Source organism: Methylobacterium sp. J-048 (genome assembly GCF_022829515.1).
Lineage (GTDB): Bacteria > Pseudomonadota > Alphaproteobacteria > Rhizobiales > Beijerinckiaceae > Methylobacterium.
The window spans coordinates 56,110-111,830 of sequence record NZ_JAKSYL010000223.1; the positions used below are offsets into that span (position 1 = coordinate 56,110).

A 55,721-nucleotide genomic window follows, 5' to 3' on the forward strand; every position below is an offset into this window, starting at 1 on the left:
TGAGCCCCTCGAAGATCTCCTGCGCGTAGTGCAGCACCGCGGCGGCGGGATCGAGCGGGATCGCCTCGCGCGCCTGGATCCGCGCGTCGTGCCAGCCGCGGCCGACCACGTACCGGGCCACCACCATGTGGTCGGTGAACACCTTGCCGAAGCCCGGATTCTCCATCAGGGCGGCCCGCTCGGCACTGGTCCGGCGGGCGGGATGGGCGTGGGTCTCGAACGTCAGGTCGCTCACGGGTGGGATCCTCATAGACTCAAGCCCTTATGCCGCGCTCCGGCGGACGAATCTACGGAGCACGCGCATGCCTATGGTGTCGCTGATGCCTTGTCGGCAGCTTGTGCCGCCGGTGCCTCACGCTGCCGGCTACGAGGTTTGCGAGTCGATCTGTGATGTCCGCGACGCGCTCCCTCTCCCGAGCGGGAGAGGGTTGGGGTGAGGGGTCAGGTCTCTCCGGAAAGGTCGCACCCCTCACCCTGTCCCTCTCCCGCACGGGAGAGGGGACCCGAGCCTCGTCCAGCACTGAATGAGTCCGGTCGCGCGGGAGGCGCCGGCTCCGACAGCTGCATCCGGTGCAGGCGGGCATAGGCGCCGCCGGCCGCGATCAGGTCGTCGTGCCGGCCGGTCTCGATGACGCGGCCGGCCTCCATCACGGCGATCCGGTCGGCCTCGCGCACCGTCGAGAGGCGGTGGGCGATCACCAGGGTGGTGCGGCCGCGCATCAGCCGGGTCAGCGCTTCCTGGACGAGGCGCTCGGATTCGGAGTCGAGGGCCGAAGTCGCCTCGTCGAGGAGCAGGATCGGCGCGTCCTTGAGGAAGGCGCGGGCCAGCGCGACCCGCTGGCGCTCGCCGCCGGAGAGGCGGTTGCCGGCCGGGCCGACCCGGAACGCGTAGCCCTCCGGCAGGGCGGTGACGAAGTCGTGAGCGGCCGCGGCGCGGGCGGCCGACTCGATCTCGGCCGGGCTCGCCCCGGGGCGGCCGAAGCCGATGTTGGCCGCGACCGTGTCGTCGAACAGCACCACCTCCTGCGAGACCACCGCGACGGCGGCGCGAAGCGAGGCGAGCGTCACGGCGCGCACGTCCTGCCCGTCGATGGTGACCCGCCCGGCGGTGACGTCGTAGAGCCGCGGCACGAGGTTGAGCAGCGAGGATTTCCCCGATCCCGAGCGCCCGACGAGGGCGGTGGCCGCGCCCGCGGGAACGGTGAGGTCGATCCCTTCCAGGGCCGGCGCGTCCGGGCGGTATCGGAACTGCACGCCCTCGAACCGGATCTCCCCGGCGGTGACGGCGAGCGGCGCCGCGCCGGGTGCCTCGCGGATCTGGGGCGCCTCGTCCATCACGTCGAAGTAGCGCCGCAAAGCCGCCGCCGCCTCCTGCAGGATGGCGTTGAGGTTGCCCAAAGCCCGGGCCGGCTGGGCGGCGAGCAGCAGGGCAGCCACGTAGCCGGTGAAGTCGCCCACCGTCCGCTCACCGGCCAGCACCCGCTGCCCGACCAGGACCAGCACGCCCGCCACCGCGATGCCGCCGCCCACCTCCAGCAGCGGGTCGAGGCGCCCGCGCGCGTTGGCGGCCTTCATCTTGAGGCGGCGCACCTCGTCGAGCGCCTCGGCCGCCCGACCCTTGAGGTAGCCCTCCATCGCGTAGGTCTTGGCGACCCGGGCGCCCTGGAGGCTCTCGGAGATCAGGCTTGCGGTGGCGCCCATCTGCTCCTGGGTCGTGGTCGAGACCCGCCGGAGCTTCTTGCCGATCCGCCCGATCGGCCCGGCCACGAACGGCACCGTCAGGCCGGCGACCAGGGTCAGGACCGGGTCCATCCAGATCAGCGCCGCGACCAGACCGATCAGCATGGCGATGTCGCGCAGCAGCACCGTGGAGATGCGGGTCAGCGCCTCCTTGATGAAGGCGAAATCGGTGGTGAAGCGCTGGGTAAGCGCCGCCGGGCTCTCGCGGCCGAGCTGCGCCAGGTCGGATTCGATCAGGTGGCCGTAGAGCGCCGCCTGCATGTCGGCCTCCACCCGGGTGACGACCCGGTTGGTCAGCACCGTCTGGCCGAACAGCGAGAAGCCGCGCAAGGCCGTGACCACGATCACCACCAGCGGCCCGTAGGCGATCGCCGCCGCGTCCTTGCGGTCGAAGGCGTCGAAGGCGGCCTTGATCAGCGCCGGGTACAGCCCGGTCGAGCCGCCCACCAGCGCGATCAGCACCAGCACCACGGCGAGCGTCGCACGATGGGGATAGAGCCAGGTGCGCCACAGGCGGACGAGGAGGGGGAAGGTGTCGCCGGGGAGGCGCGCCATGGAGCTTACCGGTTGGGTCCTGTCACCGGGCTCCCTGGGGCAGAATGCGCGGCGGCAGCGGTTTGCAGCCGCCGTCGCCACGGATCAAGGTCTTTGCTCTCAAGCCCCGCGCTCAGCGGTCGTTGCCGCCCGGGCCGTGCTCGTCGTCGCGGTGGTGATGCCAGCCGCCATGGCGATGGCCGCCCATCGGGCGGGCCAGGATCATCGCGCGCCGCTTCTGGCCCTCGTCCAGGCTGGCGTAGAGCGGCTGCGAGGCGTCGGCGAGCTTGCGCAGGGCTTCGCCCCGGGCGGTCGTCGCATCCGCCATGGCCCGAAGGGCCGCCGGCGCGTCGTCGGACATCTTCGGGCGATCGCGCATCGCCTCGCGGCGCTGCTGGCGCAGCTTGACCATGTCGCGCAGTGCGGTCTCGACCGGCGGCCACAGCTTCTCCTGGTCGGCATTGAGTTTCAGGCCGGCATGCAGGCCGGCGATGCGGGCATCCGCGAAGGCGGCCCGATCCTCGGGGCTGAGGGCACTCCAATGCCCGTGCCCGCGAAAACCCTCGGGACCGCGGTCGCGCGCGGCGGCCGCGCCGACGAGGCCCAGGCCGAGGGCGCCGGTGACGAGAATGGCGGCTCTCAAACGTCGGGACATGACATTCTCCATCTCACGCTCGGCCGCCGCGGCGATGAACTCGACGGCCCACGATCCGCATCAGGCGCCGGCCGTGTATCCCGCTTGTGTATGTAACACTGTTACATTACCGGTACCGCGACCCCGGTGGATTGGGAGGACAACACGTGCGCGGGACGGTTCGGTTGGCATGGCTCGCGGGCCTCGCCCTGTGGCTCAGCGTGTCGCTCCCGGCCTGGGCGGTCCCGGACGGCGAAAAAGTCCGTGCGGTGGCGAGCTTCTCGATCCTGGGCGATCTCGTGCGCGCCGTCGGCGGCCCACACGTGGCGGTGACGAATCTGGTCGGCCCCGATTCCGACGCGCACGGCTTCAGCCCGTCCCCGGCCGACGCCAAGACGCTGGCGACGGCCGACATCGTGTTCGTCAACGGCCTCGTGCTCGAAGGCTGGCTCGACCGGCTGATCCGGGCGTCCGGCACCCGCGCGCCGATCGTCGTCGCCTCCGCGGGGGTGAAGACGATCGCCGCCCTGCACGATCACGCCCACGCCGACGGCGGCCACGACCACGACGACCATGCGGTCGACCCGCATGCCTGGCAGAGCGTCGCCAACGTGCGGATCTACGTCGCCAACATCCGCGACGGCCTGGCGAAGGTGGACCCGGCCCACGCGGATTCCTACCGGACGGCGGCCGAGGCCTACACGGCGCAGCTCAACGCCCTCGACCAGGCCGTGCGCCAGGCGGTGGAACGAATCCCGCCGGAGAACCGGCGGATCATCACCACCCACGACGCCTTCGGGTACTTCGCCGCCGCCTACGGCCTGCGCTTCATCGCACCCCAGGGCGTGTCCACCGACAGCGAGGCCAGCCCGCGCGATGTCGCGGCGATCATCCGGCAGATCCGCCGGGACAAGGTGCCGGCGGTGTTCCTGGAGAATATCAGCGACCCGCGGCAGATGGCGCTGATCGCCCGCGAGGGCGGCGCCCGGATCGGCGGCAAGGTCTATTCCGACGCCCTGTCGGGACCGGACGGTCCGGCCGCGACCTATCTCGACATGATGCGCGCGAACCTGCGGGCGTTCGACGCGGCGCTCGCCCCGGGCTGAGGCTCCGCATCCCCGGCTTTCCCGAACCGATCCCCCGGGGGGGCTCAACCGGAGCGTGCATAAAACCGCATTCTTTCCCGCCGCGGGAATGACATAGCGTAAACCGCCGGTTAAGAGGCCGCCTCTACCCTGATACGAAACGGGTGCCAGCCGATCCTCGTACCCGAGGGCTCGGGTCCTTGGGGCCTGGCGGGAGCGCGTGGCTCGGAGATCGCGTGGCTGGGAGTTCGCGTGGCTTGGGGGCCTGACCGCTGGCGCTTCTACCGGCTCGTGGCGCGCGAGACCGCGCGGACCCTGCGAGCGGTCGGCGCCAGCCTCACCGCTTCGCCCGACATCCTGGCACGGATGCGGGTCACCGCGCTGGTGATCGCGCCGCATGACCTGCGCACCTCCGACGCGACGTTTGCGGACGACATCTATGCCGGCCTGTTCGTGTTCGCCGGGCGGTCGCTCGCGGCGAGCGGCGGCTCGCCGTTCGACTACGCCCCGCCCTCGCCGGAATGGGCCGACGAGCTCTACGGCTTCGGCTGGCTGCGCCACCTGCGGGCGGCCGACACGGCTTTGGCCCGGGCCAACGCCCGCGCCTTCGTGGCCGATTTCATCGTCGGCCGGGGCGATCCGGCTTTGGCCCGCCACACCCCGGTGGCGGCCCGGCGGCTGATCTCGTTCCTGTGCCAGTCGCCCCTCGTGCTCGAGGGGGCCGACCACACCTTCTACCAGAACTTCCTGAAGGCCATCGCCCGCAACGCCCAGCAGCTGGAGCGCGACCTGCGGCGGGGCGTGCCGCCGCAATGGCGCCTGAACGCCGCCGTGGCGCTCTGCTACGCCGGCCTGTGCTGCGACGGCATCCAGCCGATCCTGCGCCGAGCGACCCGGATCCTGTCGCGGGAGCTCGACCGCCAGATCCTCACCGACGGCGGCCACCGCTCCCGCGACGCGCGCTTCGCCATGGAGCTGCTGCTCGATCTCCTGCCCCTGCGCCAGAGCTATCTCAGCCGCAGCGTCGAGCCCCCCGCCGCGCTGCTGCGGGCGGTGGACCGGATGCTGCCGCTGCTGCGGCTGCTCCGCCATCCGGACGCCTCGCTGAGCCATTTCAACGGCATGGGCGCCACCGACGCCGACCATCTCGCGACGCTGCTGGTCTATGACGGCGCGCTCGCCCGGCCGATGATGCACGCGCCGAATTCCGGCTACGAGCGCCTGGAGGGCGGCCGGGTCGTGGTGGTCGCCGATGTCGGCAAGAGCCCGCCGCTGCCCTACGCGATCAATGCCGGGGCGGGCTGCCTCGCCTTCGAGATGTCGAGCGGGCCGCAGCGGATCGTGGTCAATTGCGGCCTGCCGGCCAGCGGGCCGGACCTGCGGCTGCTGGCCCGGTCCACCCCGGCCCATTCCACGGCGAGCGTCGCCCACGCCTCCTCCTGCCGCTTCCTCACCGTCACCGGCTGGTGGGGCGAGCGCATCGTGGCCGCGTGGCTGATCCGCCGCCGCGGCGCCGTGATCCTGCGCGGCCCGGCCGCGGTGGCGGCCGAACGTGTGGAGGAGGACGACAGCGTCGTGCTCGCCGCCCGGCATGACGGCTACGCACAGGATTTCGGCATCGTGCACGAGCGGCGCTGGCAGCTGTTTCCCGCCGATGCGCGGTTGGAGGGCCGCGACGCCTTCCTGCGCCAGGGCAAGGGCCGGGTGCGCGGCCACGATGTGGCGATCCGCTTCCATCTGCATCCCGGCATCGCCGTGCGCGGCGTGCCCGAGGGGCTCGAACTCGCGTCCGCGCTCGGCGAGGTCTGGGTGTTCCGGGCGTCCGGGGCCGAGATCGCGCTGGAGGAGAGCGTCTACTTTTCCGGTCTCACCGGGCCGCGCCGCACCGACCAGATCGTGCTGCATCTGCGCGTCTCCGAGGATGTCGAGGTGCGCTGGAGCTTCGCGCGCCTGGCCTCGGCGCCGATGCGGGGGGCGACGGCTCCCTGATCCCGGCTGGCCCCGCGCCCCGGTTCCATGCTACCGCGCGCCGAAATCTCAAGGTTCGGCAAGCAGCTATGGCGCACGATCAGGTGCGGGTCTCCCGCGCGCTTCTCTCGGTCTCGGACAAGACCGGCCTCGTCGCGTTCGCCGGGGCGCTGCACGCCCGCGGCATCGCGTTGGTCTCGACGGGGGGTACCCATCGCGCGCTCCAGGAGGCCGGCCTTCCGGTCACCGAGGTCGCCGACCTGACCGGCTTCCCCGAGATGATGGATGGGCGGGTGAAGACCCTGCACCCGGCGGTGCATGGCGGCCTGCTCGCGATCCGCGACAACCCCGAGCACCAGGCCGCGCTCGCCGCCCACGGCATCGGGGCGATCGACCTGCTGGTGGTGAACCTCTACCCGTTCGAGGCGACCATCGCGGCCAACAAGCCGGAGGCGGACTGCATCGAGAACATCGATGTCGGCGGCCCGGCGATGATTCGAGCGGCGGCCAAGAACCACGCCGACGTCGCCGTGGTCACCGACGTCTCGGATTACCCCGCGGTGCTCGCGGCCCTGGAACAGAACGACGGCGCCGTCGGCGGCGACCTGCGCCGGCAGCTCGCCCAGAAGGCGTTCGCCCGCACCGCCGCCTATGACGCCGCCATCGCCAACTGGATGGCGGTCCAGTTCGGCACCGAGGCGCCCGGCCGGTTCCGCGCCTTCGGGGGCACGCTGGCGCAGGGCCTGCGCTACGGCGAGAACCCGCACCAGGCGGCCGCCTTCTACCGGGCGCCGGGCAAGGTCCGGGCCGGGGTGGCGACCGCGCGCCAGCTTCAGGGCAAGGAGCTGTCCTACAACAACTTCAACGACACCGACGCCGCCTACGAATGCGTCGCCGAGTTCGACCCCAGCCGCGCCGCCGCAGTGGCGATCATCAAGCACGCCAATCCGTGCGGCGTGTCGGAGGGGGCGAGCCTGCTCGAGGCCTACGAGCGGGCGTTGGCCTGCGACCCGACCTCGGCCTTCGGCGGAATCGTCGCGCTCAACCGGACGCTGGACGTGGAGGCCGCGCGCCGGATCGTCGAGATCTTCACCGAGGTGATCATCGCGCCGGACGCGACGCCCGAGGCCATCGCCCTGGTGGGCGCCAAGAAGAACCTGCGCCTGCTGCTGGCGGGCAGCCTGCCCGACCCGCGGGCGCCCGGCGAGACCGTGCGCACCCTGTCCGGCGGCCTGCTGGTCCAGGGCCGCGACGCGATGGTGGTCGACGACATGCCGCTCAATGTGGTCACGAAGCGTGCGCCGAGCGCGGCCGAATCGGCCGATCTCCGCTTCGCCTACCGGGTCGCCAAGCACGTGAAGTCGAACGCCATCGTGTACGCCAAGGCCGGCGCCACCGTGGGGATCGGCGCCGGGCAGATGTCCCGGGTCGATTCCTCCCGCATCGCCGCCTGGAAGGCCGCCGAGGGCGCCAAGCGCCTCGGCCTCGCCGAAAGCCTGGCGGTCGGGTCGGTGGTCGCCTCGGACGCGTTCTTCCCCTTCGCGGACGGCCTGCTGGCCGCCGCCGAGGCGGGCGCCACGGCGGTGATCCAGCCGGGCGGCTCGATGCGCGACGCCGAGGTGATCGCGGCCGCCGACGAGGCGGGGCTGGCCATGGTGTTCACCGGGCATCGCCACTTCCGGCACTGACGGCGAAGCACTCGGGCCGTTCGGTCGGGGCGCGGCGCGGCGTTAACGCTCTGCGGAAAAACGCTCGCCCATGCGGGCGCCCGGACAGGTGTACCGGCCGCTCTGCGATCGATCTGTTATCGATCTATCGACTGCCGATCCGGCAGTCTTGCAGCGCCGATTTAACAAAACCAAATAATGGATAACTAAGAACACCGCACTTGAAGCGATTCGAGTCGGATCTGTGCAGGGCTTGATATTTTGACGCCTGCGCGGCATGAAAAATGTGCGGTTCGACGCAAGTTTGTCGTCGGGTCGCGCGATCTGTTCGTGGGTCGTATGGGCGGTGCCCGTGGCATGAGGCTTCGGAGCCCCTTTCGGGGATGTTGTTTTAGCGTCGTGCGCTGAACAACCTTGAGCCAGGTGACGCGATGTTACTCGCAGCAGTGCTGTTTGTGATCGGATTGTTGATCGGCTGGTTCTACACCATGCTGGTCATGATCGCGACGTCGTTCCTGGTCCTGGTCGGCGCGGTAATCCTGTTCGCGTTCGGCCCTGGGCTCGACATGCTCCATGCCTTGATCGTGCTGGGCTATCTCACCGCGCACCAGTCCGGATACCTGCTCGGCGCGTATTGCAGTGGGTGTTACGACGATAAACGCAACCGGCAGTCACCGTTACCATAACCAGATCGGGCCGCCGGCGACGGTGTAGATTGCAATCCAGACGGCAATCATCGTGACATTGGCGCCGATAACCAGAGATAGAGGCGGCTTGCTGCCGCTCTTGCGATGAAACTGCATCAAGGCATCGTTCACGTTTGATTTCCTGTCTGGGTGTAAATCGTTTCGAAGACGGTTGAGACCCGCTATCGGTTCCGCCAAAATTGATTTTTGATCGGCAACAAGAAGTTGTCGGGATACAACCTGTATGTCTGTATCGACCGACTTCGGCGCTGCCCGTACCATTGAACAAGAAATATTAATAGCCTTCGCGCGCCGGATTCGCGGGGGAATGTCAATCTTTGGCCGGCCATCGCTTCACGCTGACGCAGGATCGCCTTCGAGCGGGCAGAACAGCCGTATCCGCATTGGCGGGGGGCATGCGTGATGAAGCGCACCCGGGGCACGAATGCCCGGCGTGACGATTGCCGGCGCCGGATCCCGGCGCCGAATCCGGATCGCCTGTCCGCCCGTCTCCGCGCGTCACCCCGGAAATGGAAACACCCGGACCGCGCGGGCGGCCCGGGTGTCGTCGTGCGATCCGCCAGACGGCGTTCAGGTCTCGGCGAAGATGTCCCGATCCTTGGTCTCGGGCACGAAGATCAGCCCGATGATCACCGTCGCCACCGCGATCACGATCGGGTACCAGAGGCCGTAATAGATGTCGCCGGTCTGAGCCACCATCGCGAAGGCGGTGGCCGGGAGCAGCCCGCCGAACCAGCCGTTGCCGATATGGTAGGGCAGGGACATCGAGGTGTAGCGGATCCGGGTCGGGAACAGCTCCACCAGCATGGCGGCGATCGGGCCGTAGACCATCGTCACGAAGATGATGAGGACGAACAGGAGGCCGATCACCTGGGCGACCTGCGGCCGGAAGATGTCGAACGGGTTCGTCATCTTGACGATCTCGGCGTCGCCCGGCTTCGGGTAGCCCGCCGCCTGCAGCGCCGCGGTCACGGCCTTGTTGGCCTCGGGGGCGCCGCCCTGCGGATAGGCGATCGCGGTGTCGTTCACCCGGATTACCGTGGGCTGTCCGGGCGCGCCCGGCGCGGTGTCGTACTTCACCGAGGCTTTCGACAGGAAGTCGCGCGCGAGGTCGCAGGGCGCCGAGAACACCCGCGTTCCGACCGGGTTGAACAGGGTGCCGCAGGCCGCCGGATCGGCCGAGACGGTGACCTTCACGGTCTCGATCGCGGCCTGGAGCTTCGGGTTGGCGGTCGCGGTGATGCCCTTGAAGATCGGGAAGAACGTCGCCGCCGCGATGGCGCAGCCCGCCAGGATGATGACCTTGCGGCCGATCTTGTCCGACAGCCAGCCGAACAGCACGAACAGGCCGGTGCCGAGCAGCAGCGACCATGCGATCAGCAGGTTGGCGGTGTAGCCGTCGACCTTGAGGATCGATTGCAGGAAGAACAGCGCGTAGAACTGGCCCGTGTACCAGACCACCCCCTGGCCGGCGACGAGGCCGAACAGGGCGATCACCGCGAACTTGGCGTTCTTCCATTCACCGAACGCCTCGGTGAGCGGCGCCTTCGAGGTCTTCCCCTCGTCCTTCATCTTCTGGAAGGCCGGGGATTCGGAGAGCTGGAGGCGGATCCACACGGAGACGCCGAGGAGCAGCACCGAGACCAGGAACGGGATCCGCCAGCCCCACTCGGCGAAGGCCGCCTCGCCGGTGAAGGTCCGGGTCGCGAGGATCACCAGCAGCGACAGGAACAGGCCCAGCGTCGCCGTTGTCTGGATCCAGCTCGTGTAGAAGCCGCGCCGGCCGTTGGGGGCGTGCTCGGCCACGTAGGTCGCCGCGCCGCCATACTCGCCGCCGAGCGCCAGACCCTGAGCCAAGCGCAGGACGATGAGGATGATCGGTGCCGCGATCCCGATCGTGGCCGCGTTGGGCAGCACGCCGACGATGAAGGTCGAGAGGCCCATGATCAGGATCGTGACCAGGAAGGTATATTTGCGCCCGACCAGGTCGCCGATCCGCCCGAACACCAGGGCGCCGAACGGCCTCACGATAAAGCCTGCCGCGAAGGCGAGCAGCGCGAAGATGTCCCGGGTCGCCGGTGGGTAGGCGGAGAAGAACTGGGCGCCGATGATCGCCGCGAGCGAGCCGTAGAGGTAGAAATCGTACCACTCGAACACGGTGCCGAGCGAGGAGGCGAAGATCACCCGCTTCTCGGCCGAACTCATCGGCCTCGCGGCGTCCCCCGCCCGCGGGATCGCAGTTGCCACAGCCATGAACCGGTCCCTCCCAGACGACGCATGCGCGGCCGAGGGCGTCGACCGTCGTCCCTCGGATTGCGGGCCCTGCAGGACACGCGGATCAGGTATGCGTGACCGCAGGAATTGGGCGGGTCAATCGACAATGCGCGCGGGACCACCGTCATCAACATGGCAGCCTGCCGATCCTGAAACGACGAAGGGCGCGGCTCGCGCCGCGCCCCCCGGGTCTCGCAGTCCGCCTCGGACTCAGTGGGCGTGCGCGCCCACCGCGCCGATGCCGGTCTCGGAGCGCACGAACTGCGCCTCGAAGGCGGCGCGCTCGCGTTGCGCCCGGCGCGAGTTGTCGAGGCTCGACACGGCCCAGATCGTCACGAAAGCCAGCGGCATCGAGAACAGAGCCGGGTTGTCGTAGGGGAAGATCGCCGCGGCATTGCCGAACGTCACCACCCAGACGGCCTTCGAGAGCACCACCATCCCGACCGCCGAGATCAGCCCGACCAGGCCGCCCGCGAGCGCCCCCCAGGTGGTCGTGCCGCGCCAGAGGATCGACATGGCCAGCACCGGGAAGTTGCAGCTCGCCGCCACCGCGAAGGCCAGGCCGACCATGAAGGCGACGTTCTGGTTCTCGAACACGTACCCGAGATAGATCGCCACGATCCCGATCACCACCGCCGAGATCTTCGACAGGTTGACCTCGTGCTTCTCGGTGGTGCGCCCGCGGGCGATCACCTGGGCGTAGAGGTCGTGGCTGACCGCGGAGGCGCCGGCCAGCGTCAGGCCGGCCACCACCGCCAGGATGGTCGCAAAGGCCACCGCCGAGATGAATCCGAGGAAGTACGGGCCACCGACCGCGTTGGCGAGATTGACGGCGACCATGTTGGTGCCGCCGATCATGTCCTTCAGCTTGTCGAAGGTGCCGGCCGCGCCGAGCTTGAAGTAGCTCGGATCCGACATCAGCAGGGCGATGCCGCCGAAGCCGATGATGAAGGTCAGGATGTAGAAGTAGCCGATCAGGCCGGTGGCGTAGAACACCGACTTGCGCGCGGCTTGCGCATCCGAGACCGTGAAGAACCGCATCAGGATATGCGGCAGGCCGGCGGTGCCGAACATCAGGCCGACGCCGAGCGAGATCGCCTCGATCGGGTTCGAGACCAGGCCGCCGGGGGCCATGATGGCGTCGCCCTTCGGGTGGACCTGCACCGAGGCAGCGAACAGGGCCTCCGGGTTGAAGCCGTACTTGAACAGCACCGCGCCGGCCATGAAGGTCGCGCCGCCCAGGAGCAGGCAGGCCTTGATCACCTGGACCCAGGTGGTCGCCTTCATGCCACCGAAGGCGACGTAGACGATCATCAGCACGCCGACGATGATCACCGCGTAGAGGTAGGGCAGGCCGAACAGCAGCTGGATCAGCTTACCGGCGCCGACCATCTGGGCGATCAGGTAGAACGCCACCACCACCAGGGTGCCCACCGCCGAGATGATGCGGATCGAGGTCTGGTCCAGGCGGAAGCTCGCCACGTCCGCGAAGGTGAACTTGCCGAGGTTGCGCAGGCGCTCGGCGATCAGGAACAGCACGATCGGCCAGCCGACCAGGAACCCCGTCGAGTAGATCAGGCCGTCGAAGCCCGAGGTGTAGACCAGGCCGGAGATGCCGAGGAACGAGGCTGCCGACATGTAGTCGCCGGCGATCGCCAGGGCGTTGGTTCCGGCCGAGATGCCGCCGCCCGCGGCGTAAAAGTCGGCGGCCGACTTGGTGCCCTTGGCGGCCTTGTAGGTGATTCCAAGCGTCATCAGCACGAAGAACAGGAACATGCCGATGGCCGGCCAGTTCGTGGCCGATTGCGTGACGGCGCCGAGGTCGGGGCCGGCGGCATAGGCCGCGCAAGCCGTGATCGTGGCCAGCGTCAGGCCGAGGAGGATGCGGTTCATTGGCCGACGCTCCGCTTCAGGGCGGCGCTCAGCGCGTCGAAGCGGGTGTTGGCCCGGGCCACGTAGATGCCGGTGAGCGCGAAGGCGAACAGGATCACGAACACGCCCAGGAACAGCCCGAGCGAGGCGGTGCCGCCGCCGACCTTCACGGCCATGAGCGACTTGTCGAAGGCGATCAGGCCGATAAAGCCGAAATAGACCACCAGCATCAGGATCGTCAGGATCACGCCGAACCGGGTGCGCTCGGCGACGAGCTGCTGGAATTCCGGGGTCCGGACGATCCGGTCGATCTGCGGATCGACCGCCGCGGCAGCGTTGCGGGATGGTGGGGGTGCCGTGCCCCCGCGAAGGCCGAGTGTCGAGCTGCTCATGGCGTGTTCCTCCCGCGAAGGCGCTCCGGCCTTCCGGTTGTTCGTGAGACCGAGTTGCGTGGTTCTTGTTGGGGGCGGGCGCCGGATCGGCACCCGCCTCGTTGTTTCTGCGCGGTCAAACCGATCAGGGCCGGTTCTGCCGGTTCTCGATCAGGTCGTCGACTACGGCCGGCTCGGCCAGCGTCGAGGTGTCGCCGAGCGAGCCGAAATCGTCCTCGGCGATCTTGCGCAGGATCCGGCGCATGATCTTGCCGGAGCGGGTCTTGGGCAGGCCGGGGGCGAACTGGATCAGGTCCGGCGAGGCGATCGGCCCGATATCCTTGCGGACCCAGGTCACGAGCTCCTTGCGCAGGGCGTCGTCGCCTTCCTCACCGTCGTTGAGGGTGACGTAGGCGTAGATGCCCTGGCCCTTGACGTTGTGCGGGTAGCCGACCACCGCCGCCTCGGCGACCTTCGGGTGGGCGACCAGGGAGGATTCGACCTCCGCGGTGCCCATCCGGTGCCCCGAGACGTTGATCACGTCGTCGACCCGGCCGGTGATCCAGTAATAGCCGTCCGCGTCGCGGCGGGCGCCGTCGCCGGTGAAGTACTTGCCCGGATAGGTCGAGAAATAGGTCTGCTCGAACCGCTCGTGGTCGCCGTAGACCGTGCGCATCTGGCCCGGCCAGGAATCGGCGATGCACAGGTTGCCCTCGCAGGGACCCTGCAGGACCTTGCCCTCGGCATCGACCATCTCGGGCTTCACGCCGAAGAACGGCCGGGTCGCCGAGCCGGGCTTCAGGGCGGTGGCGCCCGGGAGCGGGGTGATCAGGATGCCGCCGGTCTCGGTCTGCCACCACGTGTCGACGATCGAGCAGCGGCCCTCGCCGACGACGTTGTAGTACCATTCCCAGGCTTCCGGGTTGATCGGCTCACCCACCGAGCCGAGCACCCGCAGCGATTGGCGCGAGGTCTTCTTCACTGGCCCCTCGCCGCCGCCCATCAGCGAGCGGATCGCGGTCGGAGCCGTGTAGAAGATGTTGACCTTGTGCTTGTCGACCACGTCCCAGAACCGCGAGGTCGACGGGTAGGTCGGGATGCCCTCGAACATCAGCGTGGTCGCGCCGTTGGCGAGCGGGCCGTAGACGATGTAGCTGTGGCCCGTGACCCAGCCGACATCGGCCGTGCACCAGTACACGTCGCCCTCGCGGTAATCGAAGACGTACTGGTGGGTCATCGAGGCGTAGACCAGGTAGCCGCCAGTCGTGTGCACCACGCCCTTCGGCTGGCCGGTGGAGCCCGAGGTGTAGAGGATGAACAGCGGGTGCTCGGCCTCCACCGGCTCGGCGGGGCACTCGTCGGTCACCTGCTCGGCGGCCTCGTCGTAATAGACGTCGCGGCCGGCCTCCATGGCGACGTTGCCGCCGGTGCGGCGCACGACGATGACGTGGTCGACGAGATCATTCCCCAGGCGCTTGATCGCCTCGTCGACATTGGCCTTCAGCGGCACCTTGCGGCCGCCGCGTAGGCCCTCGTCGGCGGTGATCACCACCTTGGACGTGCAGCCCTGGATGCGCGAGGCAAGGGAATCCGGCGAGAAGCCGCCGAACACGATGGCGTGGATCGCGCCGAGCCGGGCGCAGGCCAGCATCGCGTAGGCCGCTTCCGGGATCATCGGCATGTAGAGCGTGACGCGGTCGCCCTTGCCGACGCCGCGGTTGCGCAGGACGTTGGCCATCCGGCAGACCTGCGCGTGCAGTTCCCGGTAGGTGATGTGCTTGGCTTCGTCCGGGTTGTCGCCTTCCCAGATGATCGCGGTCTGGTCGCCGCGGGTCTCCAGGTGCCGGTCGATGCAATTGTAGGCGACGTTGGTCTTGCCGTCCTCGAACCACTTGATCGAGACCTTGCCGGGCTCGAAGCTGATGTTCTTGACCTTGGTGAACGGCGTCATCCAGTCGATGCGCTTGCCGTGCTCACCCCAGAAGGCATCGGGATCGGTGACCGACGCCTCGTAGAGCGAACGATACTGGGCGTCGTCGACGTGAGCACCCTCACGCCACGCAGCCTGAACTTCAACGACCTTGCCTTCCATGGCATTCCATCCCTGTTTGGTGCCCGATCGTATCGCGGCATCGGCCGCGCAGCCAGGACTTCCAAAGTAACGTAGCCTACATCGTGCGACGACGATATCGTCGCCGGCCCGCTCAAGCCGGGTCCTAGGATCCGGAACTCAATTGGGCGCAATGTAAGGCTTGATTGAAGCCGGCCCGAAGCGCTGTCAAGCGGAGCGCGGCGGCCGAACCGTCAGTGGCGGCCGGGTGTTTCCGAATACTTGTACGTCGGGTCGGTCGCGCCCTGGTTTCACCCGTTCGCGGCGCGGCGCGTCGGCATGATGATCTCCACCAGCGTGCCGTCCTCCGGGCGCGCCGACAGCTGGAGGCGCCCGCCATTGGCTTCCACCAGCGCGCGGGGTAGGGCGAGCCCGTCCTCGACATCGCCCGCCGGCTCGGACGCGGCCTGGGTCACCCCGGCGCCGGTATCCCGAACCCGCAGCGCCACCCCGGCGCTCTCGGTCGAGCCGGTCGAGACGATGACCTGGCCGCCGGCCGCGGAACGCCGGATCGCGTGCTCGATGACCAGACACGCCGCACGGCTCACCGAGCGCTCGTCGGCCTCGAGGTCGTCGAGACCGGTGGAGAAGCTCGTGCGGACCACGATCCGGCCCCGGGCGGCCTCGCCCTGCAGCCGGGCGACGCAACCCGCGACCACGTCGTTGAGCGCGATCCGGCGCGGGTCGAGCCGCAGGGCGCCGGCCTCGACGGTGGCGAGGTCCAGGAGTTGGCCGACGCGGTCCAGCATCAGCGCGCCCGATGTCCTGATCTGGGCGAGGCAGCCGCGATAGCGCACGTCCCCCAGGGGGCCGAACGGCTCCTTCAGCATCGCGTCGGCCAACTCGACCATGCCGTTGAGCGGACCCCGGAAGGCGCGGTCCAGGCGTGCGAGGGCGCCGTCCTGGCCGGCCCCGGAGGCGGGGGCCGGAATCACCTCGGCGGTCCGCGCGGTTTCGGCCGGCGCTGTGTTCAGCACGGCGACGCGGCGTCCGTCCTCCCGGGCCGGCGAGACGCCCATGGTCACGGCACGGCCGGCCACCGAGACCGGGCGGGGCTCCTTGGCCGCGCCGCGCAGGATGTCGGCCACCGCCAGCACGCAGTCCCGATCGAACAGGGCGACGAAGCGGCCGCCGACGATCTCCCGGGGATCGCACCCGAACAGCTCCGCGGCCGCCCGGTTCAACGCCACGATCCGTCCGGCGCCGTCGAGGGTCAGCACGCCGGCTTCGAGCGCGTCGAGGGCCGCTTCGGCCGCTTCCGTCCGCTCGGCCTGCGCCGCGCGGGCCAGGCGCTCGGCGGTGAGCGCACTCGCCGGGTCGGCATCTTCGAGGGGGCGGAGGACCAAGCAGGCGGCCGGCTGACCCGCCCAGATGCAGGGGCCGCCCAGCACCTCGACCGCCCGGGCGCTGCCGTCGGCGGTCTCGATCGCCGTCCGGCGCGTGGCGTGTTCGGGGCCGGCTGGCTGAGGCAGGCCGCGGAACAGCCGGTCGAGCCCGGCCTGGGTCAGCGCCGGAACGTCGGCGTAGCCAGTCGCATCGAGCAGGGCCTGATTCGCCGCCAGGATCGCGCCGTCGCGATGCACCAGCGTCGGCAGCGGCAGACCGGCCAGGAATTCGGCGTCCCGCGACGCGTTGGTGACCGGGGCATCGCGGGTCTCCGCGCTGCCGGCCTGCGTGCCGGGGAACGCCATGACCGCGCCGCCCGCGCGTGGTGCCGGCGCCTCGGTGGTCGCCTCGTCGCCGGCATAGCGGGCCCCGAGCGCCCGGGCGATCTCCCGGAACGCGGCATGCTCGTCGGTCGATAGCGATGGCTGTTCGACGCGTCGTGCGGCCGGAGGCTCCGGCTCCGCCGGCTCATGCGGCGGGCGCTCGACGAAGGCGGTTGCGGGCTGCGGCTCGGCTTGGGTCGAGGCGGTCGAAGCCGGGGTCTCGGCCGACATTGGCGCCGCGGCGGCCGCCTGTTCGACGCTTGCGCGTCCCGGCTCGGTTGGCCCCGGAGCGGGCAAGGCCGAGGCGACGGGCGCCTGCATGGGCTCGCGCGATGGCACGGGCTCGTGCGATTCCTCGGGAGCTGCGGCCGGTTCGATCGGGGGGGGCGCCTCCGTCGGGACCGGCGGCGCCGGCACGCTGCGCACCAGCCCGAAGCCGCCGAACCCGGAAAACGCTGCATCCCCCCGCCCCAGCGGCGCGCCGGACAGTTCCACCTGGAACGGGCCATCGCCGAGGTCGAGGCGGGCGGGCTCGGCCCGGAATGTGCCCCGGTCGCGCAAGGCCGCGAACATGCCGTCGGCGCCGGTGATTCGGCCGGTCTCGGCGAGGTCCTGCCAGCGCTGGCCGATGAGGCCGGCGAGACCCTCGGAACCGGTCAGCGTGGTCAGCGTGCCGGAGGCATCGCTGCGCCACAGGAAGCGATCACCCGTGTTCAGGGCCGGGATTGCCACCGGTGTGGCGGCGGGCGTCGATTCGGGCGCCGGTGCCTCAACCTGCGGAGCTGCCGGAGCGGTCGGCCGCGGGCGTGGCAGCTTTACCGGGGCCGTCGGGATCACGAGGACAGCGGGCCGGCCGTCGTCGCGGGTCCCGCCGATCACTTGGCACAGCGCGGGCGGGACAATCCGTCTGGCGTCGAGCGAGAGGCGGGCGAGCCGGGGCGCGGTGTCGTTCGGATTGGCCCAGGCGACCTGACGGGCCAGGGAAGCCGTGTCGACGCCTGCGAGCGCCTGCCCCGCCCGGGAGGCGAGCAGGACCCGCCCGTCAGCGGGATCGATCACGACATAGAACGCGTCCGGGTCGGCCAGGGCGGCCGCGAGGCCCGGCAGGCGCGCCCAGCCCGCGAAGGCCGCGGCCAAAGCGACCTCCGCCGGCCCGATGGTCGATGTCTGTGTCGTCTGCAAAGCCCGCGACCTCGAACCCACGCCCGATTCCTCGTCCCCGGCCCGCTTTGCCCGAGAAACACGCGCAACCGTACCCCTATTGTAAAGGCAGCTGCGTTGCGACGCTGGACTCTTGCGCCGACCGTCACACGTTTACGTCATGTCAACCTTAATGAACGCGGCGCGGGTGGCATATGGCGGCGAATCAGTTATTGTGCAGTGCACAAGGCGCCATCAACAGCCGAATATATGAGGAGACGAGCATGAGCACCCCCCCGAACTACGAAGTCCCGACCGAGATGCGTGACTTCGCCGAGAAGAGCGTCGAGCAGGCCCGGAAGGCGTTCGACAGCTTCATCGGAGCCGCCCGCCGGACCGCCGACACCGTCCAGGGGTCTGCCGAAGTCGCCCGCACCAACGCGCAGGACGTCTCCTCCCGCGGCTTCGAATACGCCGAGCAGAACGTGAACGCCGCGTTCGACCTGGCGCAGAAGCTCGTCCGCTCGCGTGACGTGCAGGAGGCGATGCAGCACCAGGCCGAGTTCGTGCGCAGCCAGTTCGCCGCCATCCAGGCGCAGGCCAAGGAGTTCAGCGGCATCGCCCAGAGCGCGATGCAGCAGGGCGCCGAGCGTGCCAAGACGGTCATGCAGCAGAGCGCCGAGGAGACCCGCAAGGCGATGGAGCAGGGCCAGGATGCCGTCCGGCAGGCGGGCCATAACGTCCAAGACGCCGCCGATCGCTCGACGCACTAAGCGTCACTTCATAGATCAAACCAGCGGCCCGCTTCCGGTCTCCGGAGGCGGGCCGTCTCGTTTTCGCCGGTATTGGCATCGAGAGCCGTCCGCGATGATGCGCGTTCGCCGAGCCCGAACCGGTCCCCATTTCGGCGGCGAGCGCGCCAGAGCGGGCATCATGAGCCTGCATCGCGCGAAAGGGTCAGGCATGCGCCTCCATACACACGGCCGAACCGGGTTGCGAGCCTCGTTCCGGCTCACCGTCGCCGCGCTGGCGCTCGCCGCCGTGCTTCCCGCCTCGACCGCGTGGGCCCAGTATGGTGGAGGCGGCTATGGCGGGCCGCCGCCCGGCTACGAGGATCCGGGTTACGAGCGCGGCTACCGCCCGGCGCCGCGCCGCCGGGAGAGCCAGCCGGTCGGCCTCAATTGCGATGCCGTCCAGCAGGGCCTGACCGGGCCGAAGCCGTTTTCCTGTCCGCTGCCGGGCCCGCGCCCGCTCGGCGTGCGTTGCTTCTGCGACCTCCCGATCGCCTCGTTCAGCCCGCCGCAGACCGCGGTCGGTCGCGTGGTGCCCTGACGGGCGCAGGTTTTCGGACTTGACGAGACCGAGCCGCTCAGCCGGCCGATGACCGGATCGGGTCTAGGATCTTCTGAGAGGCGACCGAAGCATCGGTTCAAGCGTGAGGATGCGCTGTCTTGATCCCGCTGGGGGGATGAGGATTGCGGCTTGCCTCGCGCTTCCGGCACGGCCGATGAGGTCCGTGCGGGCCTCTCCGTCGCTTGACGGTGAAGACGGCCTGATATCCAGTCCGCCGGACGCGGCCCTATGGGCTTTCCGGCCGATGATGTAGCCCTATCGCGATGGAGGGCTTCATGGCCGACGCGGCCCACCAGCATATTGTCGTCCGGTGCGGCCCTCGGCAGAACCAGACCTGCCTGACCGATCCTCTCGTGTTGGTGGAGGTGCTAACGCCCCCGACCATGGATTACGACAGGGGCGGGAAGCTCAAGTTCTACAAGTCCCTGCCGACGCTCCGTCACATTGCCCTGGTCTACCAGGACCAGACGCGCGTCGAACACTACGAACGAACGGACGAGGGGTGGCGCCGCGATGTCCTGACCGGGCCGGACCACGGCCTCCGGTTCGATGCGGTCGGTTTCGAGATCGACCTCGACCGAATCTACTTCGATGTCCCCGTTGTTTGACATGCGGCGGGCCGCGGAAGGCCGTAGAGCAGCCCTTATAGAATAAGCCGCCAGATCACGAACGTGACTTGGCGGCTTTTTGTCTTCCGGTCTTGCCTAACTTCCGAATTTCAAACCTCACCCCAAGCCTCACCTGAGAATGAGGGGTCGATTTGGAGATTAGGCAAAGTGTCTCGGTGCGATCAGTTCAGCACGACCACCTTCGCACCGACCTTCACCCGCTCGTAGAGGTCGGTGACGTCGTCGTTGGTCATGCGGATGCAGCCCGAGGAGACCGCCTGACCGATCGTGTCCGGCTCGTTCGAGCCGTGGATGCGGTACTCGGTGCTGCCGATATACATGGCACGGGCGCCGAGCGGGTTCTCGATGCCGCCGGCCATGTAGCGCGGCAGGTCGGGACGGCGGGCGATCATGGCCTTCGGGGGCGTCCAGGACGGCCACTCGCGCTTGGCGGTGATCGTGTTGCTGCCGCTCCAGCTGAAGCCCGGCCGGCCGACGCCGACGCCGTAGCGGATCGCCTCGCCGTTGCCCGTCACGAAGTACAGGCGGCGCTCGGCGGTGGAGACCACGATCGTGCCCGGCGCGTAGGGAGCGTTGAACGCCACGATCTCGCGGGGGATCGGCTGGACCTGGGCCTGCGGCGCGTCCTGCACACCCTGGCCGAAGCCCGGGGTGCCCTGGTAGCCGTACTGACCCGGATCCGAGTAATACTCCTCGGCGCCGTTGGCGCCGAAGGGATCGTAGGCCGGAGCTGCCAGCGCCGGGGCGGCAAGAACAGTTGCGGCGAGGAACGCCGCGAGCGCGGTGGCCGAGGTCTTCATGGGGTGCCTGCCTGTGCGATAACCTTTGCCATTACAAGCGTGAGCATAGGTTGGCAGTTCCACGCGCCGAAGAAGATTTTGCTTGACGTCGGAATACGTAAGGCGGTTCGCCCGTGCCGGTCTCCGACTGTCAAGCAACCTCGTCGGTATGGACGTCGAAGCGCGCCAGGTGGGCGTAGCCGAAATTGGTCGAGATCGCGCAATCGGTGGCGTCGCGCCCGCGGGCCATGACGATGCGGCCGATCCGCTGGCGGTTGTGCCGGGCGTCGAACGTGTACCAGCGCGGGCCGTTCGGACCGTCCAGGTAGACCTCGAACCAGGCCGAGAAATCCATCGGCGCGGGATCGACCGGTACGCCGATATCGCCGAGATAGCCGGTGGCGTAGCGGGCCGGGAAGTTCATGCACCGGCAGAACGCGATGGCGAGATGGGCGAAATCCCGGCAGACGCCCTCGCGCTGCATGAAGCCGTCATGGGCGGTCCGGGTGGCGTCGGCGCGCTGGTAGTCGAAGCGGATGCGCTCATGCGTGTAGGCGACGATCGCCTGGACCCGCGCCCAACCCTCCGGCGCGTTGCCGAACAGCGACCAGGCGGTCTGCGCCAGCTTGTCGGTGTCGCAGTAGCGCGAGCCGAGCAGGTAGACCATCACCTCGTCCGGCAGGTCCTGGACCGGGATCTGCCGGGCATCGGGGGCGACCTCGTCGAGCAGGCCGGAATCCAGGATCGTGAAGTCGGCCGAGATCGTCAGCAGGCCCGGCGGCGCGAGGATGCGGTGGCAAACGTTGCCGAACACGTCCTGATACTCGCGGGCCGGGATCCACGGATCGAAATTGATCACCTGCTGGGTGAGCAGGTCCGGCATCCGCGACGGGTGGACGCTCAGCATCAGGATCATGGGCGTCGGCTGGGTGAGGCTGAAGGCGATATCGTAACCGGTCCTGATCTTCATCGCGGCCACCTGTGTCCTCATGCCCCGGCGGGTCGCCCCGCATGTTCGGTCCGGATTTAAAGCCTCAACCCGCCAATATTGGCGAATGAGCCTGAATCCCACCTGTTTCTGCCTCTTCGTCAGGCAATTCGATCACGTCGACATCGACGCGCATACCGAGGTCGTCGCTGGCCAGGCCGAAGAACGAACCGTGCAAGGGCACGGCCTGTGCCGGATCGCGGGTCACCGCCACGCGGATCAGGTCGCGGTTGCCGACGATCCCGTTGGTCGGGTCGAACTCGATCCAGCCGGCGCCCGGCAGGTAGACCTGCAGCCAAGCATGGGTCGAGCCACCGCCGACATGGCGGCCCCGGTCGTTGCGCGGATTGTACAAGTATCCGGACACGAACCGGGCAGCCATGCCGAGCGCCCGCACCGCCTCCATCATCAGAACCGCGAAGTCGCGGCACGAGCCGCGCTTGCTGCGCAGCGTCGTCAGCGGCTCCTGCACGCCCTTCTCGGAGCGGGCGAGATAGGTGAAGTTGGCCCGCACGCTCCGGGTCATGTCGGCGAGCAGTTCCTGGGTCGGGATCCGGCCCTGGGCGGGAATGAAGCTGCGCGCCCAGGCATCGACCTCGTGGCGCGGATCGGGCCATTGCCGCTCGATCGACCGGGACAGGTCGGGCATGTCCTCGGCCCCGTAGCCGAACGGGTAATGCGTGGCGTGCGGCGCCAGCGGGAAGACCGGCGCGTGCTCGGGGGTGTGGTCGAGGGTGATGCCGCAATCGAAGGTCAGCGTCTCGGCGCGGACCCCGAAGGTCGCCACCGCGACGCAATTGCCGAACACGTCGAACATCCACCGGAGCGTGGCGGGCTCGGGGGTGATCTCGAGGGACGCCGCGATCAAGCGCTGATCGTAGCTGTCCCGGGGCCGGAACATGATCCGGTGCTCGCCGAAGGCGACCGGGCGCCGGTACCGGTAGACCGTGCGATGACGAACGGACAGGATCGGCAAAGACAGGGGCTCCTTGCGCCGATATGCCGGCGGTCAATGCAAGGGCCGGGCCCGTCGCCGCGCAAGCCGCCTCAGGTGACCGGCGGCGCCGGATCCGTGGTCGCCCGCTCGGCCTCGACCAGCACGTCGAAGGGGCGCCAGGGCTTGGCGATGAACACGGCCTCGCTCGGCAGGTCCGGCCGGCGGATGCCGTGGCCCGAGGTTACCACCAGCCGGGCCCGGGGCCATAGGGTCGCGACTGCCCGGGCGAGCTGCAGACCGTCCATTGCGCCCGCGAGCCGGACATCGGCGAAGACCAGGGCCACGTCGCCGCCCCGCGCCTGAAGCACGGCGAGGGCCGCCTCGGCGCTGTCGCAGCCGATCACGTCGAGCTCGGTCTCTTCCAGCAGGGTCTCGGCCAGCGCCCGGACCTCGGGATCGTCCTCGACCACCAGAGCGAGGCGGGAAGCGGGGCCATCGGCCGCAAGCGGGCTCGCCTCGCGGGGCGCGGCGGGCTCGATCTCGCTCTGCCGGACCCGGCGGACCAGGGCGGCGAGATGCTCCGGCACCCCCTCGGAGACCAAATCGTCGTAGATCGACGCGAGCGTCTGGCCGATCTGGTCGAGCGGGATGCTGCTCGGCGAGAGCGTATCAGTGAGCGGCGTGGCCGTGCTCGACAGAGGCTTTCTCAAGTACGCTCTCCGAAAGTCTCCGTTTCACGCCGCACGCGGACGCGGCGCTTGTGGACGAAAGTCGGCAGGACGCAGGGAGTTGCGCCCGGGGACGCGAATAGAGGCCGGCTTGCCGGGCTGTTACTGCGTGGCGACTCCGGTTGCAGCATCCGCGTAGGCCATGATCCCCGACACCGCCCGGACATTCTGGTAGCGCGTGCCGCGGGTGCTCATCATCGCCTCGAACTTCTCGTGGACCTGCGCCACCGAGAGGCTGGCCGGCTTGCGGTGGCGGCCGCGCCCGACGAAGCGCCCGGCGGCGAAGAAGATCGAGCGGTTGGCCCGGGCCGGGCCGGGCAGCAGCCCGGCGGCGGCGGCGGCCGGCTTGTTGACGACGTTGGCCAGGAACTCTCCGGCATCGTCGGCGCCCAGGAAGTGGGCGAGGTAGACCTCGCCGAGGGTGAGGTCGCGGCCGATCCGCTGGGCGATGCGGCCGGCATCGCGCTTGAGCATCTCGCCGGCCATCAGCGCCGACAGGTAAGGATCGCGGCGCAGCTCCAGCACCCGGGCGCGGTCGGCGGCGTCCGTGATCACCGGCCGGTCGTTGGCATCCGCCGTGACCAGAGCCGCTTCCTTCGCCAACCCGTAGCGGGGCCCGAAATCGCGGACCACGCCGAGCCAGGTGCGCTCGATGAACTGATAGAGGCCGGTGGCCGAGGAGGTCTTGGCCTGGACCGCGGTGACGAAGCTCGATTCCTTGTCGGCGACCGCCATGAGCAGGACGGGATCGGTCTGGACGGCCTGGGCCGCCCGCACGATCGTCTGCACCAAGTGGCGGCGGATCTTCATCGGGCCGAATTCGAGGATGTCGTTCGGGTCGCCGCCGGCGCTCTCCGACAGCAGGAAGTCGTAGGAGACGCGATCGACCCCGTTCGAGCCGATATCGGTGTCGAGGTCGTGCACGGCGGCGAAGCTCGCCGAGGCGTGCAGCGGCGTCGGCTCCAGCGCCTCGCTCAGCGCGACGGTGTGGATCCGCGGGCGCGGCATCGGCAATTCGGTGGCGGCCTGCGCCGAGGACACCGCCTGATTCAGGCCGACCTTCCCGAGGTCGATCCCCGAACCGATCAGCGTCGCGCTCAGCCCGCCGGCGATCAGCGAGACGGTGAGCAGCGAGCGGGCCAGCGCCGGAACGCTCCCGTGGGCGCGGCCGAGCATCGGCTGCGCGGTGATGGCATCGGCCCGGCCGGACCCGAACCGGCCCTGCTTGCCCGTGACGTTCCTCGGCGATCCGACCGTCCGGCCCTGCATCGTGTACCCGATTCCTCACGCGCCCTTGATGGCGCCACGGGTTCACCATCGCTTGACAGATGTGGCGACAACACGGCCGCGCTTGTGGCGGACGTGGGGCGGCGTCGGGTGTTTTCGCGGCGGCCCGCCCGTGACTCGCGTCGGAACCCTGCTTAAGAGGACGCCATGCGGGCCTCGCTTGAAACGGGTGGCGGCCCAGTCCTTTAAGCCTTCGCTAGAGTCAGCCCCGATGAGCGGCGTCAACGAGATCCGGTCGACCTTCCTCGACTATTTCGCCAAGGCGGGACACGAGGTCGTGCCGTCTTCGAGCTTGGTGCCGAAGAACGACCCCACGCTGATGTTCACGAACGCCGGCATGGTGCAGTTCAAGAACGTCTTCACCGGCGTGGAAAAGCGCGGTTACGACCGGGCGACCACGGCGCAGAAATGCGTGCGCGCCGGCGGCAAGCACAACGACCTCGACAATGTCGGGTACACGGCGCGCCACCACACGTTCTTCGAGATGCTCGGCAACTTCTCGTTCGGCGACTATTTCAAGGACCGCGCGATCGAGCTGGCCTGGACGCTGATCACCAAGGAGTTCGGCCTCAAGCCCGACCGGCTGCTGGTCACCGTCTATGCCGACGACGACGAGGCCGCGACCCTGTGGAAAAAGATCGCCGGCTTCTCCGACGACAAGATCATCCGGATCGGGACCTCCGACAATTTCTGGCAGATGGGCGATACCGGCCCCTGCGGCCCGTGCTCGGAAATCTTCATCGACCAAGGCCCGGCGCTTCAGGGCGGCCCGCCCGGCTCCCCGGACGAGGATGGCGACCGCTTCCTCGAGTTCTGGAACCTCGTGTTCATGCAATACGAGCAGCTGGAGCCGGGATCGCGCAACCCGCTGCCACGACCCTCGATCGATACCGGCATGGGCCTGGAGCGCATGGCCGCGATCCTCCAGGGCGTCCACTCCAACTACGACACCGACCTGTTCAAGGCGCTGATCGACGCCGTGGCGCATGCGATCGCGCGGGCGCCGGAGCCCGCCACGATGGCGTCCTACCGGGTGATCGCCGACCATCTGCGCGCCGCCTCGTTCCTGGTCGCCGACGGCGTGCTGCCGGGTAACGAGGGCCGCGGCTACGTGCTGCGCCGGATCATGCGCCGGGCCATGCGGCACGCCGAGATCCTGGGCGCCCGCGAGCCGACCATGTACCGCCTGGTTCCGACCCTGGTGCGCGAGATGGGCCAGGCCTACCCGGAGCTGATGCGCGCCGAGGCGCTGATCGGTGAGACCCTGAAGCTTGAGGAGACCCGGTTCCGCCGCACCCTGGAGCGGGGCCTGTCGATCCTCGATTCCGAGAGCCGCGAACTCAAGGAGGGCGACAAGCTCTCCGGCGAGACCGCCTTCACCCTCTACGACACCTACGGCTTCCCCCTCGACCTGACCCAGGACGCCCTGAAGGCCCGGGGCATCGGCGTCGACACGGAAACGTTCACCGCCGCGATGCAGCGCCAGAAGCAGGCGGCGCGCGAGGCCTGGAAGGGTTCCGGCGAGGCCGCCACCGAGACGGTCTGGTTCGGCATCCGCGAGCGCGTCGGCGCCACCGAGTTCTTGGGCTACGAGACCGAGGCCGCCGAGGGCATCGTCACCGCGCTGCTCCGCGACGGCGCCGAAGTGAAGAGCCTGGAGGCCGGGCAGACCGGCCTCGCGCTGGTCAACCAGACGCCGTTCTACGCGGAATCCGGCGGCCAGGTCGGCGATACCGGCCTGATCCAGAGCGCCGGTGTGCGAGCCCGCGTCACCGACACCGAGAAAAAACTCGGCGACCTGTTCGTCCACCATGTCAGCGTCGAGGAGGGCACGCTCGGCCTCGACCAGCCGGTGGAGCTGAAGGTCGACCATGCCCGCCGCAAGGCGATCCGGGCCAACCACTCGGCCACCCACCTCCTGCACGAGGCCCTGCGCCAGGTGCTCGGCGACCACGTCGCCCAGAAGGGCTCGCTGGTCAGCTCCGAGCGGCTGCGCTTCGACATCAGCCATCCGAAGCCGATCGAGGCGGAGGAACTGGCCCGGGTCGAGGACATCGCCAACGCGGTCCTGCTGCAGAACGCCCCGGTGGTGACCAAGCTGATGGCGGTGGACGACGCCATCGCGTCGGGCGCCCGGGCTTTGTTCGGCGAAAAGTACGGCGACGAGGTCCGCGTCGTCTCGATGGGCCTGCCGGTGGACGCGGACGGCGCCGAGACCGGTCGCGCCCGGCTCAAGAACTTCTCCATCGAGCTGTGCGGCGGCACCCATGCCGGCCGGACCGGCGATATCGGGGCGATCACCATCGTCGGCGAGAGCGCGGTCGGCGCCGGCATTCGCCGGATCGAGGCGCTCACCGCCGATGCGGCCCGCCATCACCGGGCCGAGGAGGCCCGCACCCTCGCCGCGCTGGCCGGCATCCTCAAGGCTCCGGTCACGGAGGCGCCCGACCGCCTCACGGCCATGATGGAGGAGAAGCGCCGCCTGGAGCGGGAGCTGGCCGACACAAGGCGCAAGCTCGCCATGGGTTCTTCGGACCCCGACTCGGGTCGTTCGTCACGTCAGAGCGAGGTCGGTGGCGTGGCGTTCCGGCGCTCGGTGGTCGAGGGGCTCGACATGCGCGACCTCAAGCCGATCATCGACGAGGAGAAGAAGCGTCTCGGCTCCGGCATCGTGGCGATCGTGGGCGTGTCCGCCGACGGCAAGGCCGGGCTGGTGGTCGGCGTCACCGAAGACCTGACCGACCGCTACGACGCGGTCGGGCTGGTCCGGGCCGGGGCCGGCGCGCTCGGCGGCAAGGGCGGCGGCGGTCGCCGCGACATGGCCCAGGCCGGCGGCCCCAACGGCGCCGGCGCCGAAGCGGCGCTCGACGCGATCGAGCAGGCGCTGACCGCAGGGGACTGATGCAAGGGGTCGGTCACAAAAAAGGGCCGCGCCGTCACCGGCGCGGCCCTTTCCATGTTTGGTGCTCGGCTTACTTCCCGCCGCCACCGCCCTGGGGGGCGACTCGCGAGGGCTGGTTGGCGTTGCCGGCGGCGGCGGAATCGTTGGAGATCGAATCCGCCGGCTGCCCGGTCGGCGAGTAGGTGATGGCGCCGCCATCCCCGGTCGAGTTCGATTGCCGCGTTACGACGCCGGGGGCACCGGGCGGCACGATCACTGCGGTGCTGGTCGGGGTCTCGATCACCTGAGCGAAAGCGGGCCCGGCCAGGAGGGTCGCAACGGTGGCAGCGAGAATCGTCTTGGTCATGAGAAGTCCTGTCTTTATCGGCACTCGACAAGGAACTTCGATCGCACGCAATAGATCCGGCATGGGCACGTAATTCACAGCATCGTGTGCGCTGTGACACGTCCAAAAAACTTGGAGATCCAAACTCGGAGGGGAATAATATTTTCTCTGAGCTTGATCGTGAGAGGGATGCTCACAGATCCATCGTGTCATTCCAGGGTTGCGCATCGCAGCGCGTCCGCACCCACCGGTCGCCCAAGACGTTGCACCACTTGCAAATCCGGCTCTCGGCCGGTTCGGCGACGCGCTCCTCCGCAGCACGCCGGACTGAAAGAGAGGGTTGTCGAGTTGTCGCCTGCATACCGGATAGAAGATTCGATCCGAGGTTCCGGGACAGATCTTGGAACAATCTTCTAAAACTTGATGCCGATGCTTCGGCGCGGTGTTGTGCCGCTCATCAATTCACCCGGGTCCAGGTCTGGCGCTTGCAGAACACGCTCATCACGCAGCCCGAGACTTCAAGCGCGTTCGGGCCGGTCAGCCGCAGCGAGCCGGAATAGGTCTTGCCGTCGTTCGGGTTGTAGAGCGAGCCGCTATAGCCCGATCCGTCCGCCTGCCGCGCGTCGAGGATCTGCACGCCGACGACGCTGCGGCCCCGCAGGGCCGGGTCCGGGTTCTTGGCGTCGAGGGCCTTGCCGGGCGCGCTGACGATGGTGCCGCAATAGCCGCCGCCGCAGGGGGCGACCTTCACCCGGGAACTGCCGGTCTCGGTGAGCCAGAGGCCGGCCGGATCGGCGGCCAGGGCCGGGCCGCAGATCGCCATCGAAGCGAGCAAAGCCAAGACCGCGCGACGCATCCTCGTTCCTCCCGAACCGGCCGTTTGAGGCTCTCTTACCGCGAAGCTTCCGGCAGCGCACCGCCCAGATAGGTCTCGGCGACCTCGCAGAACGGCTGGCCGGCGCCGGTCGACAGCACCGCGTCGATCTCGAACAGCGGGTCGTCGGGGCCGGGCGCCGCGGCCTGCAGGAACGGGCGGACCGCGATGGTCTGCCGGGTCGGCTCCAGCGGGCGCACGACCCGGCCGAAGGGGGTGCGTGTCCCCTCCAAGGTCGCGTTCATCTCGGGCGTCAGGCGCGCCGGCACGTACCAGTTGTCGGCCTCCGACAGGACCCGGTCGCCGCAGGCGAGCCGGACCCGGCGGTAGCGCACCGGCTCGTCGGGGCCGATCGCCAGGCGGGCACGCTGGACCGCGCTCAAGGGCTTGTCGGCGATGGTCATGCGCTGGGCGACGAGACGCGGTTCGCCGGCGAGCTTGTGGTCGGCGCACCAGCTCTCCAGCGCCAGGGTCGCGCTGTGGGCCGCCAGCACCCGACTCTGCAGCGACGCGATCAGGGCGGCCTGCGGCTGGGCGGCGGCCGGCGCCTCGGCCGCGACGGCCGACGGCCTCATCGGGATCCCCGCCAGCATCGCCGCGAGGCCGAGATGGAGCGCCCAGTCGCGCCGGACCAGGAACGCGACGCAGCGTCGGACTGCCCGCGGATCAAGCGCGCTGAAGGTGAGCTTTGGCATCGGAACGTCCCGGAACGGCTAATTCGGCACACCGCATCGTCTCGGCCCGAATCCCCCCGGGATGGAGGCGTCGTGTTGTTCTGCGGACGGGCCGGCGCAGCCGAGCCGTCCCCGGCCTCGCGGCAGCCGGTTTATCCAAACCGGGCCGCGGGGTCGAGACCGCCGCTAGCGCCGCGCCGGGGGCAGGTCGGTGCAGAGGCCGAGCGCGGCCTCGGCGGCCAGCCCGATGGTCTCGCCGAGGGTCGGGTGCGGGTGGATCGTGCGGCCGATATCGGTGGCGTCGGCGCCCATCTCGATGGCGAGCACGATCTCGCCGAGCATGTCGCCCGCGCTCGGGCCGACGATGGCGCCGCCGACGATCCGCTTGGTGTCCGCGTCGAACAGCAGCTTGGTCAGGCCGTAATCGGCGCCGTTGGCAATGGCCCGGCCCGAGGCCGCCCAGGGGAAGCGCGCCACCTCGACCGCCCGGCCGGCGGCCTTGGCGGCGGTCTCGGTGAGCCCGGCCCAGGCGATCTCCGGATCGGTATAGGCCACCGAGGGAATCACCGCGGCGTCGAACCCGGCTTTATGGCCGGCCGCCACCTCGGCGGCGACGTGGCCCTGGTGCACGGCCTTGTGGGCGAGCATCGGCTGCCCGACGAGGTCGCCCACCGCCAGGATGTGGGGCAGGTTGGTGCGCATCTGCGAATCCACCGCCACGAAGCCGCGCTCCACGGTCACGCCCGCCGCGTCGAGGCCCAGCGCGTCGCCGTTCGGGCGCCTTCCCGCCGCCTGAAGCACGAGGTCGTAGACGAGCGGCTCCGCGTCGCCCGCGAGGGTCACCGCGATGCCGTTCGGCGTCGCAGTGGCGGAAACGACCTCCGCGCCGGTCAGGACGCGGTCGAACCGATGGGCGTTGCGCTTGGTCCAGACGGCCACGAGGTCCCGGTCCACCCCCTCCAGAAGGTTCGGCAGGCGCTCGACCACGTCGACCCGGGCGCCGAGCGCGCTATAGACCGTCGCCATCTCCAGGCCGATGATGCCGCCGCCGATCACCAGCAGGCGGCGGGGCACGAAGGGCAGTTCCAGTGCGCCCGTGGAATTCACGATCCGCGGGTCGTCGGGCAGCATCGGCAGGCTGACCGGCGACGAGCCCGCCGCCACGATGGCGCTCCTGAACCCGACGGCACGGCTGCCGCCCGCCTGCAACATCACCGAGACCGCGTTCGGCCCGGTGAAGCGCGCGGTGCCGCGCACGACCTCGACCTTCCGCTGGCGCGCCATTTGAGTGAGCCCGTCGGTCAGGCGCCGCACGGTGCCGGCCTTGAACGCCCGCAGCTTGTCGAGATCGACCGTGGGTGCGCCGAAGCTGATCCCGTGCTCGGCGAGCCGGCCGGCCTCTTCCGTGACGGTTGCGACGTGCAGCAGCGCCTTCGAGGGGATGCAGCCGACATTCAGGCACACGCCGCCCAGCGTCGCCTCGCGCTCCACCAGGATCACGTTCTGCCCGAGATCCGCGGCTCGGAACGCCGCCGCGTAGCCGCCAGGGCCGCCGCCGATCACCAGCACGTCGCAGGATTCCTCCGCTGGCGCGACGGTGGGTGCAGCCACCGTCTCCGTGTCGACTTCGAGGCGGGCGATCAGGGTCCCGGCCGACACGGTGTCGCCGAGGCCGACCAGCATCTCCACCAGCCGGCCCGCGACCGGAGAGGGGATGTCGAGGGTCGCCTTATCGGATTCGACCACGAGCAGGGTCTGGTCGCGGGCGATTGTCTCGCCCGGCGTCACCGGGATCTCGATCACCGGCGCGCCGGAAAAGTCGCCGATATCGGGGACGCGGATCTCGCGGGTCTCGGGCATGGCGGCGACGATCACAGTCTAGGGGGATGGGCGGCAAGTGTTTCGGTTGCCACGGTTTTCCCCTCCCCCTTGCGGGGAGGGGTCAGGGGTGGGGGTGGTGCAGGAGGCACCGCTGCGCCTCTTCCGGCACCACCCCCACCTCCAACTCCTCCCCGCAAGGGGGAGGAGAGAGGGGCGTACCAGCCATCGCCGTCACAGCAGCGCCCGGCGCAGGTCCGACAGCACCGACGCGATGTGGCCGAGGAAGCGGGCGGCGGCGACGCCGTCCACGACCCGGTGGTCCCAGGACAGGCTGAGCGGCAGGATCAGCCGCGGCTGGAAGGTTTTTCCGTCCCAGACCGCCTCCGTGCGCGAGCGCGCCGCCCCCAGGATCGCGACCTCGGGGGCGTTGATGATCGGGGTGAAGCCGTCGCCGCCGATGCCCCCCAGCGACGACACCGAGAAGCACCCGCCCTGCATCTCGGCGCCCGACAGGTTCCCGGCCCGGGCTTTTTCCGCGAGCGCCGCCATCTCGGTGGCGATCGCGATCAAGCCCTTGCGGTCGCAATCGCGCACCACCGGCACCATCAGGCCCTTCGGGGTATCCACCGCGAAGCCGATATGGACGTAGTCCTTGAGGACGAGGTCGGAGCCCTCCAGGGAGGTGTTGAAGCGCGGATAGGCCTTCAGGGCCAGGGCGGCGGCCTTGATCAGGAAAGCCACCATGGTGACCCGCGCCGGCGGCGTGCGCGTCTCCGTGTTGAGCCCGACCCGGAACGCCTCGATCTCGGTGACGTCGGCCCGGTCGAAATTGGTCACGTGCGGGATCGTCAGCCAATTGCGGCTGAGATTGGCCCCGGAGATGGTCTGGATCCGCGACAGGGGCTCCCGCCGCACCGGACCGAATTTTTCATAGTCCACCAGCGGCCAGGGCGGCAGGCCGGCGCCGATGCCCGAGGGCGCGGCCGGCGCCTGGGCCGGGGCCTGGAGCGCCGCCTTGACGAAGGCGTGCAGATCCTCGCGCAGGATCCGGCCTTTGGGGCCGGTGGCGGGCACGCGGTCGAGGGTGATCCCGAGCTCGCGGGCGAGCTGACGCACCGACGGGCTGGCATGGACATCGCCCGACGTGACGGGCCGTTGATCGTCGTTCGATGGCGCGGCCGGGGCGCGACGGTCCCCCTCTCCCGTGCGGGAGAGGGTTGGGGTGAGGGATGCGCCGTGTCCGGAAAGGGCCGGTCCCTCACCCTGTCCCTCTCCCGCACGGGAGAGGGGACCCGTGCTCCGGCCGGCGCCGTCATGCTCGGCGCCGAAACCCGCATCGTCGCGCTGCCCCTCTCCCGACCCCCTCCGGGGGCCACCCTCCCCCGCAGAGGGGGGAGGGGGAGGCGCGTCGGCCGGCTCGACCACGAGGATCGGCGTGCCCTCCGAGACCTTGGAGCCCACCGCGACCAGCAATTCCCGCACGGTGCCGGCCACCGGGGAGGGGACCTCCATGGTCGCCTTGTCGGATTCGATGCTGAGGATCAGGTCGTCCACGGCGAGCCGGTCGCCCGGCTTCACCAGGAGTTCGATCACCGGCACGTCCCGGTAATCGCCGATATCCGGGAGGGCGATCTGCAGCGCGGCGCTCATGCGGGCGGGTTTCCGTGGCTTGTCTGGGGCGGACTGGTTTTTTTTGGGGGGGCGAGGTCCGGGGCCGGGCCTCGCGGCGTTCGTTCGCGCTCCGGCTCCTTCCCGCCCACCACCTCATCCTGAGGTGCTGCGCAGCAGCCTCGAAGGAGGGCTCCAGGGATCGCGTGGCCGGCTGGAGGGCTCCTTCGAGGCGTCCACGACGCGGACGCACCTCAGGATGAGGGTGCGGGATGGATGTCTCAGATCGTCCAGGGCGCCGGCGTGTCCGCGTCGATCCCATAGCGCCGGATCGCCTCGGCGACCGTGGCGCGGGGCACCGTGCCGGCCTCGGCCAGCGCGTGCAGGGCAGCGACCACCACGTGCTGCCGGTCCACCTCGAAGAAGCGGCGGAGCGCGTTGCGGGTGTCGCTGCGGCCGAACCCGTCGGTGCCGAGCGCCACGAACCGCGCCCCGACATAGGAGGCGATCAGCTGCGGATAGGCCCGGACGTAGTCGGTCGCCGCCACGACCGGCGCCGTGCCCGGCAGCAGGGCGGCCACGTGGCTCAAGGGCGCCTCGGCCTCCGGGTGCAGCATCGCCCGGCGCTCGGCCTCGCGGGCGTCGCGGGCCAGCTCGCTGAAGCTGGTGACGCTGAACAGCTCGGCGGCGATCCCCCAATCGTGCGCCAGCAGGCCGGCCGCCGCGATCACCTCGGGCAGGATCGCCCCCGAGCCGAGCAGCCGCACCGCGGCGGCCTCGGAGTCCGGCCCCGACAGGCGGTACATCCCCTTGAGGATGCCGGCCTCGGCCCCCTCCGGCATGGAGGGCTGGGCGTAGTTCTCGTTCATGGCGGTGAGGTAGTAGAAGGCGTCCTCGCCCTCTTCCATCATCGCCCGGGCGCCGCGATCGACGATCACCGCCATCTCGTAGGCGAAGGCCGGATCGTAGGCCCGGCAGTTCGGTATGCCGGCGGCGGCGAGGTGGCTCGAGCCGTCCTGGTGCTGCAGGCCTTCGCCGCCGAGCGTCGTGCGGCCCGCCGTGGCGCCGATCAGAAAACCGCGCGCCCGCTGGTCGGCCGCCGCCCAGATCAGGTCACCGACCCGCTGGAAGCCGAACATCGAGTAGTAGATGTAGAACGGCAGCATCGACAGGCCGTGGACGCTGTAGGCGGTGGCCGCCGCGGTCCAGGACGAGATCGCCCCGGCCTCGGTGATGCCTTCTTCCAGCAGCTGCCCGTCCCGGGCCTCGCGGTAATAGAGCATCGAGCCGGCATCCTCCGGCTCGTAGAGCTGGCCCTCGGGGGCGTAGATCCCGACCTGCCGGAACAGGTTGGCCATGCCGAAGGTGCGCGCCTCGTCGGCGACGATCGGGACGACGCGCGGCCCGAGATCCTTGTGCTTCAGCAGGTTTCCGAACAGCCGGACCACCGCCGTGGTGGTCGACATCTCCTTGCCGGCCGCCTCCAGGGCGAAGCCCGCATAGGTCGAGAGCGGCGGCACCGTGACGGTCGGTGCGGTCCGGCGGCGGGCCGGCAGCACGCCGCCCAGCATCTCGCGGCGCTCGCGCAGGTAGCGCATCTCGGCGCCGTCCTCGGCCGGCTTGTAGAAGGCCAGGCCCTCCACCTGCGCGTCGGAGAGCGGCAGGGCGAAGCGGTCGCGGAAGGCGCGGAGCGCATCCACGTCGAGCTTCTTGGCCTGGTGGGCGGTCATGCGCGACTCGCCCGCGCCGCCCATGCCGTAGCCCTTCTTGGTCTTGGCCAGGATCACGGTCGGCCGGCCCTTGGTCGCCTTGGCGGCGGCGAAGGCGGCGTAGAGCTTGCGGAAATCGTGGCCGCCGCGCTTCAGCCGATCGACGTCGGCATCCGACATGTGCGCGACCAGCTCGCGGACCTCCTCGTCCTCCCCGAAGAAGTGGGCGAGGTTGTAGGCGCCGTCCTTGGCGCCCAGCGTCTGGTACTTGCCGTCCACGGTGTCGGCGAAGCGGCGCAGCAGGGCGTGGTTGGTGTCGCGGGCGAAGATCGCGTCCCACTCCGAGCCCCACAGAACCTTGATGACGTTCCAGCCGGCCCCGCGGAACAGGCTTTCCAGCTCCTGGATGATCTGGCCGTTGCCGCGCACCGGGCCGTCCAGCCGCTGCAGGTTGCAGTTGATCACGAAGGTGAGGTTGTCGAGTTTTTCCCGCGCCGCGAGAGCCAGGCCGCCGATCGATTCCGGCTCATCCATCTCGCCGTCGCCGAACACGCCCCAGACGTGCCGGGCCGAGGTGTCGGCGAGCCCCCGGTGGCCGAGATAGCGCATGAACCGCGCCTGGTAGACCGCGTGGATCGGGCCGATGCCCATCGAGCCGGTGGGGACCTGCCAGAAATCCGGCATCAGCCAGGGATGCGGATAGGAGCAGAGGCCGTCGCCGGCGATCTCCTGGCGGTAATGCTTCAGCTGCTCCTCGGAGAGCCGCCCTTCCAGGAAGGCGCGGGCGTAGACGCCCGGCGCCGAGTGCGGCTGGAAGTAGACGAGGTCGCCGTCCGGGCCACCCTTGAAGAAGTGGTTGAACCCGACCTCGAACAGCTCCGCCGCCGAGGCGTAGCTCGCCACGTGCCCGCCGAGCTCGCCATAGGCCATGTTGGCGCGCACCACCATGGCGAGCGCGTTCCAGCGCATGATCGAGGTGAGCCGCTCCTCGATATCGAGGTCGCCCGGGTAGCGCGGCTGCTTCTCCAGGGGAACCGTGTTCCGATAGGGCGAGTAGGGCAGGGCCTCGTCGAGGATGCCGATCTCTTTCGAGCGTCGCTCCAGCCGGTCGAGGATGAACCGCGCCCGGGCCGCGCCCTCGGTGCGGAACAGCGATTCGAGGGCCGCCAGCCAATCCTGGGTCTCGGCCGGATCGTGATCGACCTCGGCGGACCGCGCGATCGTCGTCCTCGGCGGTATGGCGTTCATCGGCGCGGCTCCCGGCTTTTCATCGGAGCATACGGACTTAGCCGCGGGGCGACATGCCAGATTTTTGTTATGCAGGGCCGATAATTGGCATATTTTGCCGAATTTGCCGGTGAAGACGGGCAATCATGCCGCTACTGTTGAGGACGCATCCGCGCGCCTCCGATGCAACATCCAGGTAGATCGTCCCCCGCCGTCATTGCGAGCGCAGCGAAGCAACCCAGGGCGGCGCGCGATCTCAAGACGTAGCGCGTCCCTAGGTTGCTTCGCTGCGCTCGCAATGACGGTTGGCGCATGCAGGAACAGGCGCTCACTTCAATCGAAGCCAAAAACTTTCCCGCCGCCTCGCGATCACCGGCATGCTATGCCGCTGGAAAACCGGAGAACAAAAAATGGTCTCCCGACCGGCCCATCTCGACGCCGCCAGCCTGCGCATCCTCGAACGCCTGCAGCAGGACAGCGAGATCAGCATCGCCGACCTCGCCGAGCAGGTCGGGCTCTCGACCTCGCCATGCTGGCGCCGGGTCAACGACCTGAAGGAGGCCGGGATCATCCGGGGCTGCGTCGCGGTGGTCGATCCGATGAGCCTCGGGCTCGCCGTGAACGTCTTCGTCCACGTCTCCCTGGAGAAGCAGACCCAGGCCGCGCTCCAGGCCTTCGACGAGGCCGTGCGCAGCCGCCCGGAGGTGATGGAATGCTACCTGATGAGCGGCGAGGCCGACTACATGCTGCGGGTGGTGGTGGAGGATCTCGGCCAGTACCAGCGCCTGGTGCTCGACCACCTGACCCGCATCCCGGGGGTGGCCAACATCCGCTCCAGCTTCGCGCTGGGCCAGGTGAAGTACACGACGGCGCTGCCGCTCGGGCACCTGACCCGGTGATCCGGTCGTCCGCTGAATAAGGTGTTTTCAGATCCCCCGCGGGAACCGGCCTGGGCCGGCGTCGTCACGCTGAAGGGAGGATGGTGGAGCCTAACGGGATCGAACCGATGACCTCTTCCATGCCATGGAAGCGCTCTCCCAGCTGAGCTAAGGCCCCACTTTATCCGCCGCGGTTTGGGTCCCGCGGTGCTCGCCGTCCGGCTTGCGTCCGGCGAGGCCGGTTCTATAGGCGGCTCGCATCGCGGACTCAACCCCTTTTTTCGGCTTTCTTCGCGGGAATGCCCGACCCGCCCTGACTCGTCGCGTAGCCTTCGCAGGCTGGGCGCCGACGGGGTCCGAGTTTCTGCGCGGATCCGATGTCACCGTCGATCGGGCCGGAGACATCGTCGCCGGGATCCGCCGGATGACGCGAGCCGGTGCGCGTGTTAACCGCGCCGCCAGTTCACGGTCCGATTGCAGCTCCGCGGCGCCCCCGCGCGACGCGCCGGATCCCGGCCCACCTGAGATTTCCGAACGGACGCCCCCGTGTCGCACGATTCGCCTCCCCAGCCGCTCACAGCCGCACCGGGCACGCCGCTCAAGGGGCGCCTGCGTCCGCCGGGCGACAAGTCGATCTCGCATCGGGCGATGATCCTGGGCCTGCTGAGCCAGGGCGAGACCCGGGTCGAGGGCCTGCTCGAGGGCGACGACGTGCTGCGCACCGCCGCCGCCGCGAAGGCGTTGGGTGCCGGAATCGAGCGCCTCGGCGAAGGGCGCTGGGTGGTGCGCGGCGTCGGCATCGGCGGCCTCACCGACCCGGCCGACGTGCTCGATTTCGGCAATGCCGGCACCGGCTCGCGGCTGATGATGGGCGTCGTCGGCGGCCAGCCGGTCACCGCGACCTTCGACGGCGATGCGTCGCTGCGCTCGCGCCCGATGCGCCGCATCCTCGATCCGCTCACCCGCATGGGCGCGCAGGTCCTGTCCGAGGCCGAGGGCGGGCGCGTGCCCCTGACCCTGCGCGGCCTGAACGAGGCGATCCCGATCACCTACGAGACCCCGGCGGCGTCGGCGCAGATCAAGTCGGCGGTGCTGCTCGCCGGTCTCAATGCCCCCGGCACCACCACGGTGATCGAGGCGGCCGCCACCCGCGACCACACCGAGCGGATGCTGCGCCTGTTCGGCGCCGAGGTCCGTGTCGAGCCGCACGGGCCGGGCGGCCACGGCCGCAAGGTGTCGCTCACCGGGCAGCCGAGCCTGCGCGGGACCGACGTGGTCGTCCCGGCCGATCCGTCTTCGGCAGCGTTCCCCCTGGTGGCGGCGCTGATCGTGCCGGGCTCCGACGTGGTGATCGAGGGCGTGATGATGAACCCGCTGCGGACCGGGCTGATCACCACTCTGTTGGAGATGGGCGCGCAGATCGAGCGCGTGGCCGAGCGCGAGGAGGGCGGCGAGACCGTGGCCGACCTGCGCGTGCGCGCCAGCCGCCTCACCGGCGTCGACGTCCCGGCCGAGCGGGCGCCCGCGATGATCGACGAATATCCGGTGCTGGCCGTGGCGGCGAGCTTCGCCTCGGGCCGGACCCGGATGAACGGCCTGCACGAGCTGCGGGTGAAGGAATCCGATCGCCTCGCGGCCGTGGCGGCGGGGCTCGCCGCCAACGGCGTCCGCCACAGCGTGGAGGGCGACGACCTCGTGGTCGAGGGCGACGGCGCGGCGGCGCCCGGCGGCGGCACGGTGGCGACCCATCTCGATCACCGCATCGCCATGGCGTTCCTGGTGATGGGGCTCGCCACCAAGGACCCGGTCACGGTGGACGATGGCGCGATGATTGCCACGAGCTTCCCGAGCTTCCTGCCGTCCATGCAGGCCCTCGGCGGCCGGATCGGGGCCTAGCATCATGCCGCTCGTCATCGCGATCGACGGCCCGGCCGCCTCGGGCAAGGGGACGCTGGCCAAGCGGCTGGCCGACCATTACCGGCTGCCGCATCTCGACACGGGGCTCCTCTACCGCGCCGTGGCGCTGGCGCTGATCGATTCCAGCCTGTCCCTGGACGATCCCGAGGCTGCGTCCCGGGCCGCGCACGCCCTCGACGCCGACAGGCTGGACGATCCGCGCCTGCGCGCGCGCGCCATGGGCGAGGCGGCCTCGCGGATCTCGGCAGTGCCGGAAGTCCGCGCAGCCCTGCTCGCCTGGCAGCGGCGCTTCGCGGCCGACTCCCAGGGCGCCGTCCTCGACGGGCGCGACATCGGCACGGTGGTCTGCCCCGACGCCAGCGTGAAGCTGTACATCACCGCTTCGTCCGAGGAGCGCGCCCGCCGCCGCCATCTGGAGCTCGCCGGTCGCGGCGAGGCCGCGACCTTCGAGGCGATCCTGGCCGATATCGAGGCCCGCGATGCCCGCGACGCCTCCCGGGCCGCCGCGCCTTTGCGGATGGCCGACGACGCGGTCCGGCTCGACACCACGGCGCTCGACCCGGACGCCGCCTTCGCCGAGGCGAGGGGCATCGTCGAGCGCGCCCGCGGCGACGGGGCATAGGCGCCACCCACAACCCCGTGTTGACCCCCCGGCCCCGCTCACCTATTGCGAACGCGCCGTCCCCCTGCGGCCGCCTCCGGCGGCCCCGGACGCGAGCGCGTAGCTCAGCTGGTAGAGCAACGGACTTTTAATCTGTAGGTCCTGGGTTCGAGTCCCAGCGCGCTCACCAAAAACATTGCCAGAACAACAACTTAATTCGCTCCGCAAATTCGGTGCTACCCCGAAAACGGTCGGGGTTGCACCGGGGTAGCACGATCGTAAGGCGGCCTATTTCGGTACGGCGCCGCTCCGGGACGCCTGACGGCCGGTTAAGCCTGCTGCAGCATAGTGATCACCGGGCCGCATCGTGTGTCAGCCCACCGCTGGTGAGATCGGACGCTCCCCCGCCCCGTGAGCAGATCGGGGCGGGGCCGGGCGGCCGATGCTGTAGGGGGCGTGCCCATGCCGGTTGAGCAAGAGAGGAAGCTCACGGACGAGGAGCTCGATGAACTCGCGCGCGAGCTGTTCGCAGAGGTTCGGGGGGAGACATCCGAGGCACAGGCGGAAAAGGCGCTACAGAGCGCTGGCGAGGTAGCCGGAGAGGTCGTTCCCATCCTGCCCGATTGGCTCCTCGACGCCGGCGACGACGGTGTTGGGGGCGACAGCGGGGACTGAGCCGGCCGGTGCTTAGCAATCGGCTGAGCGCAACCGAGCGTGGCCATAAGCGTTCATGGGGAAGCTGCGCCGCTCGGCGCCTGAGGCTTCCTCCATGCTCCTGATCGCAACCCTCATCGCGGGCACGTTTGCGCTCGCCAGCGCCTTTTCACTGCTCGCTTTGGTTCTAGCTGATTGAAGCGCTGTGTGAGCGGCTCTTAGTGCCGCTCGCCCGCCAAGCGCTCCAACGCCTGCCGCACGCGCTCCTCGAGGTGCTCTGCCCCGACACCCCGTTCCAAACGGCTGAGAGAACCCTGGGCGACGCCTGCCAATCGCGCCAGCTGGTGCTGTGTCAGGCTGAGGCTATGGCGAAGATCGCGGATCGGGGGCTGGGACATGGCCGATACTCAACTTCCGTCGACACCTATGCAGCCAGCGGTAGCTTGATTACGACCGGCGGCATCTCAGCAGCCTGCGCTATCGCTGCGCGGGCACTCCATGTCCTGAATGCATCGAGCCGACCGGCGAGGATCGTTGTTTCCAAGACCGAAGGCAGTGCCGTCTGCGGGCGTGGGGTGGTTGGCTTCTGATCGGACATCGCGGTACCCGCTGCTACACCGGCAGGCGTGCGCCCGATTGATTGCCGAGATGTCTCAAATCGAAGACCACGCGCGGATGTGATCTCGGCCGAGATACCTGCCGGCGGCTTGGCCGGCTTCTGGCCGATGCGGCCGGTGTCCATCGTGTAGTCCTTGCCACCGCGCGAGACGGTGCGGGGGGCATCTGCGGAATTCCGCAGATGCTGTTGGCCAAGCTCCTCTCGCATCCGTGTGACGGTCTTGCCATCCACCACGCACTGGCGGCCGATTTCGCGATCAGACCACTGCGACCACTCCTCGTCATCGAGAAGCATCAGCACGGCGCGGCGCTTGTCCGCGTTTGTGCGGCGCAGGCCGTGGGCCGCGTTGGCGCCGGCGCTGTGCAGGATGGCGACGCGCAAGCCGCCCTGGCGCACGTCGCACGGCAGCTCGCCCAGGCCCGCGTGCAGGCTTACTTCTCAGCGGAAACGGGCGGGTGCGGGTGATCCAAACCAGGAAGGCTGCTCAGAAACGCACCCAGCTGATCCGCCCATAGGTCGGCGTGAAAAATGCCGGCATGCCCCCAGCCGCCCGGCAGCAGCACGAATTTGCCTGAGGCGAGGTGTTCCACGGTCTCGCGCGTAACAGGCAGCTGCGACGGGTTCACTTGGTCATCAGCGAAATTGACGGCCAGCATCGGCACCTTGATGCGGGTCACGTCGGGCGCGGGGTCGTAGTCGGCCGAACTTTCGTAGTCGTACAGTGCATCCCCGGCATCGCGACCCCTGTATTGTGCCGTCAGCTCGTCTTCGTAGGCCAGCGTCTTGGCACGGTCTGGCCCGGCGGCCTGAAGCCGCTCGGGCGTCCCGACCATAAGCGCGAACATCAGCGCCGCGCTACGCGTCCAGGCGGTCGGAGGGTCCGCACGGTCGTAGTCGCCACCGCTCCACTTCGGGTCGCTGCGCACGGCGTCAGCCACGATCTGGCGCCACATCAGGTTTCGGCCGCTGATCTGTATTGGCATGCAGGCGATCGACATCACCGCATCCATTGCATCCGGGTGCTGCTCGGCCCAGAGCCACGTTTGCATGCCGCCCTGTGAAATGCCGGCGACGAGCCGCAGATGGTCGATGCCCATAGCCTGCAACATGGCATGCTGTGCCTCGACCTGATCGCGGTAGCCGTAGTGCGGGAAACGCCAGTGAAGGCCGTCTGACGGCTTGGTAGAGCCGCCGAAACCGATGCCGTCCGGCAGCACGACGTAGTAGCGCTTCACGTCCAGCGGCTGGCCCGGCCCGAACAGGTGGTTGGCGAGGGACGGCACAAGAAAGGTCTTACCGGTGCCGGTCGTGGCGTGGAGCAGCAGGACCGCGTTGGTGATCTTGCCGGCCGCGTCGCGCTGCGGTGTGCCGAGCGCGGTGTAGTGCAGGCGTAGCGGGGCAAGGCGCTCCCCGTTGCCGAATTTGAACTCGGGCAGATCCACGTCGCCGTCGTGCTGTACGGCTGACAGGTTAGGCGCAGCAGGCGCTACCGGCGCAGCAGCTGGCGGATCCGCACGGGCAGGCAGGACTGGCACCGAAAGTAGGAGGGAGGTTGCAAGGAGGGCACAGCGGTGCCTGTTCCGATCGTCCATGCGGCGTCCCACCCGTAATTTTGTTGGCCGAGCCTCTTTCAGGGGGAGAGCAACTGCAAGCCGTGATTGGTCTGTGAAGGTAACAACGCGCGCACCTGCCCAATGCAGCCGCCTTGGTAGGCTCCTTGCCCTCGGTCAGCTGCTGGTCGAGCGTGCGGCGGATCACGCCCGGATCGGCCGCCTCGGCGTCGCGCAGCTGGCGGGCCTCGTGCACCTGCTTACGGGTGAGGCCCAAGTCGGTGACGGCAGCCCTCATGTTCCCGTCAGGAACATGAGTGGCGTGCTGCCCCTGGACAGCCACTTCGCCCCGCTCCTGCGCGGCGTCGTACTCATCCGCGAGCCGGCGCTTGGCCTGCGTTTCGATCTCCGCGGCGTCAGCCGTGTTTTGGCGGGCAGCGGCTCGTGGGGTCATTAATCGGCAAGGCTCGAGTTCCTGTTCGATGTGCGACGCCGTTTACGACAAGGTACTGTCACAGGAGTTTGCAGCCTACACAGGCAAATCTGCACCCGAACTTCGCTCCGGCAAGGTGGCGGGGTTTTTGCGTTTCAGCGCACCCAACTGGTGCGAGCCGGGCGATGCATGAGGTCAGTCGACCAAAAGCTCGATTGGTCGTCCGTGAACGTTCAGTACCCGCTCCGTCACCCGCGTAGGCCGGTACTCGTCTATGATTGCTTGCAGCGCCGCGGCGTTCCGCTCGAAAAATCGTGCCGCATTAGACCCCGGCGCATCGCCGCCCGTAGCCAGCAAGTACAAAGCCCGGGTCCTGATCTGCCCTATGAGCTGCGGGAACTCCGGCAAATCCTTGTAGGCGTTTACCAGGTTGTAGAGATTTTGCTTCACATCCTGATCGCTGTATCTCAACATGCAGTCGGCGTTCATCTCGCAGCTTTTGGTCAGGCCATCTGCTAGACCACCAAGAACGCGCTTCGTTGTTAATCGATAATACTTGACGATCTGATCGTCGGGAATGTTGGTAAAATTTTCGAACCAATAATCTACGCTACTTGGCTCGCCGCGCGTTATGTTGAGGCATGAAATGAGATTGTCGCGTTGATGATAGGAAATATATTGATGCCAAAAGAGGGAAGGCAGAGCAAAAAGCACGCATGCGTATAAGAAGTCCGCCTTGATACCCAATGAACTCGCGCCGACGATGAGTGCTGAGATGAAAAGCTGCGCGATGCCGTAACGCGCGTCCGTTCTCTGTTCGACCTGACTGCGAAGCAATTGCAGATTAAACCCGAAATGAGCTTCAGAATTACGCAGAATTGCGTTGTCTTTGTTCCACACCAGTGCCTTTGCTAGAAACAGCGCACCACCAAAGTCCCAGGACAAGCTGCTCGCAGAGATCCAATTGATGCTGCTCGGATCGAACTCAATCATCGTGGCGGTCCAGTAAGGCTCGGCGGCTCTCCTTGCACTTGTCTGCAAAAAACAAAAGCCCTGCTTGGCTTGAGGCGGGCTCGGCAGGGCGAAGGGAAGCGGCGATGTCGCCCTTCGTAGGTAACAGGACCGGGCGTCCCGGCGGCCGGGGTGTTCGGCAACCCCCAGTCGGTCTCCGCGTCGCGCAACTGCCGGACCTCGTGGATCGCCTTATGGGTCAGGCCGAGGTCCGAGACAGTGGCTAGGGGCATGTTCCCGCCCGGAACATGCCCTGCCGACCCCGGATTGTGCTGTCGGGTCTGCGCCTCACGCCTCTCCCGAGCTGCATGCTTCTAAACGGTCTCGCCTATGTCTAAGTTCATCGCGCACGATCTGGCCGGTTTGCTATTAGGGCGCTCGGCAAACGCGAACCAAGAATTACAACCTAAATGGATGCAGGTCTACGGGCGCCTCTCAATTATGGCGCCGCTGAGTTTTATTAACCAAAACGATTACTACATCGACCTAGTTTTAAGGAAAATGGAAGGCGAGCTATCCATCATAATAGAAGAAGAATTTAAGAATCCCGCTTGCAAATTGGCCGAAACATACATGATGGCGGGGATCGCCCAGGATACGATGACGAAAATGTGGGTTCTAAGTACATACGAGATAATACGCATAGCAAGGGCGTCTGATGCGGGAAAAAACAATGACAGACTTGATGAGCTATATAGATTGTTAACTTTGGTTCGGATGCCGCTCGCCAAGGGGGAGATCGCGGCAGAACGTCACTTGCCAGATCAGTTGGTGCTCGAACGCGTCGGCGACGGTTATACTCAAAACAGTCAGTATATCAAAAATTCGACAAAAAATTACATCCCGGCATCTTTCATCCGATCATTAACAGGTTCAATAGGTTGGCACGTCGTGCAGTCAAAACCACTAGCCAGCATCGAGATAACTCGCCGCGAATTATCAGATCTGATGCTGAATCTATTCGAAGAAGCCCCGGTTGATTGATTAAAATCTCGATTTGATAATCGTAATTTGCCCGCTCAAGTCACATCAAAAAGCGCAGGACAGCGGACGGCTCAATTGAGCTTGCGCGCCCGCCACTTCGGTGCGGATTCCTCGTAGCCTCTAAGTTGTCTGAAAAGGGAAAGCACGGAAATGTCAACGCCGAAGTATTACAATCCAGAATTTGATGGGCTGGTAAAGGCGATTGGGCGGGTCGCCAGTATGTATTCTGATGTCGAGTTCGCTCTTAGCGAAACGCTATGGCTTCTAATGAACGTCGAGCGAAAAATTGGGGCATGCTTGACCGCTCAGATGATTGGTCCAGGCCCACGCTTCCGCGCGCTAATGTCTTTGTTAGCGTTGCGCGATGCGCCGCCAGAGCTTTTGAAAGCAACACGGGAGTTAAAGGACCAGGTGTCGAGCATCGCGGCAAAGCGAAACCGTGTCGTCCACGATCCATGGGGACGAAACCCGGATGGCGACTTTCACCGCATCCACCTCACAGCTGATCACAAATTAGATTTCAGCTTCAAGACTGAAACGATCGCGGATTTGGACAAGTTGTACGACGACATTGTGCAGGTACGCAGAGGCCTGAGCCGCTATCGTCTCCTTCTCGAAAGGTTGCTTCCTCAGTGGCCGCGGCGCCAGTTCGACGAATCGCCCGGCATCCGAACCTACCTCATGGACGCGGAGGCGAACGGAGACAGCGAGGATTGAGCGCCCTTGCTTTTCTGAGGTGTTGCGCGCCGCCCATCGGCCCCTACGAGGTTAGGAAGCCCGCACCCGAGCCAACCGCCACCCCGCTTTCCGCCGACAAACCCTCAAGCCAATCGCGCTTAGCTTCGGCCTGAGGGCCTCCAGGGCAGCCCGTAGCGCTGCCTCATCGTCCCACCGGCCGGCCATTAGGGACGGCACGGGATGCCGTCCCCGGCCTACTAGGACCTCCTGGGTACGCAGGAGAGCCCCCCGCAGCCTACAGCGCCAAGAAGGCTGATTGGGAGCATGGCGGCCGGACCCACGGTGCAGAGCCGCCTGGCCGGCGGCTTTAGCCCAATGGGCACCTCATCGCAGACTCGATCGACCTCGCCCCGAGGCCGGGATCAGGGGAATGGCAGTGATGGACGAGCGCACCATCCACGAGTTGCACGGACTGGATTACCTGACGCTGGCGCCAATCAGCCAGTTGGATCTGGAGCTGGCAAGCAGCACATAGCGACCATGGATGCCTGCAACGCGCGCTGGGGCCGCGGGGCCGTGGTGCCCGCCCGGGCGGGGCTGGTGGCCAAGCGGGGGTGGAACACCAAGTTCGAGATGCGCACGCCGCGCTACACCACCCAGGTGGGCGAGCTGCCGGTGGCGCACGCCTGATGATGGCGGGCCGCATCCAGCCATGGTGTGGAAGCGCACCTGAGAGCTGAAACAGTACCACTTATGCGCGGGCCACAACCTACGGGCGGTTGTTCGCTGCACTTTAGGTGCATAGGTCGATGCTGTGGGACGGCGACGGCGTCGCGGTCCTGCAGCCCTCCCAAGGGCGTTTCCTCCCAAGACTTCGGGCCGCTCCTTCGGGGGTGGCCTTTTTTCTGCCCAGGCACCTGCTAAAGCAGCGCTTCCCCCGCTGATGTGCCCGAGGCGTTCGCGACACCACACGGTGCTGTTGCGGGTGGACACGCGATGACAGGTGATGTGCGGGCCAGTTCCTTGCGCCTCGCCCTTGAAGCCTTGGCCGGGCGATCGCGTGAGGGTTGGCGCATGCGGGGGAACTGGACACCGCGGGGCGCCAGCCCACGGCCTGTTATTGCGGCTGGTACGTGATGATGTTGGTGCAGATCAGCGCCGCAGCACCTCGATCCAGGCCTTCACCGGATCGACCACGAAGGCGACGTACGCTGCCCAAGTCCGTGCCCAGCCGTGAACGGACATATCGGCGTTCTCGGGGCGAGCCGCCATCAGGGCGGCCACATATTGATCCTCGTGGGCCTTGCAATCGTCCAGGGCGTTCCGCTCCCGGCCGGATCGGCTGCCTATCTCTGGCTGCCGGTCGTACGCCTCGCGCACTCAGCTGTGCCAAGCTTTCTCCATGGCTGGCAGGTCGGCCGGCTCGGCCGCCAGGGCTGAGGCCGGCCCGATACCCGCGAGGGCGAGAACCAGGGCCAAGCCCTGGATCTGTGCCGCCCAGTTATTCACCGGACGCACCACCCGACATGACAAAAGCCATGTCGCCCATAGCCCTCTGCAACTCGTTGTGAGCCGCGCTGTCTGCCAGCACCAAAAGGCTGACCAGCATGAGCGCGACGAGGATAGAGCGGCGGATGGTGAGCGTGGGGATAAGCATGGGGAGCGCCTCAAGGAGACGCTCGCACCGTAGCTGAGCCGCGATGCACTGGCTGCTACGCCTTAAGCACACCAGGTACGAAAAGCGAACGCCCGGCGCCTGGTCTCAGCTTACTGGCAGACGCGGACGCGACGAATGTGCTCATCGCCGTACGGGTCGATGTAGCCGCGGCGCTCGAAGTGGCAGACCGGGCCCACCTCTTCCTCAACGTAGACCGGGGCCGGCGCGCGGTAGACCGGGCGGCCGGGATAGTAGCCGTTGTTCGCCGAGGCGATCGCGCTGCCGGCGACGACGCCCCCGAGCAGGCCGAGTGCAGCGGCACCACCGACGCCGATGCCGTCACGGGCCTGCGCAGCTGGCTGGGCTCCGCACAGGACAACTGTGGCCAGGGCGGCCGTGCCGACAGTCTTTAGATATCCACGCATCATCCGACCTTCACGATGTGCAGGCGGCTCCGCGCGCTGTTGCTGCGCGGAGCCGCATCCACCGGGGCTGCCCGGTGCGGCCGCCGGATCGACGGCCAAGGTCAGGGTGAATGTGGGTCGTTAACGAAGCCGTGCTGGAAGGCGCGGTCTCAGGATCACGCTTTTGTGCGGGATGCCCCCCACGAGCCCAGGCACCACGATGGCATGTCCATGCTTCGTGTTTGTCGCCCGTGACCCAAAAAATATGCGCTGCGCATATGTTGCACACTAATCAAGTTATTATTAGTCTATCTTGATTTTAGATCTGCTGTCGCGATCTGTCTTACTTCATGTGCCATAAACACGGATCATGTTTATAACATTACAGGATTTTCGTTGTTGACTTGATCGGATAGTTATCGATAATATCCATAGTGCGGTAAGTGCAGGCTGTTAAACCGACACTGAGACTGTACGAGGGAGTACCATTGTTATGGATTTGCATAAAAGGCTGGATGTAACGTTAGAACTGCTGGCCGATTTGGATGCCGGAAATTATTGCGGTGACGAGGATCAGCCGATGCTCGATTTTATCGAGATCCTGAACGGCACGGCCCGCGATCCAATCGAAACCGACGATCAGTTGCGGATCCTACACAAGGGGATCGCGTACTTGATGCAGACCGAGTCTGATGCGCCCCGTTACTCGATAGAGGCCGCGTTGGACATCGCTATAAGGGAGGCCATCACCGGGGCGCCGAACCCGTTGCAGGGTGCCTTGCTGGCCCTGGTGCGGCACCAAATGCGCGGCCACCGTATCAATCCGCTAGACGCTTAAGGCACCCTCGCCAGCAAACGGTACGGGCCGGCCCCCATGAAGGGCCAGCCCGTCCGCCGTTCGGTCTCGGCATTGGCGAGGCCGGAGCGACGTACCATCGGACCACATCGGAGTAGATGCCGACACTCCTACCAAAGGCGTAGGCCGGTGCTCTTACCGCCATGCCGCGCCGCGCGGGACGGTTCAACCAAGCGATGATGCCAGTCAGGATCTTAAGGCGCGGCCCGGGCCCTCCAGGGGCCGGGCCGCCTGCCGCATGCCTTGATAGTCACCGACATCACCGGGGGCCATCGTTCCGGCGGCCTGACTTCACGATGATCGTTGTGGTCAGTATCCGACGCCTTCTGGTCGGCGTCGGCAAGACTAGCCGCGCTCGGATACATGGACGGTCTTGAGCCACGCGCCGGCAGACGCTACGCCAAGGGCCTGTGCAACTCGCGCAGGAGATGTAGCCCCCGCGGTAGACCCCCGAAAAGCAACGGCCCCCCAGTCGCCAAACTGAGGGGCCGTCAACCGATCTCAAGAGACCAGCGGCTCTCGCAATCCGACAGTCTCACGTGCCCCACCAAGGGTCAAGGCAGAGCGCCCGTTCTGCCATCGGTTCTGCTCGCCTGGATGCCCGCGCCGCGCCAAGCGCGCGGGCGCTGCCGCGCACCCCGAGGTGCGTGATCAATGTCGCTCGTCTATTTGCAACTGCGCGCCGCCGTTGAGGCGGCCGCGCCGAACAAGCTCGCCACAGTGATGTCGGCGATCGCGCAGGCATACGGCGCTGGCGGCCTGACGGATGATGAGTACGAGCAGCTGGATGGCCTGCTGGCCGTCCACCGGCGCGTAGCGCAGGCAGTACCCACCAGGGCGCAGCCCCTGGCGCTGGTAGTTGCCCAAGCGGTATCCGCAGCTGCCCCTCCCCCGCGACGGGAGGGGACAGCGCCTGCCCGCGCGCACTCCCGCATCGGATCACGGCCCCGCACCCCGGAGAGCAAGGCCAGGCGCCGGCACTGGGCGGCGGCCGGGTTTCTGCCCCCCAAGCTGGCCGCATCTTTTACCCAGGGCGAGCAGGCGGTGCTGGCGGTGGTGGGCAAGGAGATCGCCACCAAAGGGCGCTGCACGCTGGCTGTGGGGCACATCGCGGCCCTGGCCGGCGTCAGCACCACCACCGTGCGCCGGGCGATGCGCCAGGCCGCCCTGGTGGGCCTGGTGGCCATCGAGACCCGGCGCGTGACCGGCTTCCGCAACGACACCAACCGCATCACGATCGCCAGCAGCGAGTGGGCCAGCTGGCTGCGTCTGCGCCTGCCCCGCAGCGCCCGGGCTGATCTGGGTATAGCCTCGCAATTTGCGGTGGGCACGGATACCGGCGTTAGATCTAAGGGGGCTGCAGACCGATTTAGGCCGGCGCAGGGGCCCGTTGCACGTGCGCAGCGCCCCACGCGGCCTGCGGTGCGGGGTGCAGTCGCCTAGCCCGGCCGCTTGAGCCGCGGGAAAGGCCCGCGGCCGGTCCAGGCTCTTGGGGGTTGGAGCTCAATCCGGGGCCCGCGCGGCCAGCGAGACCGACCAAATGCTGCCGGGGGGCAGCGGGCCACCCCAGCCGCGCGGGTCGGTGAGAATCGTGCGCGGGTCGTACACCGCCCGTGGCCATGCCGTGGCATCATGCAGCCAAACGGTATGGCGAACGGGGGTCAGCATGGTGCCCAGCGAGTACATCGAGACCGTAGTGCTCCCGACCCTGCTGGATTACCTGCGCGCACCCAACGATCGGCGACTGGCCTACCTCTCGGCCATCTCAGCATACCACGTGATGGATTACGTGATGCGCACCGCCTCCCTAGCCGCCCGGCCCGCCCGGGACGCAGAGTACAACCGCATCCAGGATGAAATCATTGCGCTGTGCCCCGATGCCTTCAACATCGTGGAAGGCATCTGCAACGGCACAAAACACTGCGGCCGTGACGATCCCAAGAAGGCCCAGTTCACGCCGGGTGATGAGACCCTTAGCCGACCCTTTGGGTTCGGCCCGGGCTTCGCTGGTTTCGGGGAGGGGACGTTCGGGCCACAGCGGATCCTGGTCGAGCACAACGGCAGGCAACACGTCGTAGACGAGGCGGTCGTGCAATTCCTGCGCGCCTGCCAGAATGCCTTCCCCACGCATCTCGCCGGCATTGATCTATCCGGCTTGCATGTCTGAGCCTTGGCCGGCCGAGCCGCCGCCCTGGCGATCTTGGCCGCTCGGACACGGTTGAGGCGAGGCCTCCGCACGGCGACATGCGGCCCCTCGATGCGGGGCAGAGCCTCGGATGAGCGATATCGTGGCCGCTGTGCTGCTGGCGCTCACTGCCGAGAACGCTGAGCTGCGCGAGCAACTGGCCTCGGTCCCTGACATGCTGGTCGAGACCGCGATCGACGCCGGGAACATGCACGCGCTCGTAGAGGCCATGCGGACCGAACGCGATGCATGGCAGGCCGAGGCCGAACGGCTGGGGGCACGCACGGTGCTGATGGCGTGATCGGGGACAAGCAGGCACACGCCTGCTACAGCAGCGCTTCCCCCTGCTGATGTGCCCGAGGTGTTCGCGACACCACACGGCACTGTTGCAGGCGGGCACGCGACGACAGGCGCAACCGGGCCAGTTCCCTGGGGCTCGCCCGTGATGCCTTGGCCGGGCAGCCGCGTGAGGGTCGGCGCAGTGCGGGGGAACTGGACACCGCAAGCGCCGGCTCACGGCCCATTATTGCAGACGGCTTGATCCTGTGTTGGCTCTGATCCAGCGGGGCGAGAGAATGTCACCGTCCTCCGTGATGATCCAGGGCTGCGCGTTCTCGGCGTCTATGGCTCGAGCGGCGGCGGCTAATGCCTCTCGCAAGGTCGCGAACGTATACTCCTTCGCAACCTGAGCCGGATAATGGCTCGGCCAGATGGTCAGTTCAGCGCGCCTATCGAGATCAGCCGGCGTCATGCGTCCGTCAATTCAATTGTCGGGCACGCTCACTACCACTGTTGGCTCAAAATAGGCAAATTACCTATTCATACCCTTAATATCTCGGGTTTGCGCTTCAACAGCCGAAGGCAAAGTGGGCAATGCGTTCTTTCGTATTCGCAGTCTCGCCTTGCGGCGGCAGATCCTCAAGCCGATCGCGTCGAGCTTCGGTGCCAACCCAGCGAGGGCTTCGCGCAACGCCGCCTTATCCGACCATCCGCCGGCCGCCATCAGCACCGTGGGAAGGTGCCGACCGCCAACCGCCAGGGGCATAAGCGTGTGCATCACGCGCTCGCTCGTGCCAAGGCCGCCGGTCGGACCGCGCAGCACTAGGGCATCGAGGTCGGCGGCGAACAACCTCCCCGCCGGCGGCTTGAGCCCGGGCTGAACCTGCCCGCGCAGGACCCGGGCAGCCTCGGCTGTCCTGGCGGCCTCCTTGGCCTTGGCCATCAGGCGGGCAATGGTCCGGCTCGATGGCGGATAAAACGATCGGTTCGGCCGGCTGATCTGATGCCCGGATTACGCACCGGATGATGTGGTCGCCCTCGGCCGGGTCCGCCTGGGCGGCCCGGCCTACCGCCTAAACCAACGTGCCATAATCCCGTTGCCGCGCCATGGCTCGCTGGCTGTTCTCCATCGGTCTCATCCTCATTTTGATCGGTGTGGCTGTCGCCCACTGGGAGGCGTCGGCGCCTGCCCCGGGTACGGCGACTGGATCGACCCGAACGCCAGCCCGGGAGGCGAGCCCTAATCCTGGTGGGGATGCAGAGGCACCCACAGCGCCTGAACCGTAGACCTAGGGCGGCAGTGGGCAGTAGCCGCACCGCTTTTTACTGCAGTCCCGCTGGCCCGCGTTCATCCACCAACCGCTCCAGCGCGGTCACTACGCGGGTGCTATCGTTGCCGTCTGGGCTATCGCCTGGGGCATCCGCTTCCGACCCTTCTCTGACTTTCGGAACGTCTGCTTGCCGGCAGTCTGAGGGGCCGCGGATGACCTAATCTGGCCGAGAGCGACCCGTCCGCTTTCGGCGTTGGAAGCCAAGAAGCAGACCTTTGTTACGGCTCAGTTACTAGTTACAAATGATTCGACGCAGACATCGAGCCTGGATCATTCCGGACGCCGCTTTAATACAGGTACGCAATTGCTGTAATACGGCTGCATTCTGAACGGGCAGCTCGATGATTTAGCCATGCGGCCGCCGACGGCGTCCTGGGCCGGATCACAATCTGTGAGGCCGCGGCACCGTATTCGAGCTCAGTCTTACTGCTGGTCGGCGCGTCCGTCCTGATCCCAGTCATCCTGGCCTACTCGTATTGGGTCGTCTGCGGGTAGGTCGACGCCGTGTGGTATCACTGATGGGTGCCACCTCCGCTCCTCAATACGAAGCTCCGCTATGGCGCCGCTTGGTGTGGTTCGCCTCGCTGTGGGCCGGAGCGTCCTCTCGCTTGGGTTCGGCGCCGGCGTCCTGAGGGCTTGGCTGAAAGCGGGCTTACGTAGCGTCCTTTGACTCCGGCCGCTTCCCTCACCAGAGTTGGGCGTTCCATGTTGGCAAAGTTCGAAGCCGGATGGTGAGGGGATGAGGTTCGCCCTTGCACAGGGGGCTACCATCGCGATGGCCATGCTCTCCTTCGCGACGGCGCGGTTCTTGACTCCTGCCGGCTTCGAGCATGCGGCACGGGACTGCTTCCTGGCCGCCGCTTACGCAACCGTAATCATCCTGCTCGTCGCGCGCTAACGCGGGCCTTGTACGGAGACATCGCGATGCTGCGCATCGCTGCCGGCGCCGGCGCGTTGCACCATCGGAGAGAAGCCCGCATGGCTGAACCATCCTATGCCGAGCAGTCACCCATCGGGGTGGCGATGCGAAGCCGATGCCCGCGTTGCGGACGAGGCCATTTGTTTGACGGATTCCTCAACCTTGCACCCCGCTGCGATGTGTGTGGCCTGGATTACGGGTTCGCCGACCCGGCCGATGGCCCGGCCTTCTTCGTTATGATGACGGCTGCAGTTCCTGCGACGGCATTCGGTATTTGGCTCGAACTCACCTACTCGCCGCCCCTGTGGGTACATGCCGTCACGACGTTGCCCATCGTGCTGATTGCCTGCACGGTGCCGCTTCGGTTCTTCAAGGGCTGGCTCGTCGCCGAACAGTACATCCGCAAAGCCGAGGAAGGACGCATCGCGCGGCCCGGCGCCTCCACTCGCGATCCGACCTAGCCCAGGTCGAAGAAGGTAGCCACGAGCGCGATCAGGGGCTCAAGCTGTTCACTCAAGTCAGTGGAGCGTGGCTCAAATGTAGGTCGAGGCAAGAGCCGGTGAGCCTTCGAGCGCGTGGGCAAGCACCTCGAGGCCGTGCGTGATCTGCTGCCGGGTCGCGGGTCCGCCGAGACAGAGGCGCACTGCCTCAGGCGGCGTCCCCGCCACGCAGAACGGGTCGCTGCCGACGACGCCCAGGCCCGCAGACCGCCCTTGGCTGGCGAAAGCCGAGCGCGTCCAGCCCTCCGGTAGCGTGATCCAGACGTGGAAGCCGTGCGGGTCGGCGGTGTAGGTCCCGGTCGGAAGCAACGCTGCCACGATGCGTTGGCGAGCGGCGGATTCCTCCCGGACGAACTGCACGATGGCGTCCGCTGTACCGTCCATGATCCAGCGCGTCGCCAGCGTAGTCGAGATCGGCGATGCCATGACGGTCGCTGCGCGCAGGGAGCCTGCGAGCGGAAGGGCTGTGCGGGCACTCGGGGCCACCAGGAAAGCGAGGCGAAGCCCGGCTCCCAGGCACTTCGCCAGGCCGGCCACGTAATAGGTAATCTCCGGCGCCAACTCGGCGAAGCTGGGTGGCGGCGCCGGGCAGATGCGCGCGTAGGCATCATCCTCAATGATGCTGACGGCATAGCGCCGCGCCACCGCGATGATCGCCTCCCGTCGGGCTCGGGGTAGGCTCGCCGTGGTCGGGTTCTGCAGCAGGGGATTCAGGTAGATCGCTTTCGGCGCGACCTTCGTGCAGGCGGCAGCGAACGCGTCGGGGTCGACCCCGTGCCGGTCCATCGGCAAGTCGACGAGACGCAGTCCCAGATGCGCCGCGAGCGCGCGAATGCCAGGATAAGTGATACGCTCGGCGCAGATGGTGTCCCCCCGCCGGGCTACCTGGCCCAGCACGCTGAACAGGGCACTGTGCGCGCCCGGGCAGATCAGCAGACGCTCTCGCGTCGTGTCTATCCCGCGGCCCTTCAGCCATCGCAGAGCCGCTTCCTTGTCGTCATCGGTCCCGCCGAAGCCCTGATAGCGCAGCAGGTTAGCGAGGTCACCGGACAGCTCGGCGAACGAGGCTTGCATGCGCGCTTGCAGGGCCGGCGTGTCGGGCTCGGGCGGCAGGTTCATGGTGAAGTCGACCGGCCCAACCCGCGGCGCGCTGGCGCTCCCGCCTGAACGGGCAGAGCGGGCCGGATCGAACACGAAGGTGCCCTGGCCGACCCGCCCCTCGATCAGGCCGCGCTTGTGCGCCTCGACATAGCCGCGAGACACGGTTGTGAAGTTCAGGTCGAGCGCTTCGGCGAGCGCGCGCTGGGTCGGCAGGCGCGTACCAGGCGTCAAACGCCCCGTGCGGATGTCGTCCGCCAGCGCCTCCGCGATTGCGAGGTAGTGCGGCTTACCCCAGCGCTTCAGGTCCGGTGTCCAGGTCCCGAGGGCCAGATTATCGCCGCTGGCTCGCCCCACTCGTTCAGTCGCCTTCATCCGCTCCGCACCTTCGCCACCAACATGCGATCAATGTCTGATTGTATGGCTAGCAAGCGTCGTACCGCGACGTTACCTCAGGAACCGAGCTCACGTCATCCATACAATACGATCAATCTCTGAGCCTCAAATGTGCATTTGATGACTAGAAAATAGTCGCATTGTGCTATCTGTTCGAGCGTCGCCCCAGGGGCTGACGAGATCTTCGTCGACCTTATTGATCGCAAAATTGTATTCATCTCCCTAGCGAGGATTGATCGGTTCATTGATCGACGGCGTCTGGCACACCGCTTGCCATGGATGGCATGTGACCATCGATAGCTTCGCCTGTCGCGGTCCGGTCCTTCGAGGAGCGAAACAAATGCCTGCCGTGAACCGCGAACACCACAAGAAGGGCGACTTCCTGGTCGACTACGAGGAAAAGGTCTTCGAGGATGTGAAGGCCGAGCCGGGCCAGAAGGCGCTCGTCACCTTCCACACCGTCGCGTTCGAGGGCTCCATCGGCCTCGTCAACCTGCTCCAGGCCACCCGCCTCCAGCGCAAGGGCTTCGAGACCTCGATCCTGCTCTACGGCCCGGGCATCACGCTGGGTGTCCAGCGCGGCTTCCCGCGGCTCGGCGACGAGGCCTTCCCGGGCCACCTCAACTTCAACAACCAGCTTGAGAAGTTCATGGCTGAGGGCGGCAAGGTCTACGCCTGCCGGTTCTCCACTCAGGCCCTCTACGGCCACGGCGAGGCCGCCTTCATCGAAGGCATCCGCATGATCAACCCGCTCGACGTGCTCGACTGCATCCTTCTGCACAAGCGCGACAACGCGGTGATCATCGACACCTGGACCGTCTGACCGGCCGCGCAGTGCATCCGGCGGCCGCGCGTGATGCGGCCGCCGTTCCAGCCGGAGGATCATCCATGTCAGAGACTCGGATCGTGCGGGCCGCCGCCGTCCAGATCGCGCCGGACCTCGACCGGCCGGACGGCACCCTGGAGCGCGTGCTCAACGCCGTCGACGAGGCCGCTGCCAAGGGCGCGCGGTTCATGGTCTTTCCCGAGACCTTCGTCCCCTACTACCCCTACTTTTCCTTTGTGCTGCCGCCGGCGATGCAGGGGGCGGAACACCTGAAGCTCTACGAGCGGGCGCCG

General features: G+C 67.9%; 54 protein-coding genes, 2 tRNA genes and 2 pseudogenes (2 of these 58 only partly in view). 26 read left to right on the plus strand and 32 right to left on the minus strand.

Annotation, left to right across the window (positions count from 1 at the left end):
• The 3 genes from MKL09_RS21695 to MKL09_RS21705 form a co-directional block, all read right to left on the minus strand.
• Positions 1-250 carry the beginning of a branched-chain amino acid aminotransferase gene (locus MKL09_RS21695; RefSeq protein WP_244023590.1) on the minus strand. Its footprint begins 854 nt before the window's first position, so 250 of the gene's 1,104 nt are visible here — the first part of the coding sequence; it begins with the start codon at positions 248-250; its stop codon lies off the left edge, out of view.
• A 191-nt stretch (positions 251-441) separates the two neighbouring features.
• On the minus strand, positions 442-2,295 hold the full coding sequence (locus tag MKL09_RS21700) for an ABC transporter ATP-binding protein (RefSeq protein WP_244023592.1): 1,854 nt from the start codon (positions 2,293-2,295) through the stop codon (positions 442-444).
• Between the two features lie 112 nt (positions 2,296-2,407).
• Complete coding sequence (locus MKL09_RS21705; protein ID WP_244023594.1) at positions 2,408-2,929, minus strand: Spy/CpxP family protein refolding chaperone; 522 nt, start codon at positions 2,927-2,929, stop codon at positions 2,408-2,410.
• 146 nt (positions 2,930-3,075) lie between these two features.
• Between MKL09_RS21705 and MKL09_RS21710 the strand changes: the two genes are divergently transcribed.
• From MKL09_RS21710 to MKL09_RS21725, 4 genes are all read left to right on the plus strand, one after another.
• Positions 3,076-4,014: a metal ABC transporter substrate-binding protein gene (locus MKL09_RS21710; protein WP_244023596.1), complete on the plus strand. Its 939-nt coding sequence runs from the start codon at positions 3,076-3,078 to the stop codon at positions 4,012-4,014.
• 231 nt (positions 4,015-4,245) lie between these two features.
• On the plus strand, positions 4,246-5,982 hold the full coding sequence (locus tag MKL09_RS21715; protein ID WP_244023598.1) for a heparinase II/III family protein: 1,737 nt from the start codon (positions 4,246-4,248) through the stop codon (positions 5,980-5,982).
• A 68-nt stretch (positions 5,983-6,050) separates the two neighbouring features.
• Positions 6,051-7,649, plus strand: coding sequence for a bifunctional phosphoribosylaminoimidazolecarboxamide formyltransferase/IMP cyclohydrolase (gene purH / locus MKL09_RS21720; protein ID WP_244023600.1), 1,599 nt, complete (start codon positions 6,051-6,053; stop codon positions 7,647-7,649).
• Between the two features lie 410 nt (positions 7,650-8,059).
• The gene (locus MKL09_RS21725) at positions 8,060-8,314 is read left to right on the plus strand and encodes a hypothetical protein (RefSeq protein WP_244023602.1); all 255 of its coding nucleotides are present in this window, start codon (positions 8,060-8,062) and stop codon (positions 8,312-8,314) included.
• Here MKL09_RS21725 and MKL09_RS21730 read toward each other — a convergent pair.
• The 6 genes from MKL09_RS21730 to MKL09_RS21755 all read right to left on the minus strand — a co-directional run bounded on the left by MKL09_RS21730 (position 8,306) and on the right by MKL09_RS21755 (position 17,874).
• Positions 8,306-8,446 (minus strand): hypothetical protein, encoded by a 141-nt coding sequence (locus tag MKL09_RS21730; RefSeq protein WP_244023604.1) that lies wholly within the window; start codon positions 8,444-8,446, stop codon positions 8,306-8,308. The genes MKL09_RS21725 and MKL09_RS21730 overlap by 9 nt on opposite strands.
• Positions 8,447-8,905: 459 nt before the next feature.
• Positions 8,906-10,588 (minus strand): MFS transporter, encoded by a 1,683-nt coding sequence (locus MKL09_RS21735; protein WP_409566960.1) that lies wholly within the window; start codon positions 10,586-10,588, stop codon positions 8,906-8,908.
• A 231-nt stretch (positions 10,589-10,819) separates the two neighbouring features.
• Positions 10,820-12,502: a cation acetate symporter gene (locus tag MKL09_RS21740; protein WP_244023605.1), complete on the minus strand. Its 1,683-nt coding sequence runs from the start codon at positions 12,500-12,502 to the stop codon at positions 10,820-10,822.
• A complete protein-coding gene (locus MKL09_RS21745; protein ID WP_244023607.1) occupies positions 12,499-12,873 on the minus strand; it encodes a DUF485 domain-containing protein in 375 nt (124 codons plus the stop codon). The genes MKL09_RS21740 and MKL09_RS21745 overlap by 4 nt, the downstream gene beginning before the upstream one ends.
• Positions 12,874-12,997: 124 nt before the next feature.
• Complete coding sequence (gene acs / locus MKL09_RS21750; RefSeq protein WP_244023609.1) at positions 12,998-14,944, minus strand: acetate--CoA ligase; 1,947 nt, start codon at positions 14,942-14,944, stop codon at positions 12,998-13,000.
• A 269-nt stretch (positions 14,945-15,213) separates the two neighbouring features.
• Positions 15,214-17,874 carry a PAS domain-containing sensor histidine kinase gene (locus MKL09_RS21755; RefSeq protein ID WP_244023611.1) on the minus strand — a complete coding sequence of 887 codons (2,661 nt, stop codon included), beginning with the start codon at positions 17,872-17,874 and terminating at the stop codon, positions 15,214-15,216.
• A 221-nt stretch (positions 17,875-18,095) separates the two neighbouring features.
• On the opposite strand from MKL09_RS21755, the gene MKL09_RS21760 reads away from it, so the two are divergent.
• From MKL09_RS21760 to MKL09_RS21770, 3 genes are all read left to right on the plus strand, one after another.
• Complete coding sequence (locus MKL09_RS21760) at positions 18,096-18,584, plus strand: phasin (RefSeq protein ID WP_244023612.1); 489 nt, start codon at positions 18,096-18,098, stop codon at positions 18,582-18,584.
• Between the two features lie 190 nt (positions 18,585-18,774).
• A complete protein-coding gene (locus tag MKL09_RS21765) occupies positions 18,775-19,143 on the plus strand; it encodes a hypothetical protein (protein ID WP_244023614.1) in 369 nt (122 codons plus the stop codon).
• 296 nt (positions 19,144-19,439) lie between these two features.
• Positions 19,440-19,772 (plus strand): Uma2 family endonuclease, encoded by a 333-nt coding sequence (locus MKL09_RS21770; RefSeq protein ID WP_244023616.1) that lies wholly within the window; start codon positions 19,440-19,442, stop codon positions 19,770-19,772.
• A gap of 182 nt (positions 19,773-19,954) precedes the next feature.
• On the opposite strand, the gene MKL09_RS21775 is transcribed toward MKL09_RS21770, so the two are convergent.
• The 5 genes from MKL09_RS21775 to MKL09_RS21795 all read right to left on the minus strand — a co-directional run bounded on the left by MKL09_RS21775 (position 19,955) and on the right by MKL09_RS21795 (position 24,494).
• Positions 19,955-20,593, minus strand: a complete 639-nt coding sequence (locus MKL09_RS21775; protein ID WP_244023618.1) for a L,D-transpeptidase — start codon at positions 20,591-20,593, stop codon at positions 19,955-19,957.
• A gap of 130 nt (positions 20,594-20,723) precedes the next feature.
• Entirely contained in the window at positions 20,724-21,542 is an 819-nt protein-coding gene (locus MKL09_RS21780) for a transglutaminase-like domain-containing protein (protein WP_244023620.1), read from the minus strand.
• A gap of 64 nt (positions 21,543-21,606) precedes the next feature.
• Complete coding sequence (locus tag MKL09_RS21785) at positions 21,607-22,536, minus strand: transglutaminase family protein (protein WP_244023622.1); 930 nt, start codon at positions 22,534-22,536, stop codon at positions 21,607-21,609.
• A gap of 71 nt (positions 22,537-22,607) precedes the next feature.
• Positions 22,608-23,147, minus strand: a complete 540-nt coding sequence (locus MKL09_RS21790; RefSeq protein WP_409566963.1) for a response regulator — start codon at positions 23,145-23,147, stop codon at positions 22,608-22,610.
• 180 nt (positions 23,148-23,327) lie between these two features.
• Positions 23,328-24,494, minus strand: a complete 1,167-nt coding sequence (locus tag MKL09_RS21795) for a transglycosylase SLT domain-containing protein (RefSeq protein WP_244023626.1) — start codon at positions 24,492-24,494, stop codon at positions 23,328-23,330.
• A 229-nt stretch (positions 24,495-24,723) separates the two neighbouring features.
• On the opposite strand from MKL09_RS21795, the gene alaS reads away from it, so the two are divergent.
• Positions 24,724-27,414 carry an alanine--tRNA ligase gene (gene alaS, locus MKL09_RS21800; RefSeq protein ID WP_244023627.1) on the plus strand — a complete coding sequence of 897 codons (2,691 nt, stop codon included), beginning with the start codon at positions 24,724-24,726 and terminating at the stop codon, positions 27,412-27,414.
• A gap of 70 nt (positions 27,415-27,484) precedes the next feature.
• Here the strand turns inward: alaS and MKL09_RS21805 are convergent, their stop codons facing one another.
• The 6 genes from MKL09_RS21805 to mdeB all read right to left on the minus strand — a co-directional run bounded on the left by MKL09_RS21805 (position 27,485) and on the right by mdeB (position 35,673).
• Positions 27,485-27,760 carry a hypothetical protein gene (locus tag MKL09_RS21805; protein WP_244023630.1) on the minus strand — a complete coding sequence of 92 codons (276 nt, stop codon included), beginning with the start codon at positions 27,758-27,760 and terminating at the stop codon, positions 27,485-27,487.
• 436 nt (positions 27,761-28,196) lie between these two features.
• Complete coding sequence (locus tag MKL09_RS21810; protein WP_244023632.1) at positions 28,197-28,595, minus strand: DUF2147 domain-containing protein; 399 nt, start codon at positions 28,593-28,595, stop codon at positions 28,197-28,199.
• 35 nt (positions 28,596-28,630) lie between these two features.
• The gene (locus MKL09_RS21815; protein ID WP_409566961.1) at positions 28,631-29,308 is read right to left on the minus strand and encodes a hypothetical protein; all 678 of its coding nucleotides are present in this window, start codon (positions 29,306-29,308) and stop codon (positions 28,631-28,633) included.
• Between the two features lie 165 nt (positions 29,309-29,473).
• Positions 29,474-31,147 carry a dihydrolipoyl dehydrogenase gene (gene lpdA, locus MKL09_RS21820; protein ID WP_244023634.1) on the minus strand — a complete coding sequence of 558 codons (1,674 nt, stop codon included), beginning with the start codon at positions 31,145-31,147 and terminating at the stop codon, positions 29,474-29,476.
• Between the two features lie 192 nt (positions 31,148-31,339).
• Positions 31,340-32,758 (minus strand): 2-oxo acid dehydrogenase subunit E2, encoded by a 1,419-nt coding sequence (locus MKL09_RS21825; RefSeq protein ID WP_244023636.1) that lies wholly within the window; start codon positions 32,756-32,758, stop codon positions 31,340-31,342.
• 239 nt (positions 32,759-32,997) lie between these two features.
• Positions 32,998-35,673 (minus strand): alpha-ketoglutarate dehydrogenase, encoded by a 2,676-nt coding sequence (gene mdeB, locus MKL09_RS21830; RefSeq protein WP_244023638.1) that lies wholly within the window; start codon positions 35,671-35,673, stop codon positions 32,998-33,000.
• Between the two features lie 389 nt (positions 35,674-36,062).
• On the opposite strand from mdeB, the gene MKL09_RS21835 reads away from it, so the two are divergent.
• Positions 36,063-36,551 (plus strand): Lrp/AsnC family transcriptional regulator, encoded by a 489-nt coding sequence (locus tag MKL09_RS21835; protein WP_007564896.1) that lies wholly within the window; start codon positions 36,063-36,065, stop codon positions 36,549-36,551.
• Between the two features lie 81 nt (positions 36,552-36,632).
• Here the strand turns inward: MKL09_RS21835 and MKL09_RS21840 are convergent.
• A tRNA-Ala gene (locus MKL09_RS21840) sits at positions 36,633-36,708 on the minus strand.
• 368 nt (positions 36,709-37,076) lie between these two features.
• On the opposite strand from MKL09_RS21840, the gene aroA reads away from it, so the two are divergent.
• The 4 genes from aroA (at position 37,077) to MKL09_RS21860 (ending at position 39,723) form a co-directional block, all read left to right on the plus strand.
• A complete protein-coding gene (aroA, locus tag MKL09_RS21845; RefSeq protein ID WP_244023640.1) occupies positions 37,077-38,426 on the plus strand; it encodes a 3-phosphoshikimate 1-carboxyvinyltransferase in 1,350 nt (449 codons plus the stop codon).
• A gap of 4 nt (positions 38,427-38,430) precedes the next feature.
• On the plus strand, positions 38,431-39,069 hold the full coding sequence (gene cmk, locus MKL09_RS21850) for a (d)CMP kinase (protein WP_244023643.1): 639 nt from the start codon (positions 38,431-38,433) through the stop codon (positions 39,067-39,069).
• Positions 39,070-39,162: 93 nt separating this feature from the next.
• Positions 39,163-39,238: transfer RNA gene (locus MKL09_RS21855), tRNA-Lys, on the plus strand.
• Between the two features lie 272 nt (positions 39,239-39,510).
• Positions 39,511-39,723 carry a hypothetical protein gene (locus MKL09_RS21860; protein ID WP_244023645.1) on the plus strand — a complete coding sequence of 71 codons (213 nt, stop codon included), beginning with the start codon at positions 39,511-39,513 and terminating at the stop codon, positions 39,721-39,723.
• Positions 39,724-39,920: 197 nt separating this feature from the next.
• Here the strand turns inward: MKL09_RS21860 and MKL09_RS32390 are convergent, their stop codons facing one another.
• From MKL09_RS32390 to MKL09_RS21870, 3 genes are read right to left on the minus strand one after another with little or no spacing between them, the layout of a single operon-like run.
• A complete protein-coding gene (locus MKL09_RS32390; RefSeq protein WP_409566962.1) occupies positions 39,921-40,100 on the minus strand; it encodes a helix-turn-helix domain-containing protein in 180 nt (59 codons plus the stop codon).
• Positions 40,101-40,126: 26 nt separating this feature from the next.
• Entirely contained in the window at positions 40,127-40,717 is a 591-nt protein-coding gene (locus MKL09_RS21865) for a hypothetical protein (protein ID WP_244023647.1), read from the minus strand.
• Between the two features lie 35 nt (positions 40,718-40,752).
• On the minus strand, positions 40,753-41,913 hold the full coding sequence (locus tag MKL09_RS21870; RefSeq protein ID WP_279606046.1) for an alpha/beta fold hydrolase: 1,161 nt from the start codon (positions 41,911-41,913) through the stop codon (positions 40,753-40,755).
• Positions 41,914-41,986: 73 nt separating this feature from the next.
• Here MKL09_RS21870 and MKL09_RS21875 point away from each other — a divergent pair, with 73 nt between their 5' ends.
• Positions 41,987-42,328, plus strand: coding sequence for a hypothetical protein (locus MKL09_RS21875; protein ID WP_244023650.1), 342 nt, complete (start codon positions 41,987-41,989; stop codon positions 42,326-42,328).
• Between the two features lie 171 nt (positions 42,329-42,499).
• Here MKL09_RS21875 and MKL09_RS21880 read toward each other — a convergent pair whose 3' ends face one another.
• Positions 42,500-43,297: a hypothetical protein gene (locus MKL09_RS21880; protein WP_244023652.1), complete on the minus strand. Its 798-nt coding sequence runs from the start codon at positions 43,295-43,297 to the stop codon at positions 42,500-42,502.
• Positions 43,298-43,645: 348 nt separating this feature from the next.
• Here MKL09_RS21880 and MKL09_RS21885 point away from each other — a divergent pair, with 348 nt between their 5' ends.
• The 3 genes and pseudogenes from MKL09_RS21885 to MKL09_RS21895 all read left to right on the plus strand — a co-directional run.
• Positions 43,646-44,299, plus strand: coding sequence for a hypothetical protein (locus MKL09_RS21885; protein ID WP_244023654.1), 654 nt, complete (start codon positions 43,646-43,648; stop codon positions 44,297-44,299).
• Positions 44,300-44,449: 150 nt separating this feature from the next.
• Positions 44,450-45,016 (plus strand): hypothetical protein, encoded by a 567-nt coding sequence (locus tag MKL09_RS21890; protein ID WP_244023656.1) that lies wholly within the window; start codon positions 44,450-44,452, stop codon positions 45,014-45,016.
• Positions 45,017-45,508: 492 nt separating this feature from the next.
• Positions 45,509-45,667 (plus strand): annotated as a pseudogene (locus MKL09_RS21895) (DUF4113 domain-containing protein); the annotation flags it as partial.
• Positions 45,668-46,129: 462 nt separating this feature from the next.
• Here the strand turns inward: MKL09_RS21895 and MKL09_RS32080 are convergent.
• The 4 genes from MKL09_RS32080 to MKL09_RS21905 all read right to left on the minus strand — a co-directional run bounded on the left by MKL09_RS32080 (position 46,130) and on the right by MKL09_RS21905 (position 47,059).
• Positions 46,130-46,261, minus strand: a complete 132-nt coding sequence (locus MKL09_RS32080) for a hypothetical protein (RefSeq protein WP_279606047.1) — start codon at positions 46,259-46,261, stop codon at positions 46,130-46,132.
• 96 nt (positions 46,262-46,357) lie between these two features.
• Positions 46,358-46,486: a hypothetical protein gene (locus MKL09_RS32085; protein ID WP_279606048.1), complete on the minus strand. Its 129-nt coding sequence runs from the start codon at positions 46,484-46,486 to the stop codon at positions 46,358-46,360.
• Positions 46,479-46,634 carry a hypothetical protein gene (locus MKL09_RS21900; RefSeq protein ID WP_244023658.1) on the minus strand — a complete coding sequence of 52 codons (156 nt, stop codon included), beginning with the start codon at positions 46,632-46,634 and terminating at the stop codon, positions 46,479-46,481. The genes MKL09_RS32085 and MKL09_RS21900 overlap by 8 nt, the downstream gene beginning before the upstream one ends.
• Positions 46,635-46,744: 110 nt before the next feature.
• Entirely contained in the window at positions 46,745-47,059 is a 315-nt protein-coding gene (locus MKL09_RS21905; RefSeq protein ID WP_244023720.1) for a hypothetical protein, read from the minus strand.
• Between the two features lie 472 nt (positions 47,060-47,531).
• Here MKL09_RS21905 and MKL09_RS21910 point away from each other — a divergent pair, with 472 nt between their 5' ends.
• The 4 genes from MKL09_RS21910 to MKL09_RS21925 all read left to right on the plus strand — a co-directional run bounded on the left by MKL09_RS21910 (position 47,532) and on the right by MKL09_RS21925 (position 50,380).
• A complete protein-coding gene (locus tag MKL09_RS21910; protein WP_244023659.1) occupies positions 47,532-47,876 on the plus strand; it encodes a hypothetical protein in 345 nt (114 codons plus the stop codon).
• A gap of 672 nt (positions 47,877-48,548) precedes the next feature.
• Positions 48,549-49,337, plus strand: coding sequence for a hypothetical protein (locus MKL09_RS21915; protein ID WP_244023661.1), 789 nt, complete (start codon positions 48,549-48,551; stop codon positions 49,335-49,337).
• 223 nt (positions 49,338-49,560) lie between these two features.
• The gene (locus MKL09_RS21920; RefSeq protein ID WP_244023664.1) at positions 49,561-50,061 is read left to right on the plus strand and encodes a hypothetical protein; all 501 of its coding nucleotides are present in this window, start codon (positions 49,561-49,563) and stop codon (positions 50,059-50,061) included.
• 109 nt (positions 50,062-50,170) lie between these two features.
• Complete coding sequence (locus MKL09_RS21925) at positions 50,171-50,380, plus strand: hypothetical protein (protein WP_244023666.1); 210 nt, start codon at positions 50,171-50,173, stop codon at positions 50,378-50,380.
• A gap of 222 nt (positions 50,381-50,602) precedes the next feature.
• On the opposite strand, the gene MKL09_RS21930 is transcribed toward MKL09_RS21925, so the two are convergent.
• Together MKL09_RS21930 and MKL09_RS21935 are read right to left on the minus strand one after the other, a co-directional pair.
• Positions 50,603-50,830, minus strand: coding sequence for a hypothetical protein (locus MKL09_RS21930; RefSeq protein WP_244023668.1), 228 nt, complete (start codon positions 50,828-50,830; stop codon positions 50,603-50,605).
• 60 nt (positions 50,831-50,890) lie between these two features.
• Positions 50,891-51,301: a hypothetical protein gene (locus tag MKL09_RS21935; RefSeq protein WP_244023670.1), complete on the minus strand. Its 411-nt coding sequence runs from the start codon at positions 51,299-51,301 to the stop codon at positions 50,891-50,893.
• 751 nt (positions 51,302-52,052) lie between these two features.
• On the opposite strand from MKL09_RS21935, the pseudogene MKL09_RS21940 reads away from it, so the two are divergent.
• From MKL09_RS21940 to MKL09_RS21950, 3 genes and pseudogenes are all read left to right on the plus strand, one after another.
• A pseudogene (locus MKL09_RS21940) lies at positions 52,053-52,184 on the plus strand (ubiquinol oxidase subunit II); the annotation flags it as partial.
• Positions 52,185-52,428: 244 nt separating this feature from the next.
• Positions 52,429-52,587, plus strand: coding sequence for a hypothetical protein (locus tag MKL09_RS21945; RefSeq protein ID WP_244023672.1), 159 nt, complete (start codon positions 52,429-52,431; stop codon positions 52,585-52,587).
• Positions 52,588-52,667: 80 nt separating this feature from the next.
• Positions 52,668-53,069 (plus strand): DUF983 domain-containing protein, encoded by a 402-nt coding sequence (locus MKL09_RS21950; RefSeq protein WP_244023722.1) that lies wholly within the window; start codon positions 52,668-52,670, stop codon positions 53,067-53,069.
• Between the two features lie 72 nt (positions 53,070-53,141).
• Here the strand turns inward: MKL09_RS21950 and MKL09_RS21955 are convergent, their stop codons facing one another.
• Positions 53,142-54,581, minus strand: coding sequence for a PLP-dependent aminotransferase family protein (locus tag MKL09_RS21955; protein WP_244023674.1), 1,440 nt, complete (start codon positions 54,579-54,581; stop codon positions 53,142-53,144).
• Between the two features lie 361 nt (positions 54,582-54,942).
• On the opposite strand from MKL09_RS21955, the gene MKL09_RS21960 reads away from it, so the two are divergent.
• A complete protein-coding gene (locus MKL09_RS21960) occupies positions 54,943-55,425 on the plus strand; it encodes an MSMEG_0572/Sll0783 family nitrogen starvation response protein (protein WP_007558304.1) in 483 nt (160 codons plus the stop codon).
• 65 nt (positions 55,426-55,490) lie between these two features.
• Positions 55,491-55,721: the start of a Nit6803 family nitrilase gene (locus MKL09_RS21965; protein WP_244023676.1), read on the plus strand. 846 nt of this gene lie beyond the right edge of the window; the window shows 231 of its 1,077 coding nt (coding positions 1-231); its start codon is at positions 55,491-55,493; its stop codon lies off the right edge, out of view.

Bases quoted from the DNA above. Each gene is read 5' to 3' on its own strand.
- MKL09_RS21700 (WP_244023592.1), bottom strand. From the start codon at position 2,295: ATGGCGCGCCTCCCCGGCGACACCTTCCCCCTCCTCGTCCGCCTGTGG.
- MKL09_RS21705 (WP_244023594.1), bottom strand. From the start codon at position 2,929: ATGTCCCGACGTTTGAGAGCCGCCATTCTCGTCACCGGCGCCCTCGGC.
- purH (WP_244023600.1), top strand. From the start codon at position 6,051: ATGGCGCACGATCAGGTGCGGGTCTCCCGCGCGCTTCTCTCGGTCTCG.
- MKL09_RS21725 (WP_244023602.1), top strand. From the start codon at position 8,060: ATGTTACTCGCAGCAGTGCTGTTTGTGATCGGATTGTTGATCGGCTGG.
- MKL09_RS21735 (WP_409566960.1), bottom strand. From the start codon at position 10,588: ATGGCTGTGGCAACTGCGATCCCGCGGGCGGGGGACGCCGCGAGGCCG.
- MKL09_RS21740 (WP_244023605.1), bottom strand. From the start codon at position 12,502: ATGAACCGCATCCTCCTCGGCCTGACGCTGGCCACGATCACGGCTTGC.
- MKL09_RS21745 (WP_244023607.1), bottom strand. From the start codon at position 12,873: ATGAGCAGCTCGACACTCGGCCTTCGCGGGGGCACGGCACCCCCACCA.
- acs (WP_244023609.1), bottom strand. From the start codon at position 14,944: ATGGAAGGCAAGGTCGTTGAAGTTCAGGCTGCGTGGCGTGAGGGTGCT.
- MKL09_RS21760 (WP_244023612.1), top strand. From the start codon at position 18,096: ATGAGCACCCCCCCGAACTACGAAGTCCCGACCGAGATGCGTGACTTC.
- MKL09_RS21765 (WP_244023614.1), top strand. From the start codon at position 18,775: ATGCGCCTCCATACACACGGCCGAACCGGGTTGCGAGCCTCGTTCCGG.
- MKL09_RS21770 (WP_244023616.1), top strand. From the start codon at position 19,440: ATGGCCGACGCGGCCCACCAGCATATTGTCGTCCGGTGCGGCCCTCGG.
- MKL09_RS21775 (WP_244023618.1), bottom strand. From the start codon at position 20,593: ATGAAGACCTCGGCCACCGCGCTCGCGGCGTTCCTCGCCGCAACTGTT.
- MKL09_RS21780 (WP_244023620.1), bottom strand. From the start codon at position 21,542: ATGAAGATCAGGACCGGTTACGATATCGCCTTCAGCCTCACCCAGCCG.
- MKL09_RS21795 (WP_244023626.1), bottom strand. From the start codon at position 24,494: ATGCAGGGCCGGACGGTCGGATCGCCGAGGAACGTCACGGGCAAGCAG.
- alaS (WP_244023627.1), top strand. From the start codon at position 24,724: ATGAGCGGCGTCAACGAGATCCGGTCGACCTTCCTCGACTATTTCGCC.
- MKL09_RS21805 (WP_244023630.1), bottom strand. From the start codon at position 27,760: ATGACCAAGACGATTCTCGCTGCCACCGTTGCGACCCTCCTGGCCGGG.
- MKL09_RS21810 (WP_244023632.1), bottom strand. From the start codon at position 28,595: ATGCGTCGCGCGGTCTTGGCTTTGCTCGCTTCGATGGCGATCTGCGGC.
- MKL09_RS21815 (WP_409566961.1), bottom strand. From the start codon at position 29,308: ATGCCAAAGCTCACCTTCAGCGCGCTTGATCCGCGGGCAGTCCGACGC.
- lpdA (WP_244023634.1), bottom strand. From the start codon at position 31,147: ATGCCCGAGACCCGCGAGATCCGCGTCCCCGATATCGGCGACTTTTCC.
- MKL09_RS21825 (WP_244023636.1), bottom strand. From the start codon at position 32,758: ATGAGCGCCGCGCTGCAGATCGCCCTCCCGGATATCGGCGATTACCGG.
- mdeB (WP_244023638.1), bottom strand. From the start codon at position 35,673: ATGAACGCCATACCGCCGAGGACGACGATCGCGCGGTCCGCCGAGGTC.
- MKL09_RS21835 (WP_007564896.1), top strand. From the start codon at position 36,063: ATGGTCTCCCGACCGGCCCATCTCGACGCCGCCAGCCTGCGCATCCTC.
- cmk (WP_244023643.1), top strand. From the start codon at position 38,431: ATGCCGCTCGTCATCGCGATCGACGGCCCGGCCGCCTCGGGCAAGGGG.
- MKL09_RS21860 (WP_244023645.1), top strand. From the start codon at position 39,511: ATGCCGGTTGAGCAAGAGAGGAAGCTCACGGACGAGGAGCTCGATGAA.
- MKL09_RS32390 (WP_409566962.1), bottom strand. From the start codon at position 40,100: ATGTCCCAGCCCCCGATCCGCGATCTTCGCCATAGCCTCAGCCTGACA.
- MKL09_RS21870 (WP_279606046.1), bottom strand. From the start codon at position 41,913: ATGGACGATCGGAACAGGCACCGCTGTGCCCTCCTTGCAACCTCCCTC.
- MKL09_RS21880 (WP_244023652.1), bottom strand. From the start codon at position 43,297: ATGATTGAGTTCGATCCGAGCAGCATCAATTGGATCTCTGCGAGCAGC.
- MKL09_RS21885 (WP_244023654.1), top strand. From the start codon at position 43,646: ATGTCTAAGTTCATCGCGCACGATCTGGCCGGTTTGCTATTAGGGCGC.
- MKL09_RS21890 (WP_244023656.1), top strand. From the start codon at position 44,450: ATGTCAACGCCGAAGTATTACAATCCAGAATTTGATGGGCTGGTAAAG.
- MKL09_RS21900 (WP_244023658.1), bottom strand. From the start codon at position 46,634: ATGCTTATCCCCACGCTCACCATCCGCCGCTCTATCCTCGTCGCGCTC.
- MKL09_RS21905 (WP_244023720.1), bottom strand. From the start codon at position 47,059: ATGCGTGGATATCTAAAGACTGTCGGCACGGCCGCCCTGGCCACAGTT.
- MKL09_RS21910 (WP_244023659.1), top strand. From the start codon at position 47,532: ATGGATTTGCATAAAAGGCTGGATGTAACGTTAGAACTGCTGGCCGAT.
- MKL09_RS21915 (WP_244023661.1), top strand. From the start codon at position 48,549: ATGTCGCTCGTCTATTTGCAACTGCGCGCCGCCGTTGAGGCGGCCGCG.
- MKL09_RS21920 (WP_244023664.1), top strand. From the start codon at position 49,561: ATGGTGCCCAGCGAGTACATCGAGACCGTAGTGCTCCCGACCCTGCTG.
- MKL09_RS21925 (WP_244023666.1), top strand. From the start codon at position 50,171: ATGAGCGATATCGTGGCCGCTGTGCTGCTGGCGCTCACTGCCGAGAAC.
- MKL09_RS21930 (WP_244023668.1), bottom strand. From the start codon at position 50,830: ATGACGCCGGCTGATCTCGATAGGCGCGCTGAACTGACCATCTGGCCG.
- MKL09_RS21935 (WP_244023670.1), bottom strand. From the start codon at position 51,301: ATGGCCAAGGCCAAGGAGGCCGCCAGGACAGCCGAGGCTGCCCGGGTC.
- MKL09_RS21945 (WP_244023672.1), top strand. From the start codon at position 52,429: ATGAGGTTCGCCCTTGCACAGGGGGCTACCATCGCGATGGCCATGCTC.
- MKL09_RS21950 (WP_244023722.1), top strand. From the start codon at position 52,668: ATGGCTGAACCATCCTATGCCGAGCAGTCACCCATCGGGGTGGCGATG.
- MKL09_RS21955 (WP_244023674.1), bottom strand. From the start codon at position 54,581: ATGAAGGCGACTGAACGAGTGGGGCGAGCCAGCGGCGATAATCTGGCC.
- MKL09_RS21960 (WP_007558304.1), top strand. From the start codon at position 54,943: ATGCCTGCCGTGAACCGCGAACACCACAAGAAGGGCGACTTCCTGGTC.